50 protein-coding genes, 4 tRNA genes and 2 pseudogenes (1 of these 56 cut by a window edge) are annotated in these 56527 nt (G+C 59.4%); 25 read left to right on the plus strand and 31 right to left on the minus strand.

Annotated elements, in window-relative coordinates:
- Together L9059_RS24355 and L9059_RS24360 are read left to right on the plus strand one after the other, a co-directional pair.
- A pseudogene (locus L9059_RS24355) lies at positions 1-462 on the plus strand (type IV secretion protein Rhs); the annotation flags it as partial.
- Between the two features lie 61 nt (positions 463-523).
- A pseudogene (locus tag L9059_RS24360) lies at positions 524-950 on the plus strand (transposase); the annotation flags it as partial.
- 40 nt (positions 951-990) lie between these two features.
- On the opposite strand, the gene L9059_RS24365 reads toward L9059_RS24360, so the two are convergent.
- A complete protein-coding gene (locus L9059_RS24365; RefSeq protein WP_247293397.1) occupies positions 991-2013 on the minus strand; it encodes an outer membrane protein assembly factor BamD in 1023 nt (340 codons plus the stop codon).
- Positions 2014-2164: 151 nt separating this feature from the next.
- Here L9059_RS24365 and rluD point away from each other — a divergent pair, with 151 nt between their 5' ends.
- The 7 genes from rluD (at position 2165) to L9059_RS24400 (ending at position 7260) form a co-directional block, all read left to right on the plus strand.
- The gene (rluD, locus tag L9059_RS24370; protein ID WP_007942311.1) at positions 2165-3127 is read left to right on the plus strand and encodes a 23S rRNA pseudouridine(1911/1915/1917) synthase RluD; all 963 of its coding nucleotides are present in this window, start codon (positions 2165-2167) and stop codon (positions 3125-3127) included.
- Positions 3124-3849: a peptidoglycan editing factor PgeF gene (gene pgeF / locus L9059_RS24375; protein WP_247293398.1), complete on the plus strand. Its 726-nt coding sequence runs from the start codon at positions 3124-3126 to the stop codon at positions 3847-3849. Before rluD ends, pgeF begins: the two co-directional genes overlap by 4 nt.
- 129 nt (positions 3850-3978) lie before the next feature.
- Entirely contained in the window at positions 3979-6543 is a 2565-nt protein-coding gene (gene clpB / locus L9059_RS24380) for an ATP-dependent chaperone ClpB (protein ID WP_247293399.1), read from the plus strand.
- A 300-nt stretch (positions 6544-6843) separates the two neighbouring features.
- A tRNA-Asn gene (locus tag L9059_RS24385) sits at positions 6844-6919 on the plus strand.
- Between the two features lie 9 nt (positions 6920-6928).
- Positions 6929-7005 (plus strand) — tRNA-Pro (locus L9059_RS24390).
- 5 nt (positions 7006-7010) lie between these two features.
- Positions 7011-7086 (plus strand) — tRNA-Lys (locus L9059_RS24395).
- A gap of 97 nt (positions 7087-7183) precedes the next feature.
- A tRNA-Pro gene (locus L9059_RS24400) sits at positions 7184-7260 on the plus strand.
- 437 nt (positions 7261-7697) lie between these two features.
- Here the strand turns inward: L9059_RS24400 and L9059_RS24405 are convergent.
- The 3 genes from L9059_RS24405 to L9059_RS24415 form a co-directional block, all read right to left on the minus strand.
- Positions 7698-8996: an NAD(P)/FAD-dependent oxidoreductase gene (locus L9059_RS24405; RefSeq protein ID WP_247293400.1), complete on the minus strand. Its 1299-nt coding sequence runs from the start codon at positions 8994-8996 to the stop codon at positions 7698-7700.
- A 60-nt stretch (positions 8997-9056) separates the two neighbouring features.
- Positions 9057-9230, minus strand: coding sequence for a DUF3094 domain-containing protein (locus tag L9059_RS24410; RefSeq protein WP_128605912.1), 174 nt, complete (start codon positions 9228-9230; stop codon positions 9057-9059).
- 94 nt (positions 9231-9324) lie between these two features.
- Entirely contained in the window at positions 9325-9951 is a 627-nt protein-coding gene (locus L9059_RS24415; RefSeq protein ID WP_247293401.1) for a DUF1780 domain-containing protein, read from the minus strand.
- Between the two features lie 232 nt (positions 9952-10183).
- On the opposite strand from L9059_RS24415, the gene L9059_RS24420 reads away from it, so the two are divergent.
- Genes L9059_RS24420 through L9059_RS24430 form a run of 3 tightly spaced genes read left to right on the plus strand, consistent with a single transcriptional unit; the run spans position 10184 to position 14036 of the window.
- On the plus strand, positions 10184-11548 hold the full coding sequence (locus L9059_RS24420) for an aromatic acid/H+ symport family MFS transporter (RefSeq protein WP_247293402.1): 1365 nt from the start codon (positions 10184-10186) through the stop codon (positions 11546-11548).
- Positions 11545-12750 carry a benzoate/H(+) symporter BenE family transporter gene (locus L9059_RS24425; protein ID WP_247293403.1) on the plus strand — a complete coding sequence of 402 codons (1206 nt, stop codon included), beginning with the start codon at positions 11545-11547 and terminating at the stop codon, positions 12748-12750. Before L9059_RS24420 ends, L9059_RS24425 begins: the two co-directional genes overlap by 4 nt.
- Positions 12751-12767: 17 nt before the next feature.
- On the plus strand, positions 12768-14036 hold the full coding sequence (locus tag L9059_RS24430; protein ID WP_247293404.1) for an OprD family porin: 1269 nt from the start codon (positions 12768-12770) through the stop codon (positions 14034-14036).
- A 7-nt stretch (positions 14037-14043) separates the two neighbouring features.
- Here the strand turns inward: L9059_RS24430 and L9059_RS24435 are convergent, their stop codons facing one another.
- Complete coding sequence (locus L9059_RS24435; protein ID WP_247293405.1) at positions 14044-14280, minus strand: DUF2790 domain-containing protein; 237 nt, start codon at positions 14278-14280, stop codon at positions 14044-14046.
- Between the two features lie 187 nt (positions 14281-14467).
- On the opposite strand from L9059_RS24435, the gene L9059_RS24440 reads away from it, so the two are divergent.
- Complete coding sequence (locus L9059_RS24440; RefSeq protein WP_247293406.1) at positions 14468-15157, plus strand: energy-coupling factor ABC transporter permease; 690 nt, start codon at positions 14468-14470, stop codon at positions 15155-15157.
- 38 nt (positions 15158-15195) lie between these two features.
- On the opposite strand, the gene yacG is transcribed toward L9059_RS24440, so the two are convergent.
- From yacG to pilB, 5 genes are read right to left on the minus strand one after another with little or no spacing between them, the layout of a single operon-like run.
- Positions 15196-15396 carry a DNA gyrase inhibitor YacG gene (gene yacG, locus L9059_RS24445; RefSeq protein WP_247293407.1) on the minus strand — a complete coding sequence of 67 codons (201 nt, stop codon included), beginning with the start codon at positions 15394-15396 and terminating at the stop codon, positions 15196-15198.
- A complete protein-coding gene (gene coaE, locus L9059_RS24450; protein WP_247293408.1) occupies positions 15393-16016 on the minus strand; it encodes a dephospho-CoA kinase in 624 nt (207 codons plus the stop codon). The genes yacG and coaE overlap by 4 nt, the downstream gene beginning before the upstream one ends.
- Positions 16013-16885: a prepilin peptidase gene (locus tag L9059_RS24455; protein WP_247293409.1), complete on the minus strand. Its 873-nt coding sequence runs from the start codon at positions 16883-16885 to the stop codon at positions 16013-16015. The genes coaE and L9059_RS24455 overlap by 4 nt, the downstream gene beginning before the upstream one ends.
- Position 16886: 1 nt before the next feature.
- Positions 16887-18104 (minus strand): type II secretion system F family protein, encoded by a 1218-nt coding sequence (locus tag L9059_RS24460; RefSeq protein ID WP_247293410.1) that lies wholly within the window; start codon positions 18102-18104, stop codon positions 16887-16889.
- 2 nt (positions 18105-18106) lie between these two features.
- The gene (gene pilB / locus L9059_RS24465) at positions 18107-19804 is read right to left on the minus strand and encodes a type IV-A pilus assembly ATPase PilB (protein WP_247293411.1); all 1698 of its coding nucleotides are present in this window, start codon (positions 19802-19804) and stop codon (positions 18107-18109) included.
- A gap of 226 nt (positions 19805-20030) precedes the next feature.
- Here pilB and L9059_RS24470 point away from each other — a divergent pair, with 226 nt between their 5' ends.
- Positions 20031-20447 (plus strand): pilin, encoded by a 417-nt coding sequence (locus L9059_RS24470; RefSeq protein ID WP_247293412.1) that lies wholly within the window; start codon positions 20031-20033, stop codon positions 20445-20447.
- Positions 20448-20757: 310 nt separating this feature from the next.
- Complete coding sequence (locus tag L9059_RS24475) at positions 20758-21114, plus strand: BON domain-containing protein (RefSeq protein ID WP_247293413.1); 357 nt, start codon at positions 20758-20760, stop codon at positions 21112-21114.
- 196 nt (positions 21115-21310) lie between these two features.
- On the opposite strand, the gene L9059_RS24480 is transcribed toward L9059_RS24475, so the two are convergent.
- The 16 genes from L9059_RS24480 to dksA form a co-directional block, all read right to left on the minus strand.
- Entirely contained in the window at positions 21311-21607 is a 297-nt protein-coding gene (locus L9059_RS24480) for a DUF2845 domain-containing protein (RefSeq protein WP_247293442.1), read from the minus strand.
- Positions 21607-24558, minus strand: a complete 2952-nt coding sequence (locus L9059_RS24485) for a DUF748 domain-containing protein (protein WP_247293414.1) — start codon at positions 24556-24558, stop codon at positions 21607-21609. The genes L9059_RS24480 and L9059_RS24485 overlap by 1 nt, the downstream gene beginning before the upstream one ends.
- A gap of 93 nt (positions 24559-24651) precedes the next feature.
- Complete coding sequence (locus L9059_RS24490) at positions 24652-25668, minus strand: class I SAM-dependent rRNA methyltransferase (protein ID WP_247293415.1); 1017 nt, start codon at positions 25666-25668, stop codon at positions 24652-24654.
- A gap of 81 nt (positions 25669-25749) precedes the next feature.
- On the minus strand, positions 25750-26622 hold the full coding sequence (locus L9059_RS24495; protein ID WP_247293416.1) for an oxygenase MpaB family protein: 873 nt from the start codon (positions 26620-26622) through the stop codon (positions 25750-25752).
- A gap of 137 nt (positions 26623-26759) precedes the next feature.
- Complete coding sequence (gene acs, locus L9059_RS24500) at positions 26760-28697, minus strand: acetate--CoA ligase (protein WP_247293417.1); 1938 nt, start codon at positions 28695-28697, stop codon at positions 26760-26762.
- A 194-nt stretch (positions 28698-28891) separates the two neighbouring features.
- Positions 28892-30556 (minus strand): glucose-6-phosphate isomerase, encoded by a 1665-nt coding sequence (gene pgi / locus L9059_RS24505; RefSeq protein WP_247293418.1) that lies wholly within the window; start codon positions 30554-30556, stop codon positions 28892-28894.
- A gap of 230 nt (positions 30557-30786) precedes the next feature.
- Entirely contained in the window at positions 30787-31167 is a 381-nt protein-coding gene (gene panD / locus L9059_RS24510) for an aspartate 1-decarboxylase (protein ID WP_003228271.1), read from the minus strand.
- Between the two features lie 93 nt (positions 31168-31260).
- Complete coding sequence (panC, locus tag L9059_RS24515) at positions 31261-32121, minus strand: pantoate--beta-alanine ligase (RefSeq protein WP_247293419.1); 861 nt, start codon at positions 32119-32121, stop codon at positions 31261-31263.
- Positions 32118-32918, minus strand: coding sequence for a 3-methyl-2-oxobutanoate hydroxymethyltransferase (gene panB, locus L9059_RS24520; RefSeq protein WP_247293420.1), 801 nt, complete (start codon positions 32916-32918; stop codon positions 32118-32120). Before panB ends, panC begins: the two co-directional genes overlap by 4 nt.
- Positions 32919-33206: 288 nt before the next feature.
- Positions 33207-33692: a 2-amino-4-hydroxy-6-hydroxymethyldihydropteridine diphosphokinase gene (folK, locus tag L9059_RS24525; RefSeq protein WP_247293421.1), complete on the minus strand. Its 486-nt coding sequence runs from the start codon at positions 33690-33692 to the stop codon at positions 33207-33209.
- Positions 33693-33695: 3 nt separating this feature from the next.
- Entirely contained in the window at positions 33696-35096 is a 1401-nt protein-coding gene (locus tag L9059_RS24530) for a polynucleotide adenylyltransferase PcnB (RefSeq protein WP_247293422.1), read from the minus strand.
- A 794-nt stretch (positions 35097-35890) separates the two neighbouring features.
- Positions 35891-37330: a sigma-54-dependent transcriptional regulator gene (locus tag L9059_RS24535; RefSeq protein ID WP_247293423.1), complete on the minus strand. Its 1440-nt coding sequence runs from the start codon at positions 37328-37330 to the stop codon at positions 35891-35893.
- A 22-nt stretch (positions 37331-37352) separates the two neighbouring features.
- The gene (locus L9059_RS24540; protein ID WP_247293424.1) at positions 37353-40307 is read right to left on the minus strand and encodes a sensor histidine kinase; all 2955 of its coding nucleotides are present in this window, start codon (positions 40305-40307) and stop codon (positions 37353-37355) included.
- On the minus strand, positions 40291-40467 hold the full coding sequence (locus tag L9059_RS24545) for a hypothetical protein (protein ID WP_003176118.1): 177 nt from the start codon (positions 40465-40467) through the stop codon (positions 40291-40293). Before L9059_RS24545 ends, L9059_RS24540 begins: the two co-directional genes overlap by 17 nt.
- A 77-nt stretch (positions 40468-40544) precedes the next feature.
- Positions 40545-41441 (minus strand): tRNA glutamyl-Q(34) synthetase GluQRS, encoded by an 897-nt coding sequence (gene gluQRS / locus L9059_RS24550; protein ID WP_247293425.1) that lies wholly within the window; start codon positions 41439-41441, stop codon positions 40545-40547.
- A gap of 232 nt (positions 41442-41673) precedes the next feature.
- On the minus strand, positions 41674-42114 hold the full coding sequence (dksA, locus tag L9059_RS24555; RefSeq protein ID WP_247293426.1) for an RNA polymerase-binding protein DksA: 441 nt from the start codon (positions 42112-42114) through the stop codon (positions 41674-41676).
- Between the two features lie 332 nt (positions 42115-42446).
- Between dksA and L9059_RS24560 the strand changes: the two genes are divergently transcribed.
- Entirely contained in the window at positions 42447-43619 is a 1173-nt protein-coding gene (locus tag L9059_RS24560; protein WP_247293427.1) for a pyridoxal phosphate-dependent aminotransferase, read from the plus strand.
- Positions 43619-44332: a DNA/RNA nuclease SfsA gene (gene sfsA, locus L9059_RS24565; protein WP_247293428.1), complete on the plus strand. Its 714-nt coding sequence runs from the start codon at positions 43619-43621 to the stop codon at positions 44330-44332. Before L9059_RS24560 ends, sfsA begins: the two co-directional genes overlap by 1 nt.
- On the opposite strand, the gene L9059_RS24570 is transcribed toward sfsA, so the two are convergent.
- Positions 44329-44646 (minus strand): Rieske (2Fe-2S) protein, encoded by a 318-nt coding sequence (locus tag L9059_RS24570; RefSeq protein WP_247293429.1) that lies wholly within the window; start codon positions 44644-44646, stop codon positions 44329-44331. The genes sfsA and L9059_RS24570 overlap by 4 nt on opposite strands.
- Before the next feature lie 160 nt (positions 44647-44806).
- On the opposite strand from L9059_RS24570, the gene L9059_RS24575 reads away from it, so the two are divergent.
- From L9059_RS24575 to L9059_RS24590, 4 genes are read left to right on the plus strand one after another with little or no spacing between them, the layout of a single operon-like run.
- The gene (locus L9059_RS24575; protein WP_247293430.1) at positions 44807-45676 is read left to right on the plus strand and encodes a heme/hemin ABC transporter substrate-binding protein; all 870 of its coding nucleotides are present in this window, start codon (positions 44807-44809) and stop codon (positions 45674-45676) included.
- 50 nt (positions 45677-45726) lie between these two features.
- Positions 45727-46710, plus strand: coding sequence for a FecCD family ABC transporter permease (locus tag L9059_RS24580; RefSeq protein ID WP_247293443.1), 984 nt, complete (start codon positions 45727-45729; stop codon positions 46708-46710).
- Positions 46710-47477 carry a heme ABC transporter ATP-binding protein gene (locus tag L9059_RS24585; protein ID WP_247293431.1) on the plus strand — a complete coding sequence of 256 codons (768 nt, stop codon included), beginning with the start codon at positions 46710-46712 and terminating at the stop codon, positions 47475-47477. The genes L9059_RS24580 and L9059_RS24585 overlap by 1 nt, the downstream gene beginning before the upstream one ends.
- A 21-nt stretch (positions 47478-47498) precedes the next feature.
- Complete coding sequence (locus tag L9059_RS24590) at positions 47499-48383, plus strand: ChaN family lipoprotein (RefSeq protein WP_247293432.1); 885 nt, start codon at positions 47499-47501, stop codon at positions 48381-48383.
- A gap of 248 nt (positions 48384-48631) precedes the next feature.
- On the opposite strand, the gene L9059_RS24595 is transcribed toward L9059_RS24590, so the two are convergent.
- The 3 genes from L9059_RS24595 to L9059_RS24605 all read right to left on the minus strand — a co-directional run bounded on the left by L9059_RS24595 (position 48632) and on the right by L9059_RS24605 (position 51105).
- Positions 48632-48904, minus strand: coding sequence for a TfoX/Sxy family protein (locus tag L9059_RS24595; protein ID WP_007971093.1), 273 nt, complete (start codon positions 48902-48904; stop codon positions 48632-48634).
- 209 nt (positions 48905-49113) lie between these two features.
- Complete coding sequence (locus tag L9059_RS24600; RefSeq protein ID WP_247293433.1) at positions 49114-49458, minus strand: pentapeptide repeat-containing protein; 345 nt, start codon at positions 49456-49458, stop codon at positions 49114-49116.
- Between the two features lie 90 nt (positions 49459-49548).
- Positions 49549-51105 carry a bifunctional aminoglycoside phosphotransferase/ATP-binding protein gene (locus L9059_RS24605; protein WP_247293434.1) on the minus strand — a complete coding sequence of 519 codons (1557 nt, stop codon included), beginning with the start codon at positions 51103-51105 and terminating at the stop codon, positions 49549-49551.
- Positions 51106-51222: 117 nt separating this feature from the next.
- Between L9059_RS24605 and mrcB the strand changes: the two genes are divergently transcribed.
- The 3 genes from mrcB to L9059_RS24620 are packed head-to-tail and all read left to right on the plus strand — an operon-like array spanning position 51223 to position 54630.
- A complete protein-coding gene (gene mrcB / locus L9059_RS24610) occupies positions 51223-53547 on the plus strand; it encodes a penicillin-binding protein 1B (protein WP_247293435.1) in 2325 nt (774 codons plus the stop codon).
- 16 nt (positions 53548-53563) lie between these two features.
- The gene (locus L9059_RS24615) at positions 53564-54295 is read left to right on the plus strand and encodes a tetratricopeptide repeat protein (RefSeq protein WP_247293436.1); all 732 of its coding nucleotides are present in this window, start codon (positions 53564-53566) and stop codon (positions 54293-54295) included.
- Positions 54295-54630: a YqcC family protein gene (locus tag L9059_RS24620; RefSeq protein ID WP_247293437.1), complete on the plus strand. Its 336-nt coding sequence runs from the start codon at positions 54295-54297 to the stop codon at positions 54628-54630. Before L9059_RS24615 ends, L9059_RS24620 begins: the two co-directional genes overlap by 1 nt.
- A gap of 28 nt (positions 54631-54658) precedes the next feature.
- Here the strand turns inward: L9059_RS24620 and L9059_RS24625 are convergent, their stop codons facing one another.
- Complete coding sequence (locus L9059_RS24625; RefSeq protein WP_247293438.1) at positions 54659-55072, minus strand: DUF4124 domain-containing protein; 414 nt, start codon at positions 55070-55072, stop codon at positions 54659-54661.
- Between the two features lie 398 nt (positions 55073-55470).
- On the opposite strand from L9059_RS24625, the gene L9059_RS24630 reads away from it, so the two are divergent.
- Positions 55471-56527, plus strand: the 5' portion of a protein-coding gene (locus L9059_RS24630) for an acetolactate synthase 3 large subunit (protein WP_247293439.1). 668 nt of this gene lie beyond the right edge of the window; 1057 of the gene's 1725 nt are visible here — the first part of the coding sequence; the start codon lies at positions 55471-55473; its stop codon lies beyond the right edge, outside the window.

The raw sequence follows: 56527 nt of genomic DNA on the forward strand, positions 1-56527 counted from the left end.
TGCGCGGCGAGATCAAATACGAATACGAAGCCAACGGCCAACTGCACAGCCGTGACACCGGCAAACTGGTGGACAGTGAGGAGTTCAGGTACGACGCGGCGGCGAACCGGCTGAACTTCAACACCAGCCAGTTTGATCACGTCAAAGACAACCGCATCAAGCAGTGGCGTGATCGGCAATATGCCTATGACGCGTGGGGCAACCTGATCGAGAAGCGCAGCGGTATCAGCAAGCTGCAGACGTTTACTTACGACTGTGAGAATCGGCTGGTCAGGGCTGAGACGTTGGTGGGCGGGAAGCTGGAGAGTGGGCCGGCGTGTGGCCAAGGTGTCGCGGGTTAATGGGGTCACGGCGCAGAAGCATTTTCTGTGGCAGGGCTTGCGGAAGTTGCGTGAGGAGACTCCGGGGCAGAGCAGCCTTTATGTTTACGAGCCTGGGAGCTATGCACCACTAGGTTCTGTACGAAATCCCTCGAAATATCGATTCCGGTAGAATCCGCCGCCCTTATAGCCAGGAGGCCACGATGGCAAAGCGGTATAAATTCCATGACGCAGCCTGGGATTTGGTTACCGAACTATTCACTGGAACCCGTCGCAACGAACGCTCGTGAGCCGATGATCGCCTGATGCTCAACGGGGTCCTCTGGGCGCTCTGCTCGGGCGCAGCTTGGCGAGACATGCCAGAGCGTTTCGGCCCTTGGTCAACGGTGTATCAACGGTTTCGCGACTGGCGCAATTGCGGCGCTTTCGGTCAGATGCCCAAGCGTTTTCATACCCAATTGAAACAGCAAGGCTTGATCGACCCAAATGCCGGCAGCGCAATATCATCGAGCTATGTTCGGGTGGCTGAAAGAAAACCGCCGCATCGTTACGCGCTTCGACAGGCCCGTAACAAGTTTTGCGGCGATGGTCTCATTGGCTTGTGCCATCCGGTGTTTACGACACTATTTTCGTACAGGACCTGGATTTATCCTTTTGCACTGCATGACGATCAGTCGAACACGCCGAAGGTCATGTAGCTGAACCAGGAACGGTCGTCATTGTTGCCTTCCGACTCCTGTTCTTCTTCCTCGATCAAGTCGCCATTTTCATCTCTAGCCTTGAGATCGTTCGGGATTGCATCCTTGGCATTCTGGAACTGCCTCTGCACGTCCTGGTTGGCGCGGGTTTCACCCGGTGGCAGAGGCGGACGGGATTCGATCAGGCCCAGAGTGGCCTTGCTCAGCCACGAACGGTTGTCCGCTTCGTCAACCGAAGGCTTGAATTGACCGTCTGCCAGGCTTGGGTGGTTCGGGTAGTTGAGCTTCAGGGTTTCCAGGCTGGTGTTGGCCAGTTCGTCCAGGTGCAAGCGCTGGTAAGACTCGACCATCACCGCCAGGCCGTCGCCGACCGAAGGGGTTTCCTGGAAGTTTTCCACCACGTAGCGACCACGGTTGGCAGCGGCTACATAGGCCTGACGGGTCAGGTAGTAGTCGGCCACGTGGATTTCGTAGGCTGCCAGCAGGTTGCGCAAGTAGATCATGCGCTGCTTGGCGTCAGGCGAATAGCGGCTGTTCGGGAAGCGGCTGGTCAGCTGCGCGAACTCGTTGTAGGAGTCGCGGGCAGCGCCCGGGTCACGCTTGGTCATGTCCAGCGGCAGGAAACGCGACAGCAGGCCGACGTCCTGGTCGAAAGACGTCAGGCCTTTGAGGTAATAGGCGTAATCGACATTCGGATGCTGTGGGTGCAGGCGAATGAAACGTTCGGCGGCGGATTTCGCAGCCTCAGGCTCGGTGTTCTTGTAGTTGGCGTAGATGAGCTCGAGTTGAGCCTGATCGGCGTAGCGACCGAACGGATACCGCGACTCCAGCGCCTTCAGCTTGGCTGTAGCAGCGGTGTAACTATTGTTGTCCAGATCGTGCTGAGCCTGCTGGTACAGCTCGGCCTCGCTCAGGTTTTCGTCTACGACTTCCTTCGATGAGCAAGCAGCGGTCAATGCGAGGATGGCGATCAGCAGCAGGTGTTTCACTTGCATGGCGGCTTGCGTCCCTATGACGGCCGCTGTCTTGAGCGGGGCCGTCCTGTTATGATGAGCGCCCCGTTGCATAGCCTCGGGGCAAAAGACGCCGTATTTAACCACAAGCGCGCAGCCGAAACCAAAAGCTGTGCCGACGCCTAGTCTGAGCATGTCCGATAAAATTGAACTTCGCGCAGAGGTGCCGTCCGAATTGGGCGGCCAACGCCTCGATCAAGTCGCCGCACAACTATTCGCTGAGCACTCGCGCTCGCGCCTTTCCGCCTGGATCAAAGACGGCCGCCTGACTGTGGATGGGGCGGTTATCCGCCCGCGAGACATCGTTCACGGTGGTGCCATTCTTGAACTGACTGCCGAGCAGGAAGCTCAGGGCGAATGGATCGCTCAGGACATCGAGCTGGACATCGTCTATGAAGATGACGACATCCTGGTGATCAACAAGCCTGCGGGCCTGGTGGTGCATCCGGCTGCCGGTCACGCCGATGGCACCTTGCTCAACGCCTTGCTGCACCACGTGCCGGACATCATCAATGTGCCCCGCGCCGGTATCGTGCATCGCCTGGACAAGGACACCACCGGTCTGATGGTGGTGGCCAAGACCATTCAGGCGCAGACCCAGCTGGTCACTCAGTTGCAGAGCCGCAGCGTCAGCCGGATCTACGAATGCATCGTGATTGGTGTGGTCACCGCTGGCGGCAAGATCAACGCGCCGATCGGTCGTCACGGCCAGCAACGCCAGCGCATGGCCGTGATGGAAGGTGGCAAGCAGGCCGTCAGCCATTACCGTGTGCTCGAGCGCTTCCGCTCCCACACGCATGTGCGGGTCAAGCTGGAAACCGGGCGTACTCACCAGATTCGTGTGCACATGGCCCACATCAACTACCCGTTGGTCGGAGACCCTGCCTACGGCGGACGCTTCCGTATCCCGCCGGCAGCCAGTGTGACCATGGTCGAGTCGCTCAAGGCGTTCCCGCGCCAGGCACTGCACGCGCGGTTCCTGGAGCTGGATCATCCGACGACCGGCAAGCGCATGAGCTGGGAATCGCCGTTGCCGGACGATTTCGTCTGGTTGCTGACCCTGCTCAAGCAAGACCGTGAGGCGTTCATCGGATGAGTGACTGGCTGATTCCCGACTGGCCTGCGCCTGCCGGGGTGAAAGCCTGTGTAACCACCCGTGCGGGCGGCGTCAGTCTGGCGCCGTTCGACAGCCTCAATCTGGGCGATCATGTCGACGACAGTCCCCTGGCTGTTGCGGAGAATCGCCGACGAGTCACCGAGCATTTTTCCGTTAAGCCTGCCTGGTTGCAGCAGGTGCATGGCATTGCCGTGTCTCACGCTGACCCTTGCGTGGTGGCCGCGGCCGATGCCAGCTGGACGGCAACCCTCGGTATCGCCTGCACGGCGATGACGGCTGATTGCCTGCCCGTGCTGTTCTGTGACCGTGCGGGTACTCGCGTGGCAGCGGCTCACGCCGGTTGGCGCGGGTTGGCGGCGGGGGTGCTGGAAGCCACGCTTGATACGCTGGCGTTGCCGGCAGCAGAAGTACTGGTCTGGCTTGGCCCGGCGATAGGCCCCCAAGCCTTCGAAGTGGGACCGGAGGTACGCGAAACCTTCGTGGCGCAATTGCCTGGCGCGGCCATGGCCTTCACGCCCAGCGTGAAGGCCGGCAAATTCATGGCCGACATTTACCAGCTCGCGCGTTTGCGCCTGGCTGTTCGCGGTGTCACGGCTGTTTACGGTGGCGGATTCTGTACCGTGACCGATCCGCGTTTCTTTTCCTATCGTCGCAGCCCGCGCACCGGAAGATTTGCCTCCCTTATTTGGCTCCAACGCTAGACTTCTCTGACCTGCGTCAACCTCACGACGCTTGAATCTCCCAGAATCGACCACATCTAATGGGGTATCTGGCAGGTTTCTTCATTCAGGATGTTTATAGGTCCGGCCTGCTCAAAAGGAAGGTGACTTATGCGTATAGACCGTTTAACCAGCAAATTACAGTTAGCCCTGTCCGACGCCCAATCCTTGGCCGTCGGCCTTGATCATCCGGGCATTGAGCCTGCGCACCTCATGCAGGCCATGCTCGAACAGCAGGGTGGATCGATCAAGCCTCTGCTGATGCAGGTAGGCTTCGACGTCAACAGCCTGCGAAAAGAGCTGACCAAAGAGCTCGATCAGCTGCCGAAAATCCAGAATCCCACCGGCGACGTCAATATGTCGCAGGATCTGGCGCGCCTGCTCAACCAGGCTGATCGCCTGGCCCAGCAGAAGGGCGACCAGTTCATCTCCAGCGAGCTGGTACTGCTTGCGGCGATGGATGAGAACAGCAAGCTCGGTAAATTGTTGCTGGGGCAGGGCGTGAGCAAAAAGGCCCTGGAAAACGCCATCAACAACTTGCGTGGGGGCGAAGCCGTCAATGACGCCAACCACGAAGAGTCGCGTCAGGCTCTGGATAAATACACCGTCGACCTGACCAAGCGTGCCGAAGAGGGCAAACTCGACCCGGTCATCGGCCGTGACGATGAGATTCGCCGGACGATTCAGGTGCTGCAGCGTCGGACGAAAAACAACCCGGTACTGATCGGTGAGCCGGGCGTGGGTAAAACCGCGATCGCCGAGGGTCTGGCCCAGCGCATCATCAATGGTGAAGTGCCGGACGGCCTCAAGGGCAAGCGCCTGTTGTCCCTGGACATGGGCGCACTGATTGCCGGTGCGAAGTATCGGGGTGAGTTCGAAGAGCGCCTCAAGTCCCTGCTGAATGAGTTGTCGAAGCAGGAAGGGCAGATCATTCTGTTCATCGACGAACTGCACACCATGGTCGGCGCCGGTAAGGGCGAGGGCTCGATGGATGCCGGCAACATGCTCAAGCCGGCTCTGGCCCGGGGTGAGTTGCACTGTGTCGGCGCCACTACGCTCAATGAGTACCGCCAATATATAGAGAAGGACGCGGCCCTCGAGCGGCGCTTCCAGAAAGTACTGGTGGATGAGCCGAGCGAAGAAGACACCATCGCGATCCTGCGTGGCCTCAAAGAGCGTTATGAAGTGCACCACAAGGTGGCGATCACTGATGGCGCGATCATCGCGGCGGCCAAGCTCAGTCACCGCTACATTACTGATCGGCAGTTGCCGGATAAAGCCATCGACCTGATCGACGAGGCCGCCAGCCGCATCCGCATGGAGATCGACTCCAAGCCGGAAGTGCTGGACCGTCTGGAACGCCGTCTGATTCAGCTGAAGGTGGAATCCCAGGCGCTGAAGAAAGAGAGCGACGACGCAGCGAAGAAGCGCCTGGAAAAACTCCAGGAAGAAATCGCCCGTCTCGAGCGAGAGTATTCGGACCTCGAGGAGATCTGGAACGCCGAGAAAGCCGAAGTCCAGGGCTCTGCGCAGATCCAGCAGAAAATCGAGCAGTCCCGCCAGGAGCTGGAAGCAGCCCGCCGCAAAGGCGACCTGAACCGCATGGCCGAGTTGCAGTACGGGGTGATCCCGGACCTGGAGCGCAGCCTGCAAATGGTTGACCAGCACGGCAAGAGCGAAAACCAGTTGCTGCGCAGCAAGGTCACTGAGGAAGAGATTGCCGAAGTGGTGTCCAAGTGGACCGGCATCCCTGTGTCGAAAATGCTCGAAGGCGAGCGCGACAAGCTGATGAAGATGGAAAGCCTGTTGCACCAGCGTGTGATCGGCCAGGACGAAGCGGTGATTGCCGTTTCCAACGCGGTGCGGCGTTCGCGGGCCGGCTTGTCCGATCCGAACCGTCCGAGCGGCTCGTTCATGTTTCTCGGCCCGACCGGCGTGGGTAAAACCGAGCTGTGCAAGGCGCTGGCCGAGTTCCTCTTCGATACGGAAGAGGCGATGGTGCGCATCGACATGTCCGAGTTCATGGAAAAACATTCCGTCGCCCGGTTGATTGGTGCGCCACCAGGGTACGTAGGCTATGAAGAGGGCGGTTACCTGACCGAGGCGGTGCGTCGCAAGCCTTATTCGGTAATCCTCCTGGATGAGGTCGAGAAGGCCCACCCGGATGTGTTCAACATCCTGCTGCAAGTGCTGGAAGATGGCCGCCTGACCGACAGTCATGGGCGCACGGTGGACTTCAAGAACACTGTAATTGTCATGACCTCCAACCTTGGGTCGGTGCAGATCCAGGAACTGGTGGGTGATCGTGAGGCTCAGCGCGCGGCGGTGATGGATGCGATTTCCACGCACTTCCGGCCGGAGTTCATCAACCGGGTCGACGAAGTGGTGATTTTCGAGCCGTTGGCTCGTGATCAGATCGCCGGTATTACCGAGATCCAGTTGAGTCGTCTGCGCAGCCGTCTGACCGAGCGGGAGTTGAAGCTCGAACTCAGCCCGGAGGCGATGGACAAGCTGATCGCCGTCGGTTACGACCCGGTGTATGGCGCACGGCCGCTTAAACGTGCGATCCAGCGCTGGATCGAGAACCCGCTTGCCCAACTGATCCTCTCGGGTCGGTTCATGGCTGGGGACACCGCCAAGGGTGTCGTAGAGAACGACGAAATCGTGTTTACCTGATACAAAAAGGCAGCAAAACCTGGGAGGCCTCGCATGGCGAGGCCTTTTTTTCGTTAGGCTGTTGAACTTAAAGGAAAAGGCTTGTAAAGTGCGCCCCGCAGTAAGTCACCCGGAAGGGTTTCTGCTCCCCAAGCAGAAATCTGAATTAAGTTGCAAATCATTAACTTGAATGCAAATTAGGGGGTTGACAGAGGTGCTTAAGATTGTAGAATAGCGCGCCTCAGACACACGAACGCAGCGATGCAGACGGGTCGAAGAGACGCAGTAAAAGCTTCAAATGTTGTAATTGAAATATGTAGTTCCGTGATAGCTCAGTCGGTAGAGCAAATGACTGTTAATCATTGGGTCCCAGGTTCGAGTCCTGGTCACGGAGCCAATTTCAAACCGGGGTATAGCGCAGTCCGGTAGCGCGCCTGCTTTGGGAGCAGGATGTCAGGAGTTCGAATCCCCTTACCCCGACCATTTTTGGGTCGTTAGCTCAGTTGGTAGAGCAGTTGGCTTTTAACCAATTGGTCGTAGGTTCGAATCCCACACGACCCACCATTTTTGAAACCAGTTAACGCTGGAATCGAATCTTAAGATCAGAGGCCAAAAGCGCTGATCGAAGAAGGCGATCTTTGAAAGGTCGCCTTTTTTTTACCGGGGTATAGCGCAGTCCGGTAGCGCGCCTGCTTTGGGAGCAGGATGTCAGGAGTTCGAATCCCCTTACCCCGACCATATTAAAAATCCTCGTATCGAAAGATACGGGGATTTTTTTTGCCTGCTGCAAAGGCATGTGTAAAAAAATCCCGCTTTTCCAGTGTGGCCAAAACCGCGGCGGGCAAGCCAAAGGTGCTAGAAGTACGGGACATTTACTGCGTTGCACGACCCAACCGCTCGATAAAGGGTCTGATCACCGAAGCAGACGGGATGCCTTACTCGGGTGTGGCCATCTAGCAGGTTGGGAGTGCAAGGGGGAGTTTGTAAGCGAAGGGGCTAAATCGGGGCGGGGGATACAATGGGACGCAGAACTTTTCGCAGGTTATACCGAGGCGCCTGCATCGCGGGCAAGCCACGCTCCGACAAGTTGAGTGTCGAACCCGGATTCCAAGGTCGACACAATAACCCGTGGGAGCGGGCTTGCCCGCGATGAGGCCCTGACGGGCCCCATATATTTAATGCAGTTTCAGGCGCGGCTCGGTCCCGCGGCCGATCTTGCTGCCCAGCATCAGCATCGCAGTACGAAACGCGCCATACAGCGCCATCTGGTGCATGCGATACAGCGACACATAGAACATCCGCGCGAGCCAGCCTTCCAGCATTACGCTACCTGTCAGGTTGCCCATTAAGTTACCCACAGCCGAAAACCGCGACAGCGAGATCAGCGAGCCGTAGTCGGTGTACTTGTACGCCGGCAAGGCCTTGCCTTCGATCCGTAGCTTCAGTGACTTGGCCAGCAAGGACGCCTGCTGATGCGCTGCCTGGGCCCGTGGCGGCACATTGCGATCGGTGCCCGGTTGCGGGCAGGCGGCGCAGTCACCGAAGGCGAAGATATTTTCGTCGCGGGTGGTCTGCAGCGTCGGCAGTACCTGCAGTTGATTGATACGGTTGGTTTCCAGGCCATCGATGTCCTTGAGGAAACCTGGCGCGCGAATCCCGGCGGCCCAGACTTTCAGGCTGGCGTTGATCACCTTGCCATCGGCGGTGATCAGGCTGTCGGCCGTTACTTCGCTCACGGCCGCATTGGTCATGACGTTGACCCCCAGTTTCTCCAGGGTCTTATGCACAGGCCCGCCAATACGCTCTGGCAGGGCTGGCAAGACTCGTGGCCCGGCTTCGATCAGGGTGATGTGCATGTTTTCCGGTTTGATCCGGTCAAGGCCGTAAGCCGCCAGCTCATGGGCGGCGTTGTGCAGCTCTGCCGCCAGCTCGACCCCAGTGGCACCGGCGCCGACGATGGCCACGCTGATCTGCTCGACTTTGTCAGTCTGCCCGGCATGGGCTCGCAGGTAGTGATTAAGCAGTTGCTGGTGAAACCGCTCGGCCTGTTTGCGGGTGTCAAGGAACAGGCAATGCTGCGCCGCGCCCTCAGTGCCGAAATCGTTGGTGGTGCTGCCGACCGCGATCACCAGCGAGTCGTAACCCAGTTCCCGTGCCGGCACCAGTTCGATGCCGGCTTCGTCGTAAGTGGCTGCCAGCTGGATTTTCTGCTGGGCGCGATCGAGCCCGCTCATGCGCCCCAGCTGGAACTCGAAGTGGTTCCATTTCGCCTGGGCAACATAGTTGAGTTCGTCTTCGGAGGAGTTCAGGGAGCCGGCTGCCACTTCATGCAGCAAAGGTTTCCAGATGTGGGTCAGGTTCGCATCCACCAGCATCACACTGGCCGTGCCGCGCTTGCCCAAAGTCTTACCCAGACGGGTAGCCAACTCCAGGCCGCCGGCGCCGCCGCCAACGATGACAATACGATGAGTCATGGGGATATCTCGCAAGGCTAAAAGAAATCGGTGCAGTGACCCTCGCGAGCGCAACGCGGCTCATAGCGTCAGGTAACTGATAAATCGGCTCAACAGGCCCAAACCAATGGTCACTGCCAACACCAGCACCAGGAGCATCCACGGCCGGAATGGCCGGCGCTCGACTCGATGCTGGGACAACTGCAGGTACTCTTCGACATGCTTTTGGTCGTCGGGGTTCAGGCGGCTGGTCATAAAGCCCTCGTCAGATAGACGTTGCTGAATGTATGAAAGCTACAGGCTGATTCAATAAAGGTTGCACGGAGCATAGCCCATACGGGCCGGCGACTCACAGGCTGATGCCGACATCGAAGACGATGCTGCGACCCAAGTTACTGCGCAGGAAATCCGGAGCATCCGGATGGGCGAACAGCACCCGGGCGAAGGTCGGCCCCACCAGCGATAACGAGCGCCAGCCCTGGCGCAGGTATTCGGTTGGGGGTGGGAAATGGCTGTTGAGGTCCAGTACTTCGCGCTTGAGGCTGGCGAAGGCGATGATGTCGAGCTCCCCAAGGTCCATGCCACGTTCTTTGTAATTGTGCGCTTTCTTGCGCAAGGTTGGCGCGAGCCTGAGCAGGAATTCGTTGGCCGGAATGCGCTTGGGTTTCGCCTCCCGACGCACCAGCGAACTCAGGGAAAAAGCACTGCGCCGGCGCTGCAATTCATCGCGCCACTCGTCGTTGAGGCGCCGACCTTCGTCCAATACAAAGAACACCTCGAAACTGGCGTCTCGAAACAGCACGTCAGGTGGCTCACCGGCAGGCGCAAATTCGTCCACTCGGTAGGGAATGTTTAGCCCTTGCAGCAGGCGCTGGCACACCCAACGCTCGCGCTCCCATTTGCGGGCATTGGACAGGAATGTGTTGGCTTGCTCGGCCGCGATGGTCAGCAGGCGTAAGTAATCAGAGTCATCCATAGGCCCAAGCTTAGCGTTCAAATGCGCAGGCAAAGAAGACAATTTGTCCCACAAGGGCAAAGGTCATCGGCAAAACAGCCTCCTCTCGCGTCCGATCCAGGGGCTGCACAAAACGGATAGCGATCTGCGCGTAGCGGATATTTCCCCGCGTCCGGCGGCTTTACCCTCGGCTTTACGGGACGTTAGCCGCTTTTGCGCCGTTCTGAAATAACAACAACAAGAGAAAAACGCCATGCGCAAAATTGACGTACATGAGGTTATCGACAACGCACGATTCAATCGCTTCCACTGGATGGTGCTGTTCTGGTGTGCCCTGATCATCATCTTCGACGGTTACGATTTGGTGATCTACGGCGTGGTGCTGCCAATGCTGATGAAAGAGTGGGGGCTGACTCCCTTGCAGGCTGGAGCACTGGGCAGTTACGCATTGTTCGGGATGATGTTCGGTGCGCTGTTTTTCGGTCCGCTGTCGGACCGGATCGGCCGCAAGAAAGCCATTACCATCTGCGTGATGCTCTTCAGCGGTTTTACCGTGCTCAACGGGTTCGCCCGTAACCCCACCGAGTTCGGCTTGTGCCGCTTCATCGCCGGCCTGGGCATCGGCGGGGTAATGCCCAACGTTGTGGCGCTGATGAACGAGTACGCGCCAAAGAAAATTCGTAGCACCCTGGTGGCGATCATGTTCAGCGGTTACTCCGTGGGGGGCATGCTTTCGGCGGGGCTGGGTATCGTGCTGATCCCGAGCTTCGGTTGGCAGTCGGTGTTTTACGTCGCGGTGCTGCCGTTGCTGCTATTGCCGCTGATCATGTACTTCCTGCCCGAGTCGGTGGGTTTCATGTTGCGCCAGGGACGCAATGAAGAAGCACGCAACATTCTTCAGCGGGTCGATCCGGCGTACGTAGCACAAACCGGCGATCAACTCGACATGAGCGAGGTTAAGGGCACCGGCACTCCGGTGTTGCAATTGTTTAGCGAGGGACGAGCACTGCGTACGCTGATGCTGTGGCTGGCATTCTTCTGCTGCCTGCTGATGGTCTACGCCTTGAGTTCGTGGCTGCCGAAACTGATGGCCAACGCCGGCTACAGCCTGGGATCGAGCCTGTCTTTCCTGCTGGTGCTCAACTTCGGGGCGATTTTCGGCGCGGTCGGTGGCGGCGTGCTGGGTGATAAATTGAACCTGCCTCGGGTCTTGGCGGTGTTCTTCGCCATGGCGGCCGTATCAATCACCTTGCTTGGCTTCAACAGCCCGATGCCCCTGTTGTACCTGTTGATAGCCATCGCCGGTGCAACCACCATCGGTTCGCAGATTCTGTTGTACGCCTGTGCTGCGCAGTTCTACTCGATGACCATTCGTTCCACCGGGCTGGGCTGGGCCTCGGGTATCGGACGCAACGGCGCAATCGTAGGTCCGCTGCTGGGTGGTGCCTTGCTCGGTATCAACCTGCCGCTGCAACTCAACTTCATGGCTTTTGCCTTGCCCGGTGCGGTGGCGGCGATTGCCATGACTGTGTTTGCCATCAGCAGTCAGCGTTGTGCCAGACAAGCACAGTCTAAGTGCGACGATTCGCCCGCAGGGGCCGTCGGCGAAGTGTCATGAAATCCTGGCTGCAGGACTTCTCCCTGTCGGCCGCCGTCGCTGGTTTTATCGCGACGGTTATTTCTTATGCGGGCCCGCTGGTGATTATTTTCCAGGCCGCCGACACCGCACAGCTATCGCGGGAAGTGCTGTCTTCGTGGGTCTGGGCGATTTCCATCGGCAGTGCCGTGCTGGGGATCGGCTTGAGCCTGCGTTACCGCGTGCCGGTGATCATTGCGTGGTCGGCGCCGGGTTCGGCGTTGTTGGTAGCGCTGTTGCCGGGTATCTCGATGCCAGAGGCGGTGGGTGCGTATCTGGTTAGCAGCCTCATTATTTTTCTGGTTGGGGTGTCGGGGGCGTTTGACCGGATCATCAGCAAACTGCCTGCGGCCATTGCTGCGGCGATGCTGGCGGGGATTTTGTTCAGCTTCGGCACCGGGCTATTCGTCTCGTTGCAGGGCAAGCCGTTGCTGGTGCTAGCGATGTTCTTCACCTACCTGATCTGCAAGCGGCTGATGCCGCGTTATGCGGTGTTGATGGTGCTGCTGGTGGGCTGCTCGATAGCCTTTGTCGCCGGCGATCTGCGCAGCGAAGCGTTGGTGATTGGCTTGGCGACCCCGGTGTGGATAACGCCCGAGTTTACTCTGAGCGCGACCCTGAACATTGCCTTGCCCCTGGTGATGGTGGCTTTGACTGGCCAATTCGTGCCCGGCATGGCGGTCTTGCGCGCCAGTGGGTACCCGACGCCAGCCGGCCCGATCATCGCCAGTAGCGCATTGGGCACGGCGCTGTTGGCACCGTTCGGTTGTCACGGGCTGAATCTGGCGGCGATCACCGCGGCCATCTGTACCGGTCGCGACGCCCATGAGAATCCGCACAAGCGCTATGTGGCCGGAGTTGTCGGCGGGCTCTGTTACCTGGTGCTCGGGACCTTCGGTGCCACCCTGGTTTCGTTGTTCTCGGCGTTTCCCAAAGAACTGATTGCGGCGCTCGCAGGGTTGGCGTTGTTCGCTGCGATTGCCGGAGCTTTGGCGGGCGCAATGGCAGTGCCGGGTGATCGTGAAGCGGCGTTAGTCACCTTTCTCTCCACCGCTTCGGGTATGTCGCTGTTCGGATTATCTGCGGCATTTTGGGGCCTGATTTTCGGCATGGCCACCCACGTTTTGTTAAACGCCCGCCGCGAAAGCGCGGCGGCCGAAGTACTCCCAACTGTCGATCAATAAAAACAAGAGAAAAGACAATGAAACAGATTTTCCCAACAACCGGTTCGGTGTTGTCCATGGCGCTTGTCTCGAGTTTCTCCTCCGGTGTGGTGGCGGACGAGGGTGGCTTTATCGAAGACACCACTGCCACTTTGCAAGCGCGCAATTACTACTTCAGCCGGGATTTCTCCGATATTGTCGGGGCAAACCAGCAATCGAAGGCTGAAGAGTGGGCGCAGGGCTTCATTCTCAACGTCAAATCGGGTTATACCCAGGGGCCCGTGGGGTTTGGCGTGGACGTGATTGGTCTGCTCGGCCTCAAGCTCGACAGCAGTCCCGACCGGGTCAATACCGGGTTGCTGCCGGTCAAAGATGATGGGCGCGCGGCGAGCGAATACAGCCGACTCGAAGCGGCCTTGAAGGTGCGCTACTCGAAAACCGAGCTCAAAGTGGGCGAGTTGCAACCTAATCTGCCGGTGCTGGCGTTCAGTGATATCCGCCTGCTGCCGCCCAGCTATCAGGGTGCCAGCATCAGTTCAAATGAGATCAACGGCCTGACGTTGCAGGGCGGTCACTTGAATACGACCAGCCTGCGCAATGAGGCTGGCGACGAAAAAATGCAGGCCATGCTGGGCCATGTGCCGCAGCGTCAGGTCAGCAGTGACGGCTTCAATTTCGCTGGCGCCGATTACGCCTTCAACGAAAAACGCAGTTCGGTCAGTGCCTGGTTCGGGCAGTTGGAGGATATCTACAACCAGCGTTTCCTCGGCCTCAAACACAGTCAGCCCATGGGCGACTGGATTCTGGGTGCCAACGTTGGCTATTACGACTCACGCGAAGATGGCAGAAAACTGCTGGGTAACATCGACAACCAGGCGTTCTTTTCCCTGCTGTCGGCCAAGCGAGGCGGTCATACGTTCTATGTCGGTTATCAGGGGATGTTCGGTGACAGCGCATTTCCACGGGTATTTGCCAATATATCGCCACTGGGCAACGAGGTGCCGACCTACGAGTTCGCCTCTACCGACGAACGCTCGTGGCAAGCGCGTTATGACTACGACTTCGCCGCTTTGGGCCTGCCGGGTTTGACCAGTACCGTGCGTTACATTTCCGGCAATAACGTCGACACCGGGAAAGGGTTCGAGGGCAGGGACCGCGAGCGTGATCTTGACCTGGGGTATGTGGTGCAGAGTGGTAGCGTCAAAGGCCTTGGGGTTCGTGTGCGCAATGTGATGGCGCGCTCAAACTACCGCAGTGATATTGATGAGAATCGTCTCATCCTCAGCTACACGTGGACCTTGCTGTGATGGTTGATCATAGGTCGCAATTGCCCATGACCTGATACGTGACGCGTTGGGTCTGCCCTTGATGATCGATGTAGACCATGGTGGCCGGTACGACGTCGCAGCCGGTCGGGGTGTCGCTGACGGAGACTACCTTAGCGATGTCCAGCGGATGCGCCGGGTCGTAGGGAGTGGCGGCGGGTTCATTGGTAGCCGCCATGGTGGAGCTGGCGACCAGGGTAAAGAGCAGGGCGGTGAGGGTTTTCATTTCAATTCTCCGGGTTGGTTCTGTTGTATGAATTTTAGTCTTTGCCACCATTGGATAAAGAGGGGCAGGGCCGATTCAGCGTTGCAGAAAACGTAACAATCGCTGGTATTTACTTCGATCGGTGCGGAGCAACAACCACGGTGTAGACTAAAAATCCTCCCGGTACAGAAATGGAGCAAGCACAGCCATGATCGGCGCCGAGCTACTGTCAGCTGAATCCCTGACCATCGGATGGGTGATCTACGTTCCGATTCTGATCTGGGCCATTGCGCGCTCGCCATGGGTCGAACTGTTCAGCGATCGCCGCCGCCAGCACCTGTTGTTTGGCACCGTGTTCGCCCTGTTCATGCTCTGGCTGGTAAGAAGGGATTTTGATACGGGGGTGTCCTATCACTTTCTCGGCATGACCGCAGTGACCCTGCTGCTCGACTGGCCACTGGCAATAGTCGGCGGGTTTGTCGCGCAAGCGGGATTGGTCATGCTCGGGCGGCAGGACTTGGTGGCGATGGGGGTTAACGGTGCTTTGCTGATTGCGTTGCCAGTGTTGATCACCGAGTGCTGCGCAATCCTGGTCGAGCGCACGCAACCGCGTAATCCCTTCGTCTACATATTCGTATCCGGATTTTTCGCCGCAGCGCTTTCGGCTTTGTTATGCCTGCTGTTGGCGCTCTGGTTGCTGTGGTTCGATGAGCGCTTTGTGATGCCATATTGGCTGGAGGACTTCGTCGGTTACCTGTGGCTGATCATTTTCCCCGAAGCATTTATCAACGGCATGATCGTCAGCGCACTGGTGGTGTTCAGCCCCGAGTGGCTCGAAACTTTCAATCGCACGCGTTACCTCTCCGCGCCCTGGAAAGACGACGACCCCCGGTCTTGATTGTCGCCGGGGTGCCGACGTCTTGCGCAGGTCAGCCATCAATGACGCGGTTCAAAGTCCTCGCTGAACAAGTCGTCTTCGGCATCCGGGCTTACCGGAATCTTGTGTTCTTCCGACGCCCAGGCGCCCAGGTCAATCAGTTTGCAGCGATCCGAACAGAACGGCCGAAAGGTGCTTTCCGCGCTCCACTCGACGGGGGCGCCGCAGGTTGGGCAGGTGACGGTTGGGGTTTGGCTCATGACTGGCCTCCACGCAATGTTAGGTAAAAGTGATGCAGGCGTTCGACCTCGCTGTGCAGCCAGGCGAGGTCGCGGTCGTTGACCACCACATCGTCGGCATGGCTCAAGCGGTCCTGGCGGCTGGACTGTGCCTTGAGGATCGCCTGGACCTGTTGTTCGCTGGTCTGGTCGCGTTGCAAAGTGCGTTCGATCTGTAGCTGCTCGGGCGCATCGATCACCAGCACCCGTTGGGTCATGGCGTATTGGCCGGACTCGATCAGCAATGGCGAAACCAGAATCGCGTAGGGCGATTGTGCCTTGGCCAGGTGCTCACTGATTTCCCTGGCGATCAGCGGATGCAGCAGCGCCTCGAGCCAGCGGCGCTCCTCGGGAACTTCGAAGATGAGTTTGCGCAACGCCGCGCGATCCAGTTGTCCGTCGGCTTGCAGCGCGCCGATACCGAAGTGTTCGGCAATCTGTGCCAATGCCGGGCGGCCAGGTTCCACGACCCAGCGTGCCGCATGATCGGCATCGATCACGTGCACGCCCAGGTCGATGAAGTGCTGGGCGGCCGCGCTTTTGCCGCTGCCAATGCCGCCGGTCAGGCCAAGAATCCAGGGTTTTTCCACAGGGGTATTCATTTCAAACCGACAAACTGCCAATAGAAGTCGGTTATTTGACCACCCCAGAGCAAGGCAATCCAGCCGGCAATTGCCAGATAGGGCCCAAAGGGCATTGGCGTCGAGGTTTTTGCGTTGCGCAAGCGCAGCATGGCCACGCCGATGATGGCACCGACCAGGGAAGACAGCATGAGCGTCAGGGGCAGGATTTGCCAGCCACCCCAGGCGCCGAGCATCGCCAACAGCTTGAAATCACCGTGGCCCATGCCGTCCTTGCCGGTCACCAGCTTGAATACCCAGAATACCGACCACAGCGCCAGGTAACCAGCGATCGCCCCCCACAGCGCTTCGTGGAGCGGTACGAACAGCTCAAAACTGTTGGCGATTAATCCCAGCCACATCAGCGGCAATACCAGGACATCCGGCAGCAATTGATGTTCGGCGTCGATCAGGCTCATGGCCAGCAGGCCCCAGGTCAGGAACAGCACCAGGCAGGCCGGCCAACCGAAGCCAAAGTGCCAGGCGATGAAGCCTGATAACAGGCCACAGGCCAGTTCGGTCAACGGGTAGCGCTTGCTGATCGGCGCTGCGCAGCCAGAGCAGCGGCCTCGCAAAAATACGTAACTGATGACCGGGATGTTTTCCCACGCGCGGATCGAATGACCGCAGTGCGGACACTGTGAGTGAGGCAGCATCAGGTTGTAGGTGGGCAGTGGCGCAGGAGTGGGCTGGCCGAGTATGTCTTGCGCTTGCAGGCGCCATTCACGCTCGAGCATCTTGGGCAGCCGCCAGATCAGCACATTCAGGAAGCTGCCGACCAGTAAGCCCAGCACCAGGGCCAGGGCGACGAAGCCCAGTGGAGAGTGCTGCAGGATTTCATTCAAGGGCATGTCAGATCGCTGCGCCGAGTTGGAAGATAGGCAGGTACATCGCAACCACCAGGCCGCCGACGATAATCCCCAGCACCACCATGATGAACGGCTCCATCAGGCTGGTGAGGTTATCGACCATGTTGTCGACCTCGGCCTCGTAGAAACTCGCCACTTTGTCGAGCATGTCGTCCAGGGCGCCCGACTCTTCGCCAATGGCGGCCATCTGGATGGCCATGTTGGGGAAAATGCCGGAAGTGCGCATGGCGAAGTTCAACTGCATCCCGGTCGACACATCCTGCTTGATCCGCAGCACCGCGCGCTTGAACACAATGTTGCCGGTGGCGCCTGCCACCGATTCCAGGGCTTCCACCAGCGGCACGCCGGCTGCAAAGGTGGTGGACAGGGTGCGGGCGTAGCGGGCCACGGCAGACTTATAGAGCAGGGTGCCGATCAGGGGCAGCTTCAACAGCCAGACGTCGGTGCGGTCACGAAATGCCTGGGAGGTCTTGAAGGCGCGGCGCACACCGAAGAATCCCGCGATCAGGGCGCCAAGCAACATCCACCACCATTGCTGGAGGAACTCGGAGAGGCCGATGACCATCACGGTAAAGGCCGGCAACTCGGCGCCAAAACCCTTGAACACCGATTCGAACTGCGGCACAACCTTGACCAGCAGAATCCCGGTGACAATGATCGCGACGAACACCACCGCCAGTGGATAGGTCATGGCCTTCTTGATTTTTGCCTTGAGGCTTTCGCTCTTTTCCTTATAGGTCGCCACCCGTTCCAGCAAGGTGTCCAGGGCGCCCGCCTGCTCGCCCGCGTCCACCAGGTTGCAGTAGAGCTCGTCAAAATACTGCGGCTTTTTGCGCAGGGACGCGGCAAAGCTGTTACCCGCCGCGACCTCCTGTTTGACCTCGTCCACCAGCTTGCGCATGGCCGGGTTATCGAAGCCCTCGCCGATGATGTCGAACGATTGCAACAGCGGTACGCCGGCCTTCATCATCGTCGCCATCTGCCGGGTGAACAGGGCGATGTCCTGAGCCGAGATGCGTTTACCCAGATTGAGAATCGAAACGGACTTCTTGCGGACCTTGCCCGGACTGATGCCTTGCTTGCGCAGTTGGGCCTTGACCAGCGCCGGGCTCTGACCGTTCAGTTCGCCGGTCATCTTGGTGCCTTTCCTGTCCGTGCCTTCCCAGGCGTAGACATTTATTTTCGCTGCTTTGACCGCCATGTTCAGTCCTTGGTGACCCGGTTGATTTCTTCAAGGCTGGTAATACCCTGCATGGCCTTGTGCAGGCCGGAAGTACGCAGGTCATCAAAACCGTCCTTGCGCATCTGGCTATCGATTTGCAGCGAGTTGCCTTCGGCCATGATCAGGTGTTGCAGCGCCGGGGTGTTTTTCACCACTTCGTAAATCCCCACCCGTCCCTTGTAGCCGCCATTGCAGTGATCACAGCCAACCGGCTCATAGATCGTGAAGGAGCCGATGCGGTCCTCGGGAAAACCTTCCTTGATCAAGGCTTCGCGGGGAATATCGATGGGTTTCTTGCAATGGCTGCACAGCTTGCGCGCCAGGCGCTGGGCGATGATCAGGCTGACCGAGGTCGCGATGTTGAAACCCTGGACGCCCATGTTCTGCAGGCGAGTAAGGGTTTCTGCCGCGCTGTTGGTGTGCAGGGTCGACAGCACCAGGTGTCCGGTCTGGGCCGCCTTGATCGCAATTTCCGCCGTTTCGAGGTCGCGAATCTCGCCGACCATGATCACGTCCGGGTCCTGACGCAGGAACGAGCGCAAGGCCTGGGCGAAATCCAGGCCCTGCCGGGGGTTGACGTTAACCTGGTTGATACCTTCCATGTTGATCTCCACCGGGTCCTCGGCAGTGGAGATGTTGATGTCCACCGTGTTGAGGATGTTCAGCCCGGTGTAGAGCGACACGGTCTTGCCTGAGCCCGTGGGGCCGGTGACCAGGATCATGCCCTGTGGCTGCTTCAGTGCGGCCATGTACAGGTCTTTCTGTGCCGGCTCGTAACCGAGGGCGTCGATACCCATCTGGGCGCTGGACGGGTCGAGGATGCGGATCACCACTTTCTCGCCCCACAGGGTTGGCAGGGTGTTGACCCGGAAGTCGATGGACTTGCTCTTGGACAGGCGCATCTTGATCCGCCCGTCCTGGGGTTTGCGGCGCTCGGAGATGTCGAGACTGGCCATGACCTTCAAGCGTGCGGCGATACGCCCCGACAGTTGAATTGGCGGCTTGGCGACTTCGCGCAGCATGCCGTCGGTGCGCATGCGCACGCGGTAGCTCTTTTCGTAGGGCTCGAAGTGCAGGTCGGAAGAGCCGCTCTTGATCGCATCGAGCAGCATCTTGTGGACAAAACGCACCACGGGCGCGTCATCGGCATCCTGTCCGCCCATGGACTCCTGGCGGTCGTCGGCGGATTCGATATCCACGCTGTCGAGGTCGACGTCGGCCATGTCTTCCAGCCCGGTGGAGGGGCTGTCGAAGAGCTTGTCGATGGCATCGCTGAGCTTGTCGTCCTCGACCAGGATGGCTTCGGTGGTCAGCCCGGTACTGAACTGGATGTCATTGATGACCTGGTGGTTGCTGGGGTCGGATACGCCGATGAACAGCTTGTTGCCGCGTCGCCACAAAGGCAGGACCTGGTGCTGACGAACCAGCTTCTCGCTGACCAGCCCTTTGGGCAGGGCTTCCTTGTCGAGGGCATTGAGGTCGAGCAGCGCCATGCCGAAATGCTCGGAAGCGATTTCGGCGACTTGCCGACTCTTTACCAGCTTGTTCTGCACCAGATGATTGACCAGCGAGGTGCGGTTTCTTTGGGCTTGCTGATACGCCTGTTGCGCGCTTTTTTCAGTCAGCAACTCGGCCAGGACCAATTGTTTGGCCAAGCCGCTAAGAGCGATGTCATTCATTGGGATACCGGACGCAGACAGTTCATGACTTATAGCCTAGTCAAGGAGCGGAGCCAAACCACGGCTGTTGAAGTGACAAAAAATGTCAGATAGTGCGGTTTTCGAGGGTCTCACACTGGGCCGACAGAGGCCAGAGCCCAAGCCGGCAGGGGACGAGGTAATTGGCATGGGCTGTGCTGGAGTTAATTCAGATCATGAGATTCCGACTCATGCATGGAGCTTGTCTATGAATAACCAAAAAGGCTTTACCCTGATCGAGCTGTTGATCGTGGTGGCGATCATCGGAATTCTGGCGACGTTTGCCATTCCGGCTTATTCGAAGTATCAGGCTCGGGCGAAGGTGACTGCGGCAGTGGCTGAAATTTCGGCACTCAAGGTGGCTTATGAAGATGCTGTAATGTCAGGCACAGCAGCCCCGGCGGTAGGTACCATTGCACCGGGAGCGACGAATGGTAAGACACAAAACTGCACCCTCACTTCCGACGCCACCGGAATCACTTGCGCGTTGATTGGAGCTCCGGCGCCAATTGCTGAAGGCTCTACTATCAAGCTGAGCCGTGATGTGAGTAAAGGGTGGACATGCAGCACTGGCATTGATGCGGACTATCGGCCAGCAGGATGTGCTGCCGCTACTGCAGGTTAATACCTATATGGTTGTATCGGTACCTCGCTGGATAACCAGCGAGGTTTTTTTTTCTCACTTTTTAACGAAGCGTAAAAAAGAAAGTCCCGACAATTCATGGCCTTAGGCCCACGCCAAAACCCGCAACTTGCATGTCGATAAATTCCAACTCATGCAAATTGCATGATTCCGAAAATTGATCAAACTAACAACTTGTTGATTTATAAAGACTTTTTTCCTGCCCGAAAGTTGGCACAGCGTTCGCACTATACCCAGTAACCCTGCTGACAAGACACGCAGCAGACTTTCCAGAAAAACAGGAGTTACTCGTATGAAGAAGTTCGCTATCACTGCCGCTGCTGCTACCGCGCTGACCCTGACCATGGCCGGTTCCGCATTTGCACAAACTACCCAGGCTACCCAAGCACCCATGGTGCTGGCGGCTGGTGAAATGACCGAAGCAAAAGAAGTTACTTCCGATACCTGGATCACTACCAAAGTCAAAGCTGACCTGGTTACCGAAAAAGGCATTCCTGGTACCGACATCAAAGTCGAGACCAACAAAGGCGTGGTATCCCTGTCGTCTACCGTTGCCGTGACTGACGCTCAGAAAGAAATGGCCGTTGCTATCACCAAGAAAATCAAAGGCGTCAAAGCGGTCTCCGCTGACGGCCTGAAAGCCGAGTAAGGCAAGACTTCTCGCCTGGACCGGGAGAAGGCGCGACAGACGGGCCGAGCTATACGTCTGTTGCCGCTTTGGAGTTCATGCGAAAGGTCATAAGGATGTGACCATTACAGGCCCCGGCATTCGTGTCGGGGCCTGTTCTATTGTGTTGGGAGGAAAAGATCGCAGCCTCGTTTCACTCGACAGCTCTTACAGGGGATCATTGGCCCCGTTTACTGGTGATCTGCACCAGGCGATTGCCCTCGAATCGCAAGAACTGATACATCCCGCCATTCGGCCCATAGGTCCATTCCTCTACCTGATATTCCTCCCGTCGGTTGGCGCTGCGTTTGTAGCCCAGCGCATCCCGGGCAACAGGCTGCCCGCATTTTTGCAACACCTCCCCCGACCTGTCGCCAACGCTGATCAGTTGACTGCCGCAGCGCAGGGTATCGGCTGCCCAGGCCTGCCCGGCGAACGCCAGCAGAGCCAGGCCAAGTGTGTATCGTCGACTCATCATTCGGCATCCAAGTGCAGTGGCGTAATGACCCGGCCGTCGCTCTGCGCTTCACCGAGCGAGGCGTCGATGAAGTACACACGGTCGTCGGCCAGTTGGCCTTTGTCGACCAGGTAGTCCTTGATGCTGCTGGCGCGGTCCTGACCAAGTTGACGCAACAGCACGTCGTTGGAACTCCAGAACTTGATTACACCGTCACGCATCTTCGCGGTGCGTTCTTCCTTGCCCAGGTCTTTCCATTCGGCAGGAGGCTGGATCTTCAGGCGAGTGCGGTAGATCCCTTCCAGCAGTGGGCCTTTCTCGCTGTCCGGCACGTCGAGCAACCCGGCCTTGGCCGGCACTTTATCGCCGCGACGCTGGAGCATTTTGTAGTAGTTGTACTGGTATTCCCGCTCCAGCCGTTGCTCGGCGATTAGTGGGCCATCACTGCTGGCGGCCGCGGTGCCTTCAATCTCCAGGCGCAGTGCCGGGCGTTCCTTGAGGGCTTGCGACAGCTTGACCAAGGCGGCCTCGGCGTCCTTGCTCAGGTCACTGGAACCTGGAGCAAACGAAACGGTGCCCAAGTCCTGGGAGCCGCCGCCGCTGATCAGGCCACCGATAAGCTTGAATGGCGCGGCGGCCGCTTTCACGATCAGGTTGCGCAGGGTTTGCCAGACGATCGGCATGACACTGAATTGCGGATTGTTCAGGTCGCCGGTCACTGGCAGCTCGATGGAAATCTTGCCGTCGACATCTTTGAGCAAGGCGATCGCCAGTTTCAGCGGCAGGCTGACGGCGTCGGGGCTATCGACTTTTTCGCCCAGTTGCAGTTGCTCGACCACCACCTTGTTTTCGGCCTTGAGTTGGCCTTTGGTGATCAGATAGTGCAGGTCGAGGTTAAGCCGGCCCTTGCGGATGCGGTACCCGGCGAATTTGCCGGAGTAGGGCGTCAGCGTGGTCAGTTCCACGCGTTTGAAACTGGTGGCGATGTCGAGGCTGGCCATCGGGTCGAATGGGTTAACTGCGCCCTTGATGGTCACCGGAGCGTAGCGATCGACCTTGCCCTTGACGTCGACGCTGGCGGGTTTCACCTGACGACTGTCGATGGTGCCGATTGAACCGTTGAGCTGCTGGATGGCCGTGGCGAAATTAGGGGTCAGGCTGAAGTCGGCAAAGTTAGCCGAGCCGTCATTGATGGCGATGCCACCGACATGAATTCCCAGTGGCTTGTCCTTGCTGGCCGGTTTGACTGCGGCGCTCTTGCTGCCGGTGTCGGCTGGTTGCGGGATCAGCAGGTCATCGACGTTGGTAGTGCGGTCATCGTTGATCATGAAACGCACATACGGCTGGAACAGGTTGACCTTGTCGATCGACAGGCTGTCGCCATGCTGGTAGTTCAGGCCTTCTACAACCACCTGTTGCCACTTGAGGAAGTCGCGGGTCTTGAGGGTGTCGAGGGTGTGCAGTTGATCGACCTGGGCTCGGCCGGTGACGCTGAACGCGAGCGGCTCGGTGCTTTTGAGGTCGACCGCCAGATCACTGCCGAGCATGCCGCTGCGCAGTTCCAGGCGAATGAACGGGTTGATATAAGACTGGGCAACCCGCAGGTCGATGTCCTTGGTCTGCACCTTCAGATTGGCAGTGACAGGGGCCAGATTGACCACGCCGTCCGCCGTGAGCTTGCCTTGCTTGCCGACGCCAGTATCAAGCTTGAGGTTAAAAGGCGAGCCATTGAGGCTGTCGAAATTCTGCAGGTCAACGTTCAGCGGGCCGATGTCCAGGGCGACGTTCGGCTGGGCCTGGCGATCGGCCAGGTGCACCTGGTAATCACGCAGCTGTACATCCTTGAGCAGGACCTGCCACGGCTTGCCGGGCTGTGCAGGCTCGGCTTTTGGCGAGTCGGCGGCGGCCGGGGTGCTGGCCGGTTCGGCGTTGGCCTTGGCCGCAGGTTTCGAGGGTTGGCTGGCGAAGAGCTTTTGCCAGTCGAGTTGGCCGTCGGCTTCGAGGGCCGCCCAGGTCTCGAGTTTCTGGCTGCGGATCTTGCCGACTACTACCCGCTGTTTGGCCAGGTCCAGGGAGGTGTCACTGACTTCCAGGCGCTGCAGGTTCACCAGTGGCCGACCATCCGCAGCCTTGATGTTGAATGGAGCGACGCTGACTGCGACGTTGCTCAAGAGCAATTCGGTTTCTTTGGAGAGGTTGAGTTTGTAATCGGTGGCCAGGTTCAGCGTGCCGTTTGCCAGGTCCAGCGGTACCGAGTCGCGCACATAAGGCCACCAGACTTTCATGTTGGCGTCAGTGACTTTGAGCTTACCCTCGGAAGTAAACGGGATCAGGCTTAAATTGCCCGTCCAGTTGATCTGCCCGCCCGCAGGACCGACTGCTACCAGCGTCATGTCGGCGTTGTCATCGGGCAAGGTGCTGAGGTTTTTCAGTTCAAAGTCGAGTTTGTCGTAGAGAAACTCGATGGGCTTGCTTGGCCGCGCATCCTGGAAGTGCACATAGCCGTCGGCCAGCTTGATGCGCTCGACCCGCAGCGGAAAAGGCTTGGCATCCGGGTCGGCGGGAACCGGCTCGCTGGCGGGGATCTTGAACAGGCCCAGGAGGTTGAGCTTGCCATCCTTGGCGAAGAGGATTTCGGTTTTGGGTTTGTCCAGCTCGATGTCGGACAGATGCAGCGCCTTGCTCCACAGGCTGTCGATCTGCAGGTTGGCGTAGAGACGTTCGAAACCGACCTGTTCTTTACCCGGCTCCCCAACGATCAGCCCCCACAGTGTCACTTCCAGGCTGAACGGATTGAGTTCGATACGCTGGATGCGCGCGGGCACCGTTGCGTAGTTGGCCAATTGTTGATTGGCGACCCGCAAGGCGATGCCCGGTAAAATCAGAAACCCCAGCAGGCTGTAGAGGGCCAGAGCAGTCAACAAGGCGCCTATGGCGCGTATCAATCCTTTGGGCATGTGCGGCTTCATCTGTCTGAATCGGAGTGCCTTGGAGTATGGCACGCGATTCTGGTTCCGAAGTGGTCGCGCTTTGCAGGATTTGTCTGAAAGTATCGAAGGATTTCAGAGTTGCAGGATCAGGGTCTTCAGCGGCGGTTGCTGGTCCATCGACGGAAAGTCTGCCCCTGGCGTCATTACGGTCCATTCGCGAACCGGTCGCCCGGCCTTTTCCGCGCAGCGTAGAACCTGTGCGCGCCAGTCATCCATGCTGACTTTCGCCAGGTTATTGCAGCAGATCAGCACGCCGTTATCAGCCGTGCTCAACAGCGCTGGCTTGAGCAGGCTCTGGTAGTCGCGCAGCAGGTCGACGGTGCCGAATGCGCTCTTGGCCCAGGCTGGCGGGTCGAGCAGCACCAGGTCGTACTGACGCTGTTCCAGGCGCAGATATGCGGGAAGCTTCTGACCGCGCCGCTGGCTGATCGGCAGGCCGGCGAGTTGGCGGATCGCCGGGAAGTAATCGGACTGTATGAATTCCATGGTCGGCAGTTGCGGATTAAGCAGGCCGTTTTCACGCCCGACTGCCAGGTTACCCTCGGCGAAGTCCAGATTGCTCACTTCCCGCGCGCCGCCGGCCGCTGCGCTGAGGCCGACGCCACAGGTGTAGGCGAACAGGTTGAGTACGCTTTTGCCCTTGCTGTGCGCCTTGACCCAGCCGCGGGTGTTACGCAGGTCGAGGAACAGCAGCGGATCCTGTCCGGCATGACGACCGCGAACTCGATAGTTGAGGCCCCATTCGTGGCCGATCAGGTCTTGCAGTGCCACTTCGTCGGCACGGTAGACGGTGTCTTCGCGATCAATGCGCGAATTGCCTCGGGAGCGGTCGTTGTAGACCAGCAGAGTCTCCAGGCCCAAGAGCTGATTGATGGTCGCGTGCAGGCTGAGCAGGGCATCCCGTTCCAGTGACTGGTGGAAGCTTTGGACCAGCAGTTGCGGGCCATAGCGGTCGATGGTCAGGCCGCCGGCGCCTTCCTGGCTACCGTGGAACAGGCGGTAGCAATCGGTGCCTTGTTGATGCAGCTCCGCAAGCAGGTCCTGGCGATGATCGAAGGCGGCGCGCAGCGCCTGATTCAAGGAAGACATGCTGGGCGCCTTGCAGAGGGAATTTGGCGCAGGAGTTTAACAGCTTGGAGGGCCAACCTGTGGGAGGCCGGTCAGATGGAGTCAAGTCAGCAGCCCCATCCGCCGCTTGGCCCGCTGCACCGAACCATTACGCACCGCCCAGCGCAGCATCGGCGCACTTCGATTGACGCTGGCGCGGATCAGCTTGCGCTGCAGCGGGCTCTGGCTGACGCCCAGCATGTCACTGGCCCAATCGGGTAGCAGGTCAATTCCGGCCTGCATCATCAGGCCGCCGAAGGGCTTGGCCAGACGGCTCGGAGATGGGGCGTTCAGCAGCAGACGCAATACTTCGCGACTGCGCTCATCGCACAGTAGCTGTGGGCGAATACTCTCCAGGTAGTGGGATATTTCCTGCCTGGAGCGGGGTACATCCCGGGCCCCGAGGCGTTCGGCGATCAGTGCGATCTCTGCGTAGTAACGGTCCTGATCGGCCGGGGACAACTGTGGGTTGCGGTAACGCAGATGCGCCGCGAGGAAGTTGCTGACCTCCGCCACATGAACCCACGTCAGTAACGACGGATCGCTGGCGGCGTAAGGCCGTCCATCGGGTGCTTTGCCGGTGACCTGCAAATGGATGGTGCGGACTTTCTCGATCAGCCAGTCGGCATCCTTGCGCGAGCCGAAAGTAGTGCCGGAGATGAACTGGCCTGTGCGGCGCAATCGCCCCAGCATGTCTTCGCGAAAGTTGGAGTGGTCCCACACTCCGGCCAGCGCCAGGGGATGCAAGGCTTGCAACATGAGTGCGCTGATACCGCCAATCAACATGCTGCTGAAGTCGCCATGCACCTGCCAGCTCACTGAGTCGGGGCCGAACAAGCCGGGATCACCCTTGGGGTTTTCCAGGTCGAGCTTGCCGAGGGACAGGCCCGTGAGGCTCATGATCTGCGTTTCGATGCGGCTGCGGATAAATTCCATGGGGGCTCTGTGGCGAATAAATGGGTGCTGTAGGCGCCGGCTTGCGGGCGATGGCGATACCTCTGCCACGTTTCCTGTGGTGGAAATGTCGCAATCGCCAGCGAGCCGGCTCCCACTAAGAGCAGTCGACCGCGTGGTTACTGGTTCAGGCGTTTATCCACCAGATCCTCTACCACGCTAGGGTCGGCCAGTGTCGAAGTGTCGCCCAGGCTGTCGAGCTCATTGCAGGCGATCTTACGCAGGATACGGCGCATGATCTTGCCTGAACGGGTTTTCGGCAAGGCGGGAGCCCACTGGATAAGGTCCGGTTTGGCGAAACTGCCGATGTCCTTGCTGACATGCTCCAGCAGCTCCTTCTTCAGTTGATCATTGGCTTCGGTGCCATTCATCGGCGTGACAAAGGCGTAAATTCCCTGACCCTTGAGGTCGTGTGGATAACCGACCACCGCCGCTTCGGCGATACTGTCGTGGAGCACCAGGGCGCTCTCGACTTCCGCAGTGCCAATTCGATGCCCCGACACGTTGATCACGTCGTCGATGCGCCCGGTGATCCAGTAATCGCCATCGTCGTCGCGACGCGCGCCATCGCCGGTGAAATAGTAGCCGGGGTAGGGCTTGAAGTACGTATCGACCATGCGCTGGGGATCGCCGTAGACGCTGCGGATCTGCGCCGGCCAGCTGGATTTGATTGCCAGCACTCCGCTGCCGGCGCCTTTAATTTCCTTGCCGACTTCGTCGAGCAATACCGGTTGCACGCCAAACATCGGTTGCGTGGCGCAGCCGGGTTTGATCCGCTGGGCGCTGACCAGGGGGCTGAGCATGATGCCGCCAGTCTCGGTCTGCCACCAGGTATCAACGATCGGGCAGCGCTGCTCGCCCACTGCATTGAAATACCAGTCCCACGCTTCCGGGTTGATCGGCTCACCGACGCTGCCGAGCAATCTGAGGCTCGCGCGTGAAGTTTCCTTCAAAGGTTCGGGGCCTTCACGCATCAGGGAGCGCAGTGCGGTAGGTGCGGTGTAGAAGATGTTGACCTGGTGTTTATCGATCACCTGCCAGAAGCGCGAACTGCTGGGATAACTCGGCACGCCTTCGAAGATCAGCGTGGTCGAACCATTGGCCAGCGGCCCGTAGACGATGTAGCTGTGGCCAGTGACCCAGCCGACATCGGCGGTGCACCAGAAAACTTCATCGTCGCGATAATCGAGCACGTATTTGAACGTCATTGCGGCTTGCAGCAGATACCCCCCGGTGGTGTGCAGGACGCCTTTGGGTTTGCCGGTGCTGCCGGAGGTGTAGAGGATGAACAGCGGGTCTTCGGCGTCCATCGGTTCGGGCGGGCAGTCGTCGCTGACCTCGCGCACGGCCTGGTGATACCACAGGTCACGCCCTTCAACCCATTCGACATCGCCCTGGGTGCGCTCGACCACGATGACCGTGCTGACGTCAGGGCAACTTAGCAGGGCCTTGTCGACTTTCGCTTTCAGCGGCACGACTTTGCCGCCACGCACGCCTTCATCAGCGGTGATCACGGTGCGGCAATCGGCGTCGAGGATGCGGTCGCGCACCGAGTCTGGGGAGAATCCGCCAAACACTACCGAATGCACCGCGCCGATCCGTGTGCAGGCGAGCATGGCGTAGGCGGCTTCCGGAATCATCGGCATGTAGATGCACACCCGATCGCCTTTCTTCACGCCACGGCTCTTGAGCACGTTGGCCAGGCGGCAGACGTGGTGGTGTAGCTTCCTGTAGGTGATTTGGGTCGAGTCGACCGGATCGTCGCCTTCCCAGATGATGGCTACCTGATCGCCGCGTTGCGCCAGATGGCGATCGATGCAGTTGTAACTGACGTTCAACTGGCCCCCCGCAAACCAACTGGCTTCGCCGGTTTTCAGGTTGTAGCGCTGCACGGTCTCCCATGGCGCGCTCCAGTCGAGGAAGCGAGTGGCTTGTTCAGCCCAGAAGGTGCTGGGATGTTCGATGGATTGGCGGTACAGGCGCTGGTAGTCGTCTTGACTGAGATTTGCAGCCCGGCGGACGGCATCGGCTTTGGGGAACGTGCTGATATCGAACATGACGGTTCCTTATTCTTGTTTTGGAAAACAAGCCATAAAGATGCGCCGAGTGACCAGCGGGTTCAAGTCATACACAAGCCAACGTGGGAGCGGGCTTGCTCGCGAAAGCGGCGCATCAGCAACAACATCGTTGCATGACACTCCGCTTTCGCGAGCAAGCCCGCTCCCACAGGGGATAGCAGGATCGGCTCAGATCAACCGCGGTGACGACCGCGGAAGTAGTTGATCAAACCCTGGGTAGAAGCATCGTCAGCCGGCGTTTCTTCGCTGCCAACCAGCCGGTTGTAAACGCCTTTGCCCAATTCCTTACCCAGTTCCACACCCCACTGGTCAAAGGCATTGATGCCCCAGATAACGCTCTGCACAAAGACTTTATGTTCGTACATCGCCACCAGCGCGCCGAGACGACGCGGGCTGATGCGTTCAACCACGAGGGTGTTGCTTGGACGATTGCCCGGGATCACCTTGTGCGGCGCGATCTTGTGCACGTCTTCTTCGCTGACGCCTTTGTCACGCAGTTCGGCTTCGGCTTCGGCGAGGGTTTTGCCAAGCATCAGTGCCTGGCTCTGGGACAGGCAGTTGGCGTACAGCCACTGGTGGTGGTCGGCTACCGGGTTGAAACTGACGATCGGCACAATGAAGTCGGCCGGGATCAATTGGGTGCCCTGGTGCAGCAACTGGTGATAGGCGTGCTGGCCGTTGCAACCTACGCCGCCCCAGATGACCGGCCCGGTGTCAGTGGAAACCGGCGTGCCATCCTGGCGCACGCTCTTGCCGTTGGATTCCATGTCCAGCTGTTGCAAATGCTTGGTGATATTGCGCAGATAGTGGTCGTACGGCAGGATCGCATGGCTCTGCGCACCCCAGAAGTTGCCGTACCAGACACCGAGCAATGCCAGCAGCACCGGCATGTTCTGTTCGAAAGGCGCGCTCTGGAAATGCTGGTCCATGGTGTAGGCACCGGACAGCAGTTCTTTGAAGTTCGACATGCCAATGGCGAGGGCAATCGGCAGGCCGATGGCCGACCACAGCGAGTAACGCCCGCCAACCCAGTCCCACATCGGGAAGATGTTTTCTTCGCGAATACCAAAGGCGACGGCGGCGGCGTTGTTGCTCGATACCGCGATGAAGTGGCGATACAGCTCGGCTTCGGAACCGCCCTGGGCAAGGTACCAGGCGCGCGCGGCCTGGGCGTTCTTCAGGGTCTCGAGGGTATTGAAGGACTTCGACGAGACGATGAACAGCGTAGTCTCGGCCCGCAGCTTCATGGTCAGCTCGTGAAACTCGCTGCCGTCGATGTTCGCCAGGTAGTGGCAACGCACGCCTTTCTGGGCGTAGGACAACAGTGCTTCGGACACCAGTTCGGGACCAAGGAACGAGCCACCGATGCCAATGTTCACCACGTCAGTGATGGGCTTCTCGGTGTAACCGCGCCACAGACCGTCGTGGATGCGGCCCACGAGGTCGGTAATCTGGTTCAACACCTTGTGTACTTCGGGCATCACGTTGACGCCGTTGACCGACAACTTGTCGCCAACCGGTCGACGCAGGGCGGTGTGCAGCGCAGGGCGCCCTTCGGACGAGTTGACGATTTCGCCTTCGAACAGCGACTTGATCGCACCCTTGAGGTCCACTTCATTGGCCAGGCCCACCAGCAGGTCGCGGGTTTCGGCGTTGATCAGATTCTTCGAATAGTCGAGAAACAGGCCGCAGCTGCTGAGGGTGAATTGAGTGAAGCGCTGCGGATCGGCATTAAACGCTTCGCGCATGCTGAAATCCTGCATGGCTTGGCGGTGATCATTCAACGCTTGCCAGGCGGGCAGAGCGGTCACGTCGTGAGGAGTGCGGTAGTACGCCATCGCTGCGGGTTTCCTTTTTACTTGAACGGCTTTTGAACACTAAAAATACCGGATCGCTGGGGGGGGCGTCCGGTCAACTGCGTCGTCACGTTTTCATGGCGCAGGGCGAATACAGTAACCCTCGCGCTGCGATCTGTCTTGACTTTGTCTGACCCGTTTCCGGTACTTTTTTATACATCAACACGGGGACGCGCCGACAAACGGAAGGAAAAGGTGTTTTGCTGGTTAGATCAGGCGACCTGTACCGGGATGGCGTTGCTGGTGTGGCTCAGTTCGTTACCTGGCGCCATGTAAAGCATGCGTGGCTTGAAGTTGAGCAGCTCGGCTTCGCTGTAATGGGCGTAGGCGCAGATGATCACGCGATCGCCGACCTTGGCCTTATGCGCCGCGGCGCCATTGACCGAAATCATGCGCGAGCCTTCCTCGCCACGGATGGCGTAGGTGGTGAAGCGTTCGCCGTTGTCGACGTTGTAGATCTGGATCTGTTCGTACTCGCGAATGCCGGACAGGTCCAGCCATTCACCGTCTATGGCGCAAGAACCTTCGTAATCGAGAACAGCGTGGGTGACTTCGGCGCGATGCAGCTTGGCCTTTAGCATGATGGCGTGCATTTTTTGTTATCCCAGGTCGAAATCGGGTTTTGGAATCTGAGGCAGATTTATTGTGGGAGCAGGCTTGCTCGCTCCCACAAAGGCTCGCGGTGTTTAAGCGCAAGCGTCCAGGTTCAGGTGCAGGTTGTCGATCAAGCGGGTTGTGCCCAGGAACGCTGCTACCAGAATCACTACATCCCGATCCTCTGGGCTGGCCGGGCGCAAGTTTTGCGCCTGGCGGATTTCCAGGTAGTCAGGGCGCAGTCCGGCGGCTTCCAGTTGCTGCAACTGGGCGCGGATCAGTGCCGGATAGTCGCGATCTCCGTGCTTGATCGCCTCGGCGATCTCGCTCAGCGTGCGATATACCACCGGTGCAACGGCCCGCTGTTCTTCGCTGAGGAACCCGTTACGCGACGACAACGCCAAACCGTCGGCCGCACGCACGGTTGGCTCGCCAATGATCTGGATCGGCATGTTCAGGTCATGGACCAGTGATTTGATGACCGCCAACTGCTGGAAGTCTTTCTGGCCGAAGATCGCCAGGTCCGGCTGAACCATGTTGAACAGTTTGCTGACGACCGTCGCCACCCCTTCGAAATGCCCAGGGCGGCTGGCGCCACACAAGCCTTCGGACAGTTGCGGTACGCTGACCCGCGTCTGCCCGGCCATGCCATCGGGGTACATCTCCTCGACGCTCGGCGCGAACAGCAGGTGGCAGCCGGCCTGAAGCAGTTTCTCCTGGTCGGCGGTGAGGGTCCGCGGGTATTTTTCGAGGTCTTCGCCGGCTCCGAATTGCAGCGGATTGACGAAGATGCTCGCGACCACGAAATCCACCCGTTGGGTGGCCTTGGTGACCAGCGCGACATGGCCACTGTGCAGGTTGCCCATGGTGGGCACGAAGCCGATACGTTTGCCTTCACTGCGGGCCCGGGCCACGGCGGCCCGGAGTTCGCGTACGGTTTTTACGGTGTTCATGCAGAAAATCCGTGTTCGATGCCCGGGAAAGTCGCCGCTTTGACTTCGGCTACGTAAGCGCTCAGGGCCGCGTGAATGCTGGGTTGTCCAGTCATGAAGTTTTTCACGAACTTGGGCACGCGCCCGGTGATGGACAGGCCCAGCATGTCGTGCAGCACCAACACCTGGCCGTCGGTCGCGTGACCTGCGCCGATACCGATCACCGGAATCTTCACCGCTTGGGTGATTTCTTCGGCCAGTTCGCTTGGCACGCATTCCAGCAGCAGCATGGCCGCGCCGGCCTGTTCCAGGGAAATTGCGTCGGCACGCATTTGCCGCGCCTGATTTTCGTTACGGCCCTGGACCTTGTAACCGCCGAGGATGTTTACCGACTGCGGCGTCAACCCCATGTGCGCGCACACCGGGATACCGCGTTCAGCCAGCAGGCGGATCGAGTCCGCCAGCCACAATGCGCCTTCGACCTTGACCATGTTTGCACCGGCCTGCATCAACAGGGCGCTGTTGGTCATGGTTTGTTCGTTGGTGGCGTACGCCATGAACGGCAGGTCAGCGAGGATCAATGCGTCTGAGTTGCCGCGCTTGACGCAGGCCACGTGGTAAGCCATTTCTGCGGTGCTGACCGGCAGGGTGCTGTCGTGCCCTTGCAGGACCATGCCGAGGGAATCGCCCACCAACAGCACTTCAACCCCGGCCTCATTGCAGGCGTGGGCGAATGTCGCGTCATAGCAGGTCAGCATGGTGATTTTTTCACCTTTTTGCTTGAGACCTTGCAGGGTTGTCAGGGTAATTGCTGGCATCAAAAGGTTCCTCATTCAGGCGCTACGGAAACTACTGCGAGTAACGCGCGTGATTCTTCGTGGAATACAGGCGCACGGTCTGTTGTCGTGCTTTTAAGGCCTGAATTGCGCCCTGTAACGCCGTGTTGACGGCGGCGGGACGCCTATAGTCGTGAGGAGAACCCGGGAAGTCAATTGCATGTGTTACCGCGTTGTTACGGCAGGGGTGTTACCGGGGTAACTGATGCGATTCAGCACCTGCAGACAAAACCAATGTGGGAGCGAGCAAGCTCGCTCCCACAGGGGGTGTCAATTTTGGGGGAGGCGCTCCAGGCCGACGAACGGGCAGGCGGCAAGCAGTGCCCGCAAGGTGCGGCCATCAGGGAGGCGCAGCTGAGCAGGTGCCAATTCGGCCAACGGATACAGGACGAAGGCCCGTTCCTGCATCTGATAGTGAGGCACTTTGAGGCGAGGCTGGTCGATCAGGCGATCACCATACAGCAGGATATCCAGGTCCAACGTGCGCGGGCCCCAACGTTCCAGGCGCTCGCGACCTTGCTCGTTTTCGATCGCTTGCAGCGCATCGAGCAGTTCCAGCGGCTCTAGGCCGCTGTCGAGGGCCGCGACTGCGTTGGTATAGCGCGGTTGCCCGGGTAACAGCGAATCGCTCTGATAGAACGCGGACACCCCGACCAGCGCGCTGTGCGGCAATTGCACCAGCGCCTCGACGGCGCTGCGCAGTTGTTCGTCGGGGTCGGCGAGGTTGCTGCCCATGCCGATGTAGATGCGTTCCATCAATTACTCGCCGGAAGCGCTCGGGGCATCGGCTGCGCGTTTGCGCTTGGCGCCACCGCTGCGACGACGTTTGCGCGGGGCGCCGGTGCCTTCATCCTTGCCGCTGAGGTCGCGGATCATGTCGCGACGCTCGCTGTCGTTGGAATCCTGGTAGTCGGTCCACCATTCACCCAGGCCATCGGTCTGCTCACCGGCGCTTTCGCGCAATAGCAGGAAATCGTAACCGGCACGGAATCGCGGGTTGTCCAGCAACAGGTCGGCACGTTTGCCACTGCGACGTGGCAGGCGCTCCTGCATGTCCCAGATTTCACGGATCGGCATGGTAAAGCGCTTCGGAATGGCGATCCGCTGACACTGTTCGGCGATCAGTTCGTGAGCCGCTTCCTGCATCGCCGGAATCGGTGGCATGCCACGCTCTTGCAGGCGTAATACGCGAGCGGGAAGGGCCGGCCACAGCAGCGCGGCAAACAGGAACGCCGGAGTCACCGGCTTGTTCTGCTTGATGCGCAGATCGGTATTGAGCAGCGCCTCGCTGATCAGTGTGTGGGTGTAGGTCGGGTTGTATTCCAGGGCTTCGGCACTGGCCGGGAACAACGGATCGAACAGTTGCAGGTCCACCAACATCTCGAAGGTGTCAGCGGCATGGCCGGACAGGAACAGCTTGAGGACTTCTTCGAACAGGCGTGCCGACGGAATTTCTCGCAGCATTGGCGCCAGCTCACGAATAGGCGCGGCGCTGTGCTTTTCGATACCGAAATTGAGTTTGGCAGCGAAACGCACGGCTCTGAGCATCCGCACAGGATCTTCCTGATAGCGTTGCTTAGGGTCGCCAATCAAGCGGATCAGGTGATTGCGAATGTCGTGGACACCGTTGGCGTAATCGAGGATGCGCTCACTGACCGGGTCGTAATACAGGGCATTGATAGTGAAGTCGCGGCGTTGCGCGTCTTCTTCCAGGGTGCCGTACACGTTGTCACGCAGGATCCGCCCGGATTCGTTACGGGAAGATTGATTGCTGTCTTCTTCCTCGTCGTTTTGCGGGTGATTGGCGCGGAAGGTCGCGACTTCGATGATTTCGCGGCCAAAGTGGATATGCACCAGTTTGAAACGGCGGCCAATGATCCGCGCATTGCGGAATTCGGCTCGAACCTGTTCTGGCGTGGCGCTGGTGGCGACGTCGAAATCCTTGGGTGTGATGCCGAGCATCATGTCCCGCACACAGCCACCCACCAGATAGGCCTGGTAGCCGGCGTTTTGCAGGCGCTCGACGATATTCACCGCATAACGGCTGAATTGGCCCTTTTGCAGCGAATGTTGGCCGCTGTTGAGCACTTCAGGCGTACTGCGAATGTGTTGCGTATGACGCTTGGGAGAACGGAATGACTGGAACAGCTTCTTCAGCATGGGATGCACTGTTTGAAGGAATGTTCGGCCATAACGAAGAATGACCGCATGATGGGCGGGGATTCTAGCATTTAGTCGAGGGATGGTGTAGGACGCAGGCGATATGACCTGTAGGAGCGAGCTTGCTCGCGAAGAGTGTGATCGGTAACGCGGTGAGCCAAGGGCCCCATTGGTGCCTGAAGGTTCATCGCGAGCAAGCTCGCTCCTACAGGTAAGGCAAATCGCAGAAACCACAAGGGGAGCCGAAGCTCCCCAAGAAGTAGTTGCATGCTCTATTTTTATTATTGGTTTCGGGCTTTTTGTTTTTGTTAAGTGCCCTCGCCATGAAGTTTTTCCTTCATGACCCTCCCAATCGGGAGCCAAGAGCAAACGGATTGCTTTGGTCGCTGTGCTGCAGTGATCTATCGATCCAACCAGTTCAGGCTCTGTCTTAGGACAGTTTTTGTTGTTCTCGGCCTGGTTGCGGGGCAAGCCCCAAATACAACGCCTCTCCAAAAGAATCAGTTAGCTGCGCCTCTCGCCGTCTTGTTTTTATTGTGCGTGAGTCGATTCGTCTTATTTTTATTGTCTTTTGCATTGCTTGTTATTGTTCTTGTACCAGACATATTGCAGGGTGCGTGCCAACTTTTGCGAAACCCAGTAAAACAAGGGGTTAGGCTCGCTATCGGGCTTTTATGAGGCCCAAAAAAACCGGGGCTTCGTTACCGTAAGCCCCGGCTTCTGTTACGTGAAAAACCTCAGGTAACAGTTTTTTCACATATTCACCTGTTACCCGCACATCCGACAGGTGATATTCAGCTCTCGCTGGTTACCCCGGTCTTGCGGCGCGGGATGCCCAGGCGTTGCCGGCGCTCCCACAGGCATTTACGGCTGACGCCGAGCTTGCGAGCCAGTTCGGTCTCGGTCATGTGGTCCTGGTGTTCAAGCACGAAGTGCTGGAAGTAGTCTTCCAGTGACAGGTCCTCAGTCGGTTCGTGGCTGGTGTTACCCGCGCCATTGCCCTGCTGCGGCGCCAGGCCGATGAACTCATCCTCGTCGAGGTCGTTCAACTCGATGTCGATCCCCAGCAGCTCGGCGGAAATTTCCGGGCTCTCGCAGAGAATAACTGCGCGCTCCACGGCGTTTTCCAGTTCCCGAACGTTACCCGGCCAGGAGTAGTGACGAATGGCCTGCTCGGCATCCGGGGCGAACTTGAGATCAGTGCGATTGACCCGGGCGCTCTGGCGAACCAGGAAAGCCGTGGCGATTTCGTTGACGTCCGCACCACGCTCGCGCAGGGCCGGCAGTTTCAGGGCAATAACGTGCAAGCGATAGTAAAGGTCTTCACGGAATTGGCCGATCTTCGCCAGGCTCTTGAGATCCCGGTGGGTCGCAGCGATCAGGCGTACGTCGACTTTCTGCGACTGCACCGACCCGACACGACGGATTTCGCCTTCCTGCAACACCCGTAACAGGCGAGCCTGGGCTTCGAGTGGCAGTTCGCCGATTTCATCGAGGAACAAGGTGCCGCCATCGGCTGCTTCGACAAGGCCGGCACGGCCGGCGCTGGCGCCGGTGAATGCACCTTTCTCGTGACCGAACAGTTCGGATTCGATCAAGCTTTCCGGAATGGCTGCGCAGTTCACCGATATCATCGGTGCCTTGGCGCGCCGGGACAGGTTGTGCAGGGCGCGTGCAACCAGTTCTTTACCAGTACCGGACTCACCCTGGATCAGTACATTGGAGTCGGTTGGCGCCACTTTGCGGATCTTGCTGTAGAGGTCTTGCATGGGCGGGCACGAACCGATGATGCCGATCTCGCCATTGCTGTTGTCGACTCCGCTTTTCCCCGCCCCAGACGTGGCCTTGCCGGCCACCGGTTCAGCGCTGGTGCTCTGCAGCGATTGGCGGTCGCGCAGGATGCGCGCGACGGCCTGGAGCATTTCGTCATGATCGAAAGGCTTGGCGATGTAGTCCACTGCGCCCATCTTCATCGAGTCGACCGCCGAGCGCAGGCTCGCGTAACTCGTCATGATCAGCACAGGAGTGCCCTGGCCGAGCTTGATCAGCTCGGTACCTGGTGCGCCCGGTAAACGCAGATCACTGACGATCAGGTCAAACGTTGGGATAGTGAATCGTTCTTGTGCTTCCTGCACAGAACCGGCTTCGCTGACCTGATACTGGTTACGTTCCAGCAGGCGGCGCAAGGCGGAGCGGATAATTGTTTCGTCTTCGACGATCAAAATGTGCGGCATTGATTCGATACTCTCGACGGTCTCAGTTCACAGCGGACGTCGCTTCGACATGACGCGGCAAGGTCACCCTGATACGGGTGCCGCGCTGGCTTTGAACATCAGCCGGGCTGTCGATGGTGATTTGTCCATAATGCTCTTCAACGATGGAATAGACCAGTGCAAGGCCCAGACCGGTGCCTTCGCCAGGGTCCTTGGTGGTGAAGAAGGGTTCGAACAATCGGTCCATGATGTTCTTCGGAATACCGCTGCCTTCGTCTTCAACGATCAGGTCGACCGTGTGTTCGCTGGCTTCGCTTTTGACCCGCACGGCACTGCCGGGAGGCGAGGCATCACGGGCGTTTGAGAGCAGGTTGATCAAAACTTGAGCAAGGCGCTGTGGATCCCCCTCGACCCAGTGATCGGGGTCGCACAGGTTGTAGAACTGCACCTCGAAATTGCGCCGGTTCAGGGCCAGTAACCCGATCGCATCCTGGGCCACCTCGGCCAGACAGACGGGCTCGTCGCTATGCTGATGGCTACCCGCATGAGCGAAGCTCATCAGAGACTGGACGATGCGCGATACACGCTTGGTCTGTTCGAGAATCTGCCCGCTGATTTCCTTCAGCTCGCCATCGTCTTCGCGTTCCTCGCGCAGGTTCTGCGCCAGGCAGGCGATGCCGGTGATCGGATTGCCGATTTCATGGGCGACGCCGGCCGCCAGGCGACCAATGCTAGCCAGACGCTCGGAGTGCACCAGCTTGTCTTCAAGCATCTGGGTTTCGGTCAAGTCTTCCACCAGCAACACCAGGCCGCTGTTACCCGGTGCCAGCGGTTCGTCGATAGCCGCCTTGTGCAGGTTCAGCCAGCGAGTCTGGCCATCCAGGGCCAGGTGTTGCTTGTGCAGGTGCTCGTCCGGAAGGTTGATGAAACCTTGAAGCAGTTCTTTCCATGGATTGGCGATGGTGCTCAGGCGCGAACCGACCACGCGCTGCGCGGCAATCCCGGTCAATTCCTCCATGGCTTTGTTCCACATGAGGATTTCCTGGTCCTTGGCCAGGGAGCAGACCCCCATGGGCAATTCCTGCAGGGTCTGGCGGTGGTAGCGGCGTAGTGCATCGAGTTCCGCAGCCAGCCCGGTGAGCCGTGAGTGGTAATCCTCGAGGCGGCTTTCGATGAAGTGGATATCCTCGGTGACGTAGTTTTCGCCGCCAGCCTTGTAAGGCAGAAAAGTCTCAACCATGTCCTGGGCCACGCTCGGTCCCATCAGGCCGGAAAGATTCGCTTCGATGCGGTCACGCAGGCGCCGCAGCGCATAGGGACGGCGCTCGTCGAATGGCAGGTACAGATCGCGCAGCGCTTGCTCGACTTCCTTTTGCGCGGCCTTGGCGCCCAGCGGCTTGGCCAGCTGCGTGGCGAATTCCTGGGGCGAGGCGGCGTGCAATTCGCGCCGCTGGGGCCGCCGCACGTTATCTACGGCGCAGGCTTCAGCGGCGCTGGTTTCTTCCGCACTGGCGTTAGTGAACAATGAAATCAGGGTGAACATCAGCACGTTGGCCGCCAGCGACGCGATGGCCGCCATGTGCCAACTGGTGTCATCCAGCACATAGATCATGTTCAGCAGCGGAATGTAGAAGCCCTGCAGATTGCCGACCAGAGGTAGCAGCATGGTCACCAGCCACACCAGTATTCCCGCGAGCAGGCCGGCAATGAAGCCGCGGCGATTGGCGGTCGGCCAGTACAGGACCGACAACACCCCCGGCAGGAATTGCAAGGTGGCGACAAAGGCGACGATGCCGAGATTGGCCAGGTCCTGCTCCGCCCCCAAGGACAGGTAGAAGCCGTAGCCGGCCATGATGATCGCAACGATCAGGGCCCGGCGAGTCCACTTCAGCCAGCGATAGATATTGCCTTCGGCCGGCGGCTGGTAGAGCGGCAGCACCAAGTGGTTCAGGGCCATCCCGGACAATGCCAGGGTCGTGACGATGATCAGGCCGCTGGCCGCAGACAGGCCGCCGATATAAGCCAAGAGCGCCAGCGCCTTACTGTTGGCGGCAATGCCGATGCCCAGCGTGAAGTATTCCGGGTTGGTGGTGGCGCCGAGTTTCAGCCCGGCCCAGAGAATCAGCGGAACCGCCAGGCTCATCAGCAGCAGGAACAGCGGCAGGCCCCAGCTGGCACTGACCAGCGAGCGTGGGTTGAGGTTTTCGGTAAAGGTCATGTGGTACATGTGCGGCATCACGATCGCCGAGGCGAAGAACACCAGCAGCAAGGTGCGCCACGGACCCTCCTGAAGCGGGGTATGCAGGGCGGCAAGGGCGGTCTGGTTTTGCAGCAGCCACAGCTCAAGTTGCTGCGGGCCGTCGAATACGCCATACAGCGCATACAGACCCACTCCGCCGATCGCGATCAGCTTGATCACCGACTCGAAGGCAATGGCGAACACCAGCCCTTCATGTTTTTCGCGGGTGGCGATGTGACGGGAGCCGAAAAAAATCGTGAACAGGGTGATCAGAGCGCAGAAACTCAAGGCCACGCGATGCTGCACCGGCTCGCGGGTGAGTATGCCGATGGAGTCTGCCACCGCCTGGATCTGCAATGCCAGCAGCGGCAGTACGCCAATCAGCATGAAGATAGTGGTCAGTGCGCCGGCCCAAGTGCTGCGAAAGCGAAACGCGAACAGGTCGGCCAGCGACGACAGTTGATAGGTGCGAGTGATTTTCAGGATCGGATAGAGCAGTACTGGCGCAAGCAGGAATGCTCCGGAAACCCCAAGATAGCTGGAGAGGAATCCATAGCCGTACTGATAGGCCAGGCCCACTGTGCCGTAAAACGCCCAGGCGCTGGCATAGACCCCCAGGGACAGGGTGTAGGTCAGTGGGTGGCGAATGATCGCCCGGGGAATCATGCCCCGTTCGCTGATCCAGGCTACGCCGAACAGCACCGCAAGGTACGCGGCGCTGATCAGGATCATCTGGGTCAGGCTAAAGCTCATCGGCATCTTTTTGGCTCTGCAGGATGAAGGTCACGACGATCAGTATCAGCCAGAGCAGATAAGGGCGATACCAGGCGCCAGTGGCGTCGATCCACCAGTCCATGATGGCCGGGGAAAACAGGTAAATCCCCACTACCAGAAGCAGGACCAAGCGATAGATGTACATCCCGGCCTCTCTTTTTTATGCGCGTGCCCGAAAACGTGCGGCGATGGTAACGGATGGCGGCGCGACTGCAAGTGCCATCACTGCAGTTGTGCCTCGGGCAGGTGCAGTTTGCGCGGGATCTCCAGCGCATCCCAGTGGGTGATGCCCCAGTCCAGTACCTCCCGCGGGGAGGCGTACGCCAGTTCTGGACCGGGACTTTGCCCAAGTGCCCGTAGCGCCCGCAGGAGCAATGGCGTTGCCTGATCTTCAGTCAGCGGCGGCGAGCGATAGGATTTGCCAAGCTTGTGGCCATCGGGCTGGGTGATCAGCGGGATGTGCAGGTAGCGTGGTTGCGACAGGCCGAGCAATTCCTGCAGGTAGAGTTGACGCGGCGTGGAGTCGAGGAGGTCCGCTCCTCGCACGATATCCGTGATGCCCTGCCAGGCGTCATCCAGGACCACCGCCAGTTGGTAGGCGTAAAGCCCGTCGCGGCGACGGATCACGAAGTCGCCGACCTCGCGGCCCAGGTGCTGGCGATATTCGCCCTGTACGCGGTCGATGAAATGGTATTCCAACTCGGGGGCGCGCAAGCGAATCGCTGCATCGTCGGTGCCATGCCCGGCATTGCGGCACAGACCCGGATATATTCCGTGATACGGCTCGAGTTGTTTGCGCGAACAGGTGCAGGCGTAGGCCAGGCCGTGGTTGAACAGGCGACTGATAATCTCTACATAGGCATCCTGACGGTCACTCTGGCGCACCACCGCACCATCCCATTCAAAACCGTAGCCTTCCAGAGCTTTTAGGATGGCAGCCTGGGCGCCTGGTTCTTCCCGGGGCGGGTCCAGGTCTTCCATACGCATCAGCCAGCGCCCGCCCACCGAGCGCGCGTCGAGGTACGAGGCCAATGCAGCGACCAGCGAACCGAAGTGCAGGTGACCACTGGGCGTGGGGGCGAAGCGGCCGATGTAGGTGGGAGAGGCGATGGCAGTCATGGGGTAATGTTACATTTTCCTGGCTGGCGCCAAACAACCTGTAGGAGCGAACTCGCTCGCGAAGGTCGTCAACGATAACGCTGCAAGCCTGATACCCTGCGGCGTTCTCAGGTTCATCGCGAGCAAGCTCGCTCCTACAGTGATGGCGATTTTATAAACGCATCAGGTAACGCAAATATCAGAAACAAAAAACGGAGCGTTCGCACGCTCCGTTCTTTCATCCAGGTCGCAATTACTTGCCGACTTGTTTTTCCTTGATTTCCGCCAAGGTCTTGCAGTCAACGCACATGTCGGCGGTAGGGCGGGCCTCCAGTCGCTTGACGCCAATTTCGACGCCACAGGACTCGCACCAGCCATATTCTTCGTCTTCGATCAATTGCAGGGTCTTGTCGATCTTCTTGATCAACTTGCGCTCGCGATCGCGGGCACGCAACTCGAGGCTGAATTCTTCTTCCTGGCTGGCACGATCTGCCGGATCGGGGAAATTGGCCGCTTCGTCTTTCATGTGATCAACCGTACGGTCGACTTCCTGCATCAAGTCCTGTTTCCACTTGTTCAGGATCTTGGTGAAGTGGGCGCGCATGGGCTTGCCCATGTATTCCTCGCCCTTAACGGGTACGTAGGGTTCGAAGCCGCTGATCGACTGATTTTGCTGCTTTGCTTGGGTGGGCATGAAATGGACCGCCTCTACTCTTGTAATCCATTGCGCAGGATTGCTCCATCACCGACACCTGCCGGCCCTGCGGCTGCAAGCGGGCGAACTTACCAGATCAAATCGGACCGCGCTACTCCCGGATGTCGAGGTAGTGGCTCAATGGGCTTGCAAATGATTACAAAGCCTTGTCTGGTGGTGCTGGAGACCTGATCAAATATTGATTTTAGTCAAACCTGGGACACACGCCTGAGTCGTTTGAGACCAGAGTTGTAACGCTCTGACCGCTTTAGATTCTCGCTCGTTCCTGCGCTTGGGTAGAATCAGTTTTTTTCCCTGTTGAAGGAAGGCCGATGGCTCAGTCCTACAGTGCCCGCAGTCGCGCGATCGAACCGTTCCACGTCATGGCTCTGTTGGCGCGCGCCAATGAATTGCAGGCCGCAGGCCACGACGTGATCCACCTGGAAATCGGCGAACCGGACTTTACCACCGCCGAGCCGATCATCCAGGCTGGCCAGGCCGCACTGACTGCGGGCAAGACCCGCTACACCGCCGCGCGGGGTATTCCTGAGCTGCGCGAGGCTATTTCGGGCTTCTATCAGCAACGTTACGGGCTAGACATCGATCCTCGGCGAATCCTGATCACCCCAGGTGGCTCCGGAGCACTGTTGCTAGCCAGCGCTTTGCTGGTGGATCCAGGCAAGCACTGGCTGCTGGCGGACCCGGGTTATCCGTGCAACCGGCATTTCCTGCGCCTGGTGGAAGGTGCCGCCCAGTTGGTGCCGGTCGGCCCGGAAGTGCGTTACCAATTGACCCCCGATCTGGTGGCGCGGCATTGGGATCACGACAGCGTCGGCGCGCTGGTGGCGTCGCCCGCCAATCCGACCGGGACCATCCTGACCCGCGACGAACTGGCGGGCCTGTCCAATGCGATCAAGGCTCGACACGGCCATCTGGTGGTGGACGAGATCTACCATGGCCTGACCTACGGAACCGACGCCGCCAGTGTGCTTGAAGTGGACGACGATGCTTTTGTGCTGAATAGTTTTTCGAAGTATTTCGGCATGACCGGCTGGCGCCTCGGTTGGCTGGTGGCGCCCGAAGCTGCAGTCAGCGAGCTGGAAAAACTCGCGCAAAACCTCTACATCAGTGCGCCAAGCATGGCTCAGTACGCGGCCCTGGCGTGTTTTGAACCGGCCACCATCAACATTCTCGAAGAGCGTCGGGCCGAATTCGGCCGCCGCCGCGATTTCCTGCTGCCAGCCTTGCGGGAATTGGGTTTTGGCATCGCCGTAGAACCGGAGGGCGCCTTCTACTTGTATGCTGATATCAGCAAGTTCGGCGGTGATGCCTTCGCGTTCTGCCAGCATTTTCTGGAAACCGAGCATGTGGCGATTACTCCGGGGCTCGATTTCGGGCGTTACCAGGCCGGCCATCACGTTCGTTTCGCCTATACGCAGAATCTGCCGCGCCTGCAGGAAGCGGTCGAACGAATTGCCCGTGGTCTGCGGAGCTGGCAAGGCTGATGCGCTTTCATCCTCCACTTGAAGAAGGCCGCCTGATCCGTCGCTACAAGCGTTTTCTTGCCGATATCGAGACCGTCAATGGCGAGTTGCTCACCATTCATTGCCCCAATACCGGCTCGATGCTCAACTGTCAGGTCGAGGGTGGGCAGGTGTGGTTCAGTCGCTCCAATGATCCGAAGCGCAAGTTGCCCGGCACTTGGGAGATTGGCGAGACGCCTCAGGGGCGGTTGTTCTGCGTGAATACCGGGCGGGCCAACGGTCTGATCGAGGAAGCGCTGCGAGCAGGGGTCATCACCGAGCTGAACGGTTTCACCGAGCTCAGGCGTGAAGTGGCTTACGGTCAGGAAAGCAGTCGCATTGATTTTCGCCTGGAATTCCCTGGTGGGCCGGCCTACGTCGAAGTCAAAAGTGTCACGTTGGGTTTCGATGGCTCATCGGTGGCGGCGTTTCCCGACGCGGTCACTCAGCGCGGGGCCAAGCACCTGCGCGAATTGGCCCACTTGGCGCGGGACGGGATTCGGGCAGTGCAGCTGTACTGCGTGAACCTGGCCGGTATCGAGGCGGTGCGCCCAGCCCATGAAATCGATTCAGCCTATGCCGATGCGCTGCGTGAAGCGGTGGCCTGCGGGGTGGAAGTGCTGGCGTACGGCGTGCGCTTGAATCAGGAAGAGATGCTGGTCGATCGTCGTTTGGATGTGCTGCTTCACGGCTAAAGGCTTACCCATATCCCCTGAGCGTCTTCACGGCAGGGGATGGGCGTCAGGGCTTGCCCGGCACACGGGCCGGCCACGCATTCGCCGTCCTCGATCAGGAACAGTGCGCCATGGGTGGCGCACTGGATAAGGCTGTTGCTGGGGTCGAGAAACTGGTCGGGCTGCCATTCCAGGCCAACGCCACGGTGCGGGCAGCGATTGAGGTAGACGTAGACCTGGCCACCCCGGCGCACGGCAAACAGTTTGCAACCTTTGATCTCGCCGCCGCGGCTGCTGTCATCGGGCAGTTCGCTGCCTGTGCAAAAAAACTTCATGACTATCCTCATGTGCCGCCGCCGGTGACAAGACATGTCCGAGCTTGACGTTCAAATGCAAACAATTATCAAATGCCGGCTTCGCCCGCAGAAGGCTGGATGTCGAGGATACTTGGCCTGCCGTCTCCCTGTCCGGGAAAAACCTTAAAGGAAGCTATTCATGCGCCTGAGTACCCGTGTTGCAGCGCTCTGTATCGGACTTCTCGCCAGCCATCAGGCGGCGGCCGAGTTGCCGCAGCGCTGGGTCAGTGCGGGGGGCGCAGTATCGGAATGGGTCAGCGCGCTAGGCGGCGAGTCGAAGCTGGTCGGGGTCGACACCACGAGCCAGCACCCGCAGGCGCTCAAGGCGTTGCCGAGCATCGGCTATCAGCGCCAGCTGTCGGCCGAAGGCATACTGAGCCTGCGCCCGCAGATTCTCGTGGGGACCGAGGAGATGGGGCCACCAACGGTGTTGTCGCAAGTGCGCACTGCGGGGGTGCAGGTCGAATTGTTCTCGGCCCAGCCTGACCTGGCTGCATTGCAGGGTAATTTGCAGCACCTGGGCAAATTGCTGGGTTCAGAGGAGCAGGCGTCCCGGGCGTTTAAGTCCTACCGCGGAAAACTTGAGGAACAACAGGTTCGGGTGAGACAGGCGCAACTCAAGCAAGGGGCTCCCGGGGTGTTGTTGCTGGTTGGGCATGCCGGTGGCAAGCCGTTAATTGCCGGCAAGGACACGGCGGCAGACTGGATACTGCAGCAGTCCGGCGGACACAATCGGGCGACTCATACCGGCTACAAGCCGTTTTCCGTCGAAGCGCTCGCCAGCCTCAATCCGCAGGTGCTGGTCTTTGCCGATCGCGTGCTGACTGGTGATGAGGCCCGCGCAGCACTGTTCAGGGAGAACCCTATTCTGTCCTCGACCCCTGCTGCCAAAGACGGGCGAGTCATCCAGCTGGATCCGACTTTGCTGGTGGGCGGGCTGGGACCGCGCTTACCCGAGGCGCTGAAGGCGCTGTCTGAAGGTTTCTACCCGGGCATGTCTACCCAATGACCGTGCTGGTCAAGCCTCGAACCCTGTTCATCGGCCTGAGCCTTCTGTGTTTGCTGGCTATCTGGCTGTCGTTGGCACTCGGCCCGGTCAGCCTGCCGTTGCTCGATACCTTGCGCGCCGGGTTGCGCATGGTCGGCCTGCCCGTCGCGCCCGAGGGCCTGGAGCAGGCTGAATTGATTCTGGGGCAGATTCGTTTGCCGCGAACCTTGCTGGGCCTGGCGGTAGGCGGGGTGTTGGCGCTGTCCGGTGTGGCGATGCAGGGCTTGTTCCGTAACCCGCTGGCCGATCCAGGGCTGGTGGGGGTTTCCAGTGGCGCGGCCCTGGGTGCGGCCATCGCGATTGTCGGCGGCTCGGCATTTGGCGGGCTGCCGGAATCCTTCGGGCCCTATCTGTTATCGCTGTGTGCTTTTCTCGGTGGGCTTGGGGTGACCGCGCTGGTGTACCGACTGGGGCGGCGCAACGGCCAGACCAATGTCGCGACCATGCTGCTGGCGGGTATCGCCTTGACGGCGTTGGCCGGGTCGGCAGTCGGGCTCTTCACTTATATGGCCGATGACGCCACCCTGCGCACACTGACCTTCTGGAACCTGGGCAGCCTCAATGGCGCCAGTTATTCGCGACTTTGGCCATTGTTGTTGATCAGTATCGGCGTAGCGCTCTGGTTGCCGCGCCGGGCCAGGGCGTTGAACGCGTTGTTGCTGGGCGAGTCGGAAGCCGGGCATCTGGGCATCGACGTCGAAAAGCTCAAGCGCGAACTGGTGTTCTGCACCGCGCTCGGAGTCGGTGCCGCGGTGGCAGCGGCTGGCATGATCGGCTTTGTCGGATTAGTAGTGCCGCATCTGGTGCGACTGCTGGCCGGGCCGGACCATCGGGTGCTGTTACCGGCTTCGATCTTGGCCGGTGCCAGCCTGCTGTTGTTGGCCGATCTGGTGGCTCGTTTGGCCCTGGCACCGGCCGAACTGCCGATCGGCATCGTCACCGCGTTCATCGGTGCGCCATTCTTTCTGTTTCTTCTGATCCGGAGGCGCGTCTGATGCTGCGCACGCAGAATCTGCAAATCCGCCGTGGCACCAAGACGGTCCTGACGGACATCACGCTCGAGCTCAAGCCCGGCGAAATATTCGGCGTGCTGGGCCCCAATGGCGCTGGCAAGAGTACTTTGCTGGGGGCCTTGTGCGGCGAGTTGAAGGCTGATCACGGTAGCGTCTGGCTCGATGACCTTCAGTTGAGCCATTGCATCGGCGCGCAGAGGGCCCAACGGCTGGCAGTGTTGCCGCAAGTGTCGACCCTGGACTTTGCCTTTCGCGTGGAAGAGGTGGTCGGCATGGGGCGTTTGCCCTATCAAACCGGTCGACTGCGCGATGACGAAATCATCGCCGCCGCCTTGCACGCTGCCGACGCCGGTCATTTGAGTGGACGCAGTTACCTGGCCTTGTCCGGGGGCGAGCGTCAGCGGGTGCATCTGGCTCGAGTGCTGGCGCAGTTATGGCCGGGCGAGGCAGGACAGACCTTGTTGCTTGATGAGCCAACTTCGATGCTCGATCCGCTACACCAGCACACCACGCTGCAAGCGGTGCGCGAATTCGCCGATCGGGGCGCGGCGGTGCTGGTAATTCTGCATGATCTGAACCTGGCAGCGCGCTATTGTGATCGCCTGCTGCTGCTCGAAGGCGGTCGGTCGGTGGCGCTGGACACACCCGAGCAGGTTTTGCGCCCGGAGCCCCTCAAGGCGGTGTTCGGGCTCGAAGTCCTGGTGCAACCGCATCCGGAGCGTGGTCATCCGCTGATCATTGCTCGTTGAATCTGTCATAGGAGCGTAAACATGCGCGCAGTCTTGGTTCTGGTGGTGCTCCTGCTGGGGGCCTGTACGCATGTTTCCGCGCCGCCACCTGCCCCACCTCCGCCGCCTCCTGTTGCCGGGGAGATTCGCGACCTGCGCACCGGTCAGGTGTTGAAGGCCGAGCAACTGCTGGCGGAACTGGCGAGGCCGTCCCGGCTGATCGTCGGTGAGCAGCATGACAATCGTGATCACCACGCCGTGCAGTTGTGGTTGTTAAAAGCCTTGGGTGAGCAACGAGCCCAAGGCAGCCTGCTGCTCGAAATGCTCACCCCGGACCAGCAGCCGCATGTCGATCAGGTCCACCAGGCCTCCAAGCCCCCGGCGGATTTGCGCGATGCATTGGCCTGGCAGGAGGGTTGGGACTGGGCGCTGTACGGGCCGATCGTTCAGTTCGCCCTGTCCCAACCGTATCCGTTGCTCGCCGCAAACCTGGACCCATTGGAAGTGCGTGCGGCTTATGCCCATCCTGCAACGCCGAGCGGTTCCCGATCCAACGCAGAGTCAGTGAAGGATGAACTGCTCAAGCAAGTCAGTGAGTCCCATTGCGGCCTGCTGCCTAAGTCGCAAATGCCGGCCATGCTGGCGGTGCAGCAACAACGCGACCGACGCATGGCCGAACGCCTGCTCGCCGCGCCCGAGCCTGCCATGCTGTTCGCCGGCGCCTTCCATGCGCGCAAGGATGTCGGTGTGCCGATCCATCTGCTGGATCTGGGGGCGGAGGAGGGGGCGACAGTGTTGATGCTGGCCCAGCAGGGCAGCGAGGTTACAGCGGCCATGGCGGATTACGTCTGGTATACGCCTGTCGTGAAGGCGCCGGATTATTGTAAGCAGATGCGCAAGCAGCTCGGAAAGACTCGAAAAAAATGAACGACCTGACTCTTTTTAACGAGCAAAAAAAGACCCGGCAAAGAGCCGGGTCAAATAACCGTGATTAGCCTGATGAGGAGATATCTGAGAGTCCGAACCAAGGGCTGTTCAAATATCGACCAGTCTCGCGACCGGTTGTGATAATCATAGCGATTCTCATTATCATGTCAACAGTTGATTATCCGTTAATTTGAAATTCCCCTGAAAGCCACGTAATCAAAAGCTTTCAGGGCGGGGGAGAGGGCTGTTCAATTCTTGTGGCGTGACGAGATGGCTTCCAACTGTTTGTTCAGTGCTTCCTTGCGCTCGGCAGGAATGTCGTTCCAATGCACATCCATCAACGCGCCTTCGATTGCATACAACAACACCTTGGACGCTCGAAACCCGCGGGTGCGCACGGCCCGATAGGCATCCACCGCCCCGAGGCGACGCAAGTCCGAGGCGCTGTGGATGCCCACGGCATGCAGCCACTGCGCTGATGTCTTGCCAAGATTCTTCAGGTGCTGCAGTTCATCATTCATCAAGCCTCCTTGCGACGGCCGAATGGGAGCGTGGGCAAGCTTCTCAGGAGTGTAGCCATCAGTAGGAAAAGCGTGATTGTTTGGTCGCTTTCAGGGCAAAAGCTTCTAAGCAGTCTGAGGGGAAGCCGGGACAGTTGACCTTTGGAAAGGCCAGGCGCAAGCAGTCCGGCGCAGAGCGGGGAGCGCTGGACGGTGGTTCAAGCGTCGTTTCAGCGAGTGCGATAACGCAGGCGCGTACCGAAATTCATCGACATCAGGATTTCGTCTGCGCTCAGTTCGGGCGGGAAGTAGGCACCCGAGATCTGGGCGTGAGCCAGGCTCGCACCTTCCAGGGATGATTTGCGAAAGTCGATGCCGCGCAGGTCGGCGGAGCGGAAGTAGGCATCGCTGAAATCCACGCCATCGGCATTCAGTTCACGCAGATCCAAGCCGCGAAAGTCGCCGCCGACCATGTCGATGACGCCTTCGCTGGGGCGTTCGCTGTTGAAGCCTGTGATGTCGTCCTTGTGGAGCAAGGCATAGAGCGGGGTGTCGAGAAGTTTGGGCTGGCTCATGTCACATCACCTGTTGGATTTATGACGCCAGTATAGTGCCACTATCGAGCTGCCGTGAGGTCGGCGAAGACCTCACGGACGAAATGCTCCTTAAAGGCCTGGCAAGCGTTGGCGAATCTGCGCCACCACGGTATCGAGTGTCCCGCTTTCATTGGTCTGGATGCGTTTGCTGCAGAGAATCTCCGCGGGTGTCAGGGCTTCGCGATTGGCCTGTTGGTTCTCGATAACGGCCAGGGTCGCGTCGGATGGGTCTGTGTTGTCAGCCTGACGCAACGCCAGCCATGTCTCGACGACCGCTTGCGGCGCATTGCAATCCAGAATCAGGAAGGGCGCGCCGGTGGCCTCGGCGATTTTTGCTGCACCGTCGCGTTGCTCGCGCTTGAGGTACGTGGCGTCGACCACGACCGGGAAGCCGGCACGCAGAATGACCCCAGCAATTTCATGCAGGCGGGTGTAGGTCGCGGCGCTGGCATCGGCGCTGTAAATGCCGGCCTGTGGATCATTTGCAACGGTCTGTTCACCGAACAGGCGCTTGCGCTCCACGTCAGAGCGCAGGCGGATGGCACCCAGTGCTTCAACCAGGCGCATTGCCACGCGACTTTTACCTACGGCCGATACACCATGGGTGATGGCCATGAAACGTGACGGGATGGTGCTGTAGCTTTCCGCCAGGTTGGCGTAGTTGCGGTATTGGCGCAGGGCGGTAGCGCGTTGCACGGGGTCGGCTGCGGCCGGCATGCTGAACAGGGTGACCTTGGCGCGAACCAGGGCACGGTAGGCTTTGTAGAAGTTCAGCAGTTCCAGGCCCTGGTAGTCCCCGGTCAGTTCCAGGTACTGGCTGATGAAACGGCGGGCCAGGCTCTTCAGACCACGATCTTCCAGGTCCATTGCCAGGAAGCCGGTGTCGGCATACACGTCGGTGAAGCGGAACGGCTCGTTGAATTCGATGCAGTCGAAAATCACCACCTTGCCGTCGATCAGGGTGGCGTTGCCCAGGTGAATATCACCGTGGCATTCGCGGGTGAAGCCATCGGCCTTGCGTTGGGCCAGCAATGGCTTGAGGCGTTCGAAGCTGCTTTCGGCCCAGGCTTGCAGAGCGTCCAGTTGCAGCAGGTCGGCCTTGTCGCTGAGGAATGGGCGGATCTGCTCAAAGTTCTGGCTCACCGGTGCCATCACGGCGTCCGGCGTGCCGGCTTCGTGTTCGGCGGGGACTTTCGGCGCTGCGAGGTGGAATTGAGCGATCTGCGCGGCCATTTCGTCAATGTGCGCGGTGGTCAACTCACCATTGGCTTGCAAGGTGCTTAGCAGATTGGTTTGCGGGAACTGGCGCATTTTCAGCGCGAACTCGATCACCGGGCCGTCGCCAGCCAGTTGCGGGGCTTCGCCGCTAACGGTAATCGGCAATACTTCAAGATACAAATCATTCGTCAGGCGCTGGTTCAGGCGCAGCTCTTCGCCACAGAAATGCTCGCGAGCATCCAAGCTGGTGAAATCGAGGAAGCCGAAATTCACCGGTTTTTTCACTTTATAAGCAAACGGGCCGGTGAGCAGGACCCAGGAAATGTGGGTCTCGATGACCTGGAACCCGTCTACGGGATGCGGGTAGAGGGCCGGGTTTTGCAGGGCAGCGATCAGGGACTGGCTCACAGGCGATCCTTCAGAGTCTGGGAAAATTCACGGTCGCCATTATGGCCGCAAGTCCGCTCGACGCAAACCTCGGAGGCGTCCTGTTGAGTATGAATAAAGTGCGTATAATCCGCCGCCATGACTCGTACTCGATCCCCCCGCACTCCAAAAAAACCACCTTCCAGGGGCCTGCGCCCCTGGCTGGGCTGGGCCCTTAAACTCAGTCTGGTCGGCCTTGTGGTGCTCGCCGGATTCGCGGTTTACCTTGATGCGATAGTCCAGGAGAAGTTCTCCGGCAAGCGCTGGACCATCCCGGCCAAGGTATACGCGCGCCCGCTCGAACTGTTCACCGGCCAGAAGCTGAGCAAAGAAGACTTCCTTACCGAGCTTGACGCCCTGGGCTACCGGCGCGAGAGCGTGAGCAATGGTCCGGGCGCTGCGGCGGTCAACGGCAATATCGTCGACTTGAATACCCGTGGCTTCCAGTTCTATGAGGGCATGGAGAAAGCCCAGCCCGTGCGTGTGCGCTTCTCCGGAGATTATGTGGCGGAACTGTCGGCCACCAATGGCTCGAAGCTCGAGGTCGTGCGTCTGGAGCCACTGCTGATCGGCGGTATTTACCCGAAGAACCTCGAAGACCGCATCCTGATCAACATCAATCAGGTCCCGCCGTATCTGCTCGAAACCCTGGTTGCCGTGGAAGACCGTGACTTCTACTCCCATTGGGGTGTGTCGCCCAAATCGATTGCCCGGGCCATCTGGGTCAACACTTCCGGCGGCAGGATGACTCAGGGCGGCAGTACGCTGACGCAACAATTGGTCAAGAACTTCTACCTGACCAACGAGCGCAGCCTGACCCGCAAATTCACCGAAGCCATGATGGCGATGTTGCTGGAGTTGCATTACGACAAACGCGAGATTCTTGAGGCTTACCTCAATGAAGTGTTCGTCGGCCAGGATGGTCAGCGTGCGGTGCATGGTTTTGGACTGGCCAGCCAGTTCTTCTTCGGACAGCCGTTGTCCGAGCTGAAACTGCATCAGGTAGCCTTGCTGGTGGGCATGGTCAAGGGGCCGTCCTACTACAATCCACGACGTAACCCCGAACGGGCCCTAGAGCGCCGTAACCTGGTGCTGGATGTCCTTGAGGAACAGGGGGGCGCCACTGCCGAGCAGGTCGCAGCCGCGAAGAAATTGCCACTGGGTGTAACTACCCGCGGAAAACTCGCCGACAGCTCGTTCCCCGGCTTCCTCGACCTGGTCAAGCGTCAGTTGCGCCAGGACTATCGCGACGAGGATTTGACCGAAGAAGGCTTGCGGATTTTTACCAGCTTTGATCCGATCCTGCAGATGAAAGCCGAAGCATCGGTGAACGACACGTTCAAGCGTCTGGCCGGGCGCAAGGGCTCGGATGAGGTTGAGGCGGCGATGGTCGTGACCAACCCGGAAACCGGCGAAGTCCAGGCCATGATCGGCAGTCGCCAGGCCAGTTTTGCCGGATTCAACCGCGCACTGGATGCGGTTCGACCGATCGGCTCGCTGATCAAGCCGGCTGTTTATCTGACCGCACTGGAAAAACCGAGCCAGTACACCCTTACCAGTTGGCTGTCGGATGACTCCTTCTCGGTGAAGGGCGCGGACGGCCAGGTCTGGAAGCCGCAGAACTATGATCGCCGCTCCCATGGCACGGTCTTCCTTTATCAGGGTCTGGCGCATTCCTACAACCTGTCGACCGCGCGCCTGGGCTTGGCACTGGGCGTGCCGAACGTGCTCAAGACACTTGCACGGCTCGGTGTAAGTCGCGAGTTTCCGGCATTTCCGTCGATGCTGCTGGGGGCTGGTGGCTTGACCCCGATAGAAGTGGCAACCATGTACCAGACTCTCGCCAACGGCGGCTTCAATACACCGATGCGCGGCATTCGCAGCGTGCTGACCGCAGAAGGCGAGCCGCTCAAGCGTTATCCGTTCCAGATCGAGCAGCGTTTCGATCCGGCGTCCATTTATCTGGTCCAGAGCGCCATGCAGCGGGTCATGCGTGAAGGTACCGGTCGTTCGGTTTATAACGTGTTGCCGAAGACCCTGACCCTGGCCGGCAAGACGGGTACCAGTAACGATTCGCGAGACAGTTGGTTCGCCGGTTTCAGTCAGGATTTGCTGGCCGTGGTGTGGCTGGGCCGCGATGACAACGGTAAGACGCCGTTCACTGGCGCCACCGGCGCGTTGCAGGTCTGGACCAGTTTCATGCGCAAGGCCGATCCGTTGCCGCTGGACATGCCGCAGCCAGACAACATTGTTCAGGCCTGGGTCGATTCACGGACAGGGCAAGGTTCCGATGCGGGTTGCCCTGGTGCCGTACAGATGCCGTATATTCGCGGCAGCGAACCGCCTCCCGGCCCCGCTTGCGGTGGCGAAAGCCCTGCTTCGGGCGAAACGGTGATGGATTGGGTCAAGGGCTGGATGAATTAAGCAAAGAGGGTTTCAAGTGAAAAAGTGGTTGATTCCAGCGGTTACCACCGTGGCTTTGCTCAGCGGTTGCTCCACCGTGCAGCGCGGATCCATTCCGGTAGTGGATTCCGGCAGCGCCGTTTCGAACAGCGAGCGCGTTCAGGCCAATGGCGGTTTCCGGCAGACGACGGTCAAGCGTCCGGCCCAGGCCCAGGCGATTGCGCAAGGTGACACTGGCGTGGTGGTGATGGTGCCAGGCGGCGGTGCGGTGGCTTCGGCGCCCATCAGCACTTCGCCGATTACCCCGGGCCCAATTACGCCAGGTCCGATCTATACAACTCCAGTGCAGACGGCGCCGATCAACCAGGGCAGCTACAGCATGCCGGTGACGCCGAGCGGAATTCCGTCGGCCAGTACCGGTGGTGGCTTGTCGGCCGATGAGCAACTGGACGGTCCGGTGTTGGCTCTGTTGACCACTGCCCAGCAGCAACAGGCGGGTGGTGACCTCAATGGAGCCTCGTCGAGCCTCGAGCGTGCCCAGCGGGTTGCCCCGCGTGAACCACAAGTGCTTTATCGCCTGGCTCAGGTGCGCATGGCTCAGGGTGATTCGGCCCAGGCGGAGCAGTTCGCTCGTCGTGGCCTGACCATGGCCAATGGCCGTCCGGACTTACAGGCCAGCCTGTGGAACCTGATCGCCCAGGCGCGCGAGAAGCAGGGTGATTCTGCGGGCGCTGCGTTGGCCCGTCAGAAGGCCAAGGTCACGCTGTGATGGACGCACGCTTTCCCAAGATCGCCGAACAACTGCTGTTGATCGAGCGCGAGCTTCGAGTCCAGGGGTGGTGGGACGAAGTCTCACCCTCCACTGAGGCGCTTTCCAGCGGCGAGCCATTCTCGGTCGATACGCTGGATTTCGAGCAATGGCTTCAATGGATTTTCCTGCCGCGGATGAAAATGATCCTCGAGCAGGATCTACCATTACCCAATGCTTCGGGTATTCAGGAAATGGCCGAAATGGTGTTCGCCGCGCGCAATGTACAGGGCAAGGATCGGCAGTTGCAGGTGCTACTCAAGGAGTTTGACCTGCTGATCATGGCGGCTCGCTGAGCCTGTCCGCCGGCAGGCCATCAGGTCGTTATTGGCAATTGTCCCCTATCTGCTTCTGTGTCTCGGTGATGCGCTCCTGACGCTGCTGCTCGCTCAGGCGGCGCATCTCACCTTCGACATCCTCCCGTATTCTTGGATTGTTCTGCAGTTGGGCAAGGTTCGTCCGTGCCTGTTGGCAGAACGCCATTAACTGCGCTTGTTGCTCGGCGACCTGAGCCCTCACCGATTTGTCGATCGCCTGCTGATCGCCAATGACATTGCTGCGTGCCGGTGGTGCCGGTTTGCTGGGAGGCGGTGATGCAGTCGGCACCGTTGTCGCCTGCTGACCTTGAGGTGGCGTGGCGTCGAAGTGAGTCACGCCGTGGGCATCCACCCACTTGTAGATTTGCCCTGCCATACACAAAGGGCTCATCAGTAGACCGAGCATCAATAAAGTTCGCATGCCATTTCCTTGCCATGAGTTGCGCAATTGAAGCTAACACAGTTGCGGTTTAGCGGTTTTTTCTTGCTTTCTCATGCGCTTACTTCAATAAAGCACATAGACGGCTTGACTTGCGGGGGACGAAACAGAAGAATCCAAAGTCCGCTGTAGAGGGACTGCCAGAAGCAGACCCACTCGGCAGATCATGAGGCGCACACCCGCGCCGACCTGTTACACCCGCAACGCGTTACCTCGCGCTGGGTGGGAAAGCCCCGCAACACTTGGGACGATCCCAATACTTGCTCAGTCAGTGCTGACGTAGTCGGCGACCACCGTCGCTCATGCTCTGCTGAGAAGTAAACCTATTAAGACCCGTCCTCTGATGTGGACGGTATTCTGGCGTTTTAGAGGTGAACAACGTGGAGCTTTTATCTGGCGGTGAGATGCTCGTCCGCTTTTTGCGTGACGAAGGCGTCAAATATATCTACGGGTACCCGGGCGGTGCTCTTCTTCATGTCTACGATGCCCTGTTCAAAGAACCGGAAGTGACTCATATCCTGGTTCGTCACGAGCAGGCTGCGACCCATATGGCTGACGGTTATGCCCGTGCCACCGGTAAAGCCGGCGTGGTACTGGTGACCTCCGGCCCGGGCGCAACCAACGCCATTACCGGTATTGCCACCGCCTACATGGACTCCATTCCAATGGTGGTCATTTCCGGCCAGGTACCTAGCACCATGGTAGGTACCGACGCGTTCCAGGAAACCGACATGATCGGTATCTCCCGGCCAATCGTGAAGCACAGCTTCATGATCAAGCACGCGTCGGAAATCCCGGAAATCATGAAGAAGGCGTTCTACCTGGCGCAATCCGGTCGTCCTGGCCCGGTCGTTGTCGATATTCCGAAAGACATGACCAACCCAGCCGAGAAGTTCGAATACATCTTCCCGAAGAAAGCCAAGCTGCGTTCCTACAGCCCGGCCGTTCGCGGTCACTCCGGGCAAATCCGCAAGGCGGCAGAAATGCTCCTGGCCGCCAAGCGTCCAGTGATGTACGCCGGCGGTGGCGTGATTCTCGGTGGCGGCTCTGCGCCGCTGACCGAGCTGGCGAAAATGCTCAACCTGCCGGTGACCAATACCCTGATGGGCCTGGGTGCCTACCCTGGCACAGACCGTCAGTTTATCGGCATGCTCGGTATGCACGGCAGCTACACCGCCAACCTGGCGATGCACCACGCCGATGTGATCCTGGCAGTCGGTGCACGTTTCGATGACCGTGTGATCAACGGCCCGGCGAAGTTCTGTCCGAACGCCAAGATCATCCATATCGACATCGACCCGGCTTCGATTTCCAAGACCATTAAGGCCGACGTGCCTATCGTTGGTCCGGTGGAAAGCGTTCTGACCGAAATGGTCGCGATCCTCAAGGAAATCGGCGAGACCCCGAACAAGGAGTCCGTTGCCAGCTGGTGGAAGC

It is taken from the genome of Pseudomonas violetae (genome assembly GCF_023072615.1).
Classification (GTDB): Bacteria; Pseudomonadota; Gammaproteobacteria; order Pseudomonadales; family Pseudomonadaceae; genus Aquipseudomonas; species Aquipseudomonas violetae.

Bases quoted from the DNA above. Each gene is read 5' to 3' on its own strand.
- L9059_RS24415 (WP_247293401.1), bottom strand. From the start codon at position 9,951: ATGGATGACTCTGATTACTTACGCCTGCTGACCATCGCGGCCGAGCAA.
- L9059_RS24405 (WP_247293400.1), bottom strand. From the start codon at position 8,996: ATGACTCATCGTATTGTCATCGTTGGCGGCGGCGCCGGCGGCCTGGAG.
- L9059_RS24425 (WP_247293403.1), top strand. From the start codon at position 11,545: ATGAAATCCTGGCTGCAGGACTTCTCCCTGTCGGCCGCCGTCGCTGGT.
- L9059_RS24540 (WP_247293424.1), bottom strand. From the start codon at position 40,307: ATGCCGATGAGCTTTAGCCTGACCCAGATGATCCTGATCAGCGCCGCG.
- L9059_RS24585 (WP_247293431.1), top strand. From the start codon at position 46,710: ATGCTGCGCACGCAGAATCTGCAAATCCGCCGTGGCACCAAGACGGTC.
- yacG (WP_247293407.1), bottom strand. From the start codon at position 15,396: ATGAGCCAAACCCCAACCGTCACCTGCCCAACCTGCGGCGCCCCCGTC.
- clpB (WP_247293399.1), top strand. From the start codon at position 3,979: ATGCGTATAGACCGTTTAACCAGCAAATTACAGTTAGCCCTGTCCGAC.
- L9059_RS24530 (WP_247293422.1), bottom strand. From the start codon at position 35,096: ATGCTGAAGAAGCTGTTCCAGTCATTCCGTTCTCCCAAGCGTCATACG.
- acs (WP_247293417.1), bottom strand. From the start codon at position 28,697: ATGTTCGATATCAGCACGTTCCCCAAAGCCGATGCCGTCCGCCGGGCT.
- L9059_RS24625 (WP_247293438.1), bottom strand. From the start codon at position 55,072: ATGCGAACTTTATTGATGCTCGGTCTACTGATGAGCCCTTTGTGTATG.
- L9059_RS24435 (WP_247293405.1), bottom strand. From the start codon at position 14,280: ATGAAAACCCTCACCGCCCTGCTCTTTACCCTGGTCGCCAGCTCCACC.
- L9059_RS24470 (WP_247293412.1), top strand. From the start codon at position 20,031: ATGAATAACCAAAAAGGCTTTACCCTGATCGAGCTGTTGATCGTGGTG.
- L9059_RS24620 (WP_247293437.1), top strand. From the start codon at position 54,295: ATGGACGCACGCTTTCCCAAGATCGCCGAACAACTGCTGTTGATCGAG.
- sfsA (WP_247293428.1), top strand. From the start codon at position 43,619: ATGCGCTTTCATCCTCCACTTGAAGAAGGCCGCCTGATCCGTCGCTAC.
- L9059_RS24475 (WP_247293413.1), top strand. From the start codon at position 20,758: ATGAAGAAGTTCGCTATCACTGCCGCTGCTGCTACCGCGCTGACCCTG.
- L9059_RS24480 (WP_247293442.1), bottom strand. From the start codon at position 21,607: ATGAGTCGACGATACACACTTGGCCTGGCTCTGCTGGCGTTCGCCGGG.
- coaE (WP_247293408.1), bottom strand. From the start codon at position 16,016: ATGAATACCCCTGTGGAAAAACCCTGGATTCTTGGCCTGACCGGCGGC.
- gluQRS (WP_247293425.1), bottom strand. From the start codon at position 41,441: ATGACTGCCATCGCCTCTCCCACCTACATCGGCCGCTTCGCCCCCACG.
- L9059_RS24575 (WP_247293430.1), top strand. From the start codon at position 44,807: ATGCGCCTGAGTACCCGTGTTGCAGCGCTCTGTATCGGACTTCTCGCC.
- L9059_RS24420 (WP_247293402.1), top strand. From the start codon at position 10,184: ATGCGCAAAATTGACGTACATGAGGTTATCGACAACGCACGATTCAAT.
- L9059_RS24590 (WP_247293432.1), top strand. From the start codon at position 47,499: ATGCGCGCAGTCTTGGTTCTGGTGGTGCTCCTGCTGGGGGCCTGTACG.
- L9059_RS24430 (WP_247293404.1), top strand. From the start codon at position 12,768: ATGAAACAGATTTTCCCAACAACCGGTTCGGTGTTGTCCATGGCGCTT.
- rluD (WP_007942311.1), top strand. From the start codon at position 2,165: ATGTCCGATAAAATTGAACTTCGCGCAGAGGTGCCGTCCGAATTGGGC.
- folK (WP_247293421.1), bottom strand. From the start codon at position 33,692: ATGGAACGCATCTACATCGGCATGGGCAGCAACCTCGCCGACCCCGAC.
- panC (WP_247293419.1), bottom strand. From the start codon at position 32,121: ATGAACACCGTAAAAACCGTACGCGAACTCCGGGCCGCCGTGGCCCGG.
- L9059_RS24410 (WP_128605912.1), bottom strand. From the start codon at position 9,230: ATGACCAGCCGCCTGAACCCCGACGACCAAAAGCATGTCGAAGAGTAC.
- pgi (WP_247293418.1), bottom strand. From the start codon at position 30,556: ATGGCGTACTACCGCACTCCTCACGACGTGACCGCTCTGCCCGCCTGG.
- panD (WP_003228271.1), bottom strand. From the start codon at position 31,167: ATGCACGCCATCATGCTAAAGGCCAAGCTGCATCGCGCCGAAGTCACC.
- pgeF (WP_247293398.1), top strand. From the start codon at position 3,124: ATGAGTGACTGGCTGATTCCCGACTGGCCTGCGCCTGCCGGGGTGAAA.
- L9059_RS24495 (WP_247293416.1), bottom strand. From the start codon at position 26,622: ATGGAATTTATCCGCAGCCGCATCGAAACGCAGATCATGAGCCTCACG.
- L9059_RS24600 (WP_247293433.1), bottom strand. From the start codon at position 49,458: ATGAGCCAGCCCAAACTTCTCGACACCCCGCTCTATGCCTTGCTCCAC.
- L9059_RS24570 (WP_247293429.1), bottom strand. From the start codon at position 44,646: ATGAAGTTTTTTTGCACAGGCAGCGAACTGCCCGATGACAGCAGCCGC.
- L9059_RS24560 (WP_247293427.1), top strand. From the start codon at position 42,447: ATGGCTCAGTCCTACAGTGCCCGCAGTCGCGCGATCGAACCGTTCCAC.
- dksA (WP_247293426.1), bottom strand. From the start codon at position 42,114: ATGCCCACCCAAGCAAAGCAGCAAAATCAGTCGATCAGCGGCTTCGAA.
- L9059_RS24490 (WP_247293415.1), bottom strand. From the start codon at position 25,668: ATGTCTTCCTTGAATCAGGCGCTGCGCGCCGCCTTCGATCATCGCCAG.
- mrcB (WP_247293435.1), top strand. From the start codon at position 51,223: ATGACTCGTACTCGATCCCCCCGCACTCCAAAAAAACCACCTTCCAGG.
- L9059_RS24545 (WP_003176118.1), bottom strand. From the start codon at position 40,467: ATGTACATCTATCGCTTGGTCCTGCTTCTGGTAGTGGGGATTTACCTG.
- pilB (WP_247293411.1), bottom strand. From the start codon at position 19,804: ATGAATGACATCGCTCTTAGCGGCTTGGCCAAACAATTGGTCCTGGCC.
- L9059_RS24595 (WP_007971093.1), bottom strand. From the start codon at position 48,904: ATGAATGATGAACTGCAGCACCTGAAGAATCTTGGCAAGACATCAGCG.
- L9059_RS24440 (WP_247293406.1), top strand. From the start codon at position 14,468: ATGATCGGCGCCGAGCTACTGTCAGCTGAATCCCTGACCATCGGATGG.
- L9059_RS24485 (WP_247293414.1), bottom strand. From the start codon at position 24,558: ATGAAGCCGCACATGCCCAAAGGATTGATACGCGCCATAGGCGCCTTG.
- panB (WP_247293420.1), bottom strand. From the start codon at position 32,918: ATGCCAGCAATTACCCTGACAACCCTGCAAGGTCTCAAGCAAAAAGGT.
- L9059_RS24460 (WP_247293410.1), bottom strand. From the start codon at position 18,104: ATGGCGGTCAAAGCAGCGAAAATAAATGTCTACGCCTGGGAAGGCACG.
- L9059_RS24365 (WP_247293397.1), bottom strand. From the start codon at position 2,013: ATGCAAGTGAAACACCTGCTGCTGATCGCCATCCTCGCATTGACCGCT.
- L9059_RS24455 (WP_247293409.1), bottom strand. From the start codon at position 16,885: ATGCCCTTGAATGAAATCCTGCAGCACTCTCCACTGGGCTTCGTCGCC.
- L9059_RS24535 (WP_247293423.1), bottom strand. From the start codon at position 37,330: ATGCCGCACATTTTGATCGTCGAAGACGAAACAATTATCCGCTCCGCC.